This window comes from Noviherbaspirillum agri, assembly GCF_054780595.1.
On the sequence record NZ_BAAGWA010000005.1, the window covers coordinates 54,870 to 110,253 of the forward strand.

Here is a 55,384-nt window from a genome sequence, read left to right on the forward strand (position 1 = left end):
GTTTTAGGTAATTTCGAAGGTGTCTTGGCAAGCGTAGTTGATGCCTTGACCTTCACACCCCTATCCCAACCTTCCCCCTACGAGGGGGAAGGAGCCGTTCAGCGGATGAAATATTTTTCGGAGCAGTGTTGAGCAATAACCTACGAACCGACTGGGTCACCCGAAGCCTGAAAAGCGTCTGGCACCCGTGCACGCAGATGCAGCACCATGAAACGGTGCCGCTGGTGCCGGTCAGCCGTGGGCGCGGCGCGTGGCTGTACGACGCTGACGGCAACCGCTACATGGATGCGATCAGTTCGTGGTGGGTCAACCTGTTCGGCCATGCGAACCAGCGCATCAATGCCGCACTGAAGGACCAGCTCGACCTGCTGGAACATGCGATGCTGGCCGGTTTCACGCACGAGCCGGTCATCGAATTGTCGGAGCGGCTCGCAGCACGCACCGGTCATGTGCTCGGCCACTGCTTCTATGCCTCGGACGGTGCATCGGCGGTGGAGATTGCGCTGAAGATGAGCTTCCACTACTGGCGCAATACCGGCAAGAGTGACAAGCGCGAGTTCGTGTGCCTGAAGGGCAGCTATCACGGTGAAACGATCGGCGCGCTTGCGGTGACCGACGTGCAGATTTTCCGCGATGCTTACGGGCCCTTATTGCAACGGGCGCATGTGGTGGCGACGCCGGACGCGCGCAATGCGCTCGAAGGTGAGAGCGCCGCTGACGTCGCGCGCCGTGCCGCGAAGGAACTGGAAGCGCTGCTGGCCGAACGTGGCGACCACATCGCCGCCGTCATTGTCGAACCGCTGGTGCAATGCGCGACCGGCATGGCAATGCATGATCCGGTTTACCTGCAAGAAGTGCGGGCATTATGCGACCGCTTCGGCGTGCACCTGATCGCCGACGAGATAGCAGTCGGCTGCGGCCGCACCGGCACCTTCTTCGCCTGTGAGCAAGCAAACATCTGGCCGGATTTTGTCTGCCTGTCGAAAGGCATCAGTGGCGGCTATTTGCCCTTGTCGCTGGTGATGACGCGCGATGCGATCTACCAGGCCTTCTACGATACCGATGTGCGGCGCGGTTTCCTGCACTCGCATTCCTATACGGGCAACCCGCTCGCCTGCCGTGCGGCGCTGGCCACGCTGGCGATCTTCGACGAAGACGATGTGATCAACCGCAACCGCGACCGCTCAGCACGCATCGCGAAGGCTCTGGCTCCGCTGTCTGCCCACCCGCGCGTGCGGCATTTCCGCCAGCGCGGCATGATCTTCGCGTTCGACGCGGTGATCGACGATCCAGCGCAGGCGTCGACCTTCTCGCGCCGCTTCTTTACCGAAGGGCTGAAACAGGAATTGCTGCTGCGCCCGATCGGCAACACCGTGTACCTGATGCCGCCCTACATCCTCGACGACGAGGAAATCGAGGGACTGGCAAAACGCACGCAAGCCGTGTTCGAACGCGTGATCGGAGCATGACGATGGAACTGCTCTCCGCACTCGAACGGGATTTGCAACAGCTGGATGCGCGCAGCCTGCGCCGCCGCCGGCGCATCGCCGACACGCCGTGTGCGCCGCAGGTGACGGTGGACGGACGTGACATGCTCGCCTTCTGCAGCAACGATTACCTTGGCCTCGCGGCGCATCCGCTGCTGGCCGATGCGCTGCTGGAAGGCGCTGCGCGCTATGGCGTCGGCAGCGGCGCATCGCACCTGATCAGCGGCCATTCGCGTGCGCATGCGCTGCTGGAGGAACGGCTCGCGGAATTCATGTCGCCGCAGCTGGAATCAGCACGTGCGCTGTACTTCTGCACCGGTTACATGGCCAACCTCGCGATCATCAGCACGCTGGCCGGACGTGATGCAGATGTGTTCTCGGAAGCGCTCAACCATGCGTCGCTGATCGACGGCACGCGGCTGTCGCGCGCCAATGTGCAGGTGTACCCGCATGGCGATACCGACGCGCTGGAACGCCTGCTGCAGGCCAGCACCGCGAAGACCAAGCTGGTGGTGACGGATAGCGTGTTCAGCATGGATGGCGACCTCGCACCTTTGCCGGCGCTGCTCGCGCTGTGCGAACGCTACGGCGCCTGGCTGGTCGTCGACGATGCGCACGGCTTCGGTGTGCTCGGCAAGCAGGGGCGCGGCGCGCTGGAACATTTCAACCTGCGCTCACCCTACCTCGTGTACATGGGCACGCTCGGCAAGGCTGCGGGTGTCGGCGGCGCATTCGTTGCCGCGCACGAGACCGTCATCGAATGGCTGGTGCAGCGTGCGCGGCCTTACATTTACACGACGGCCGCAGCACCCGCGCTCGCACATGCGCTGCTGGCCAGTATTGACCTGATCGACGGCGAGGAAGGCGCGGCGCGCCGCGCGCACCTGCAGGGGCTGGTTGCGCAGTTGCGTGACACGCTGCGGTTAAAGCGCTGGCAGCTCTTCACTTCGGAGACAGCCATCCAGCCGGTGATCATCGGCCCTAATGACGAAGCGATGCGTGCTGCCGCTGCCTTGTACGACCAGGGATTCTGGGTGCCGGCAATCCGCCCGCCGACCGTGCCGGCCGATACCGCGCGCTTGCGCATTACATTGTCGGCCGCACACACGACGCAAGACGTCGCGCGCTTGGTCGAGGCGGTCAATGCACTGGAACAAAGGTGATGCCATGACGACGAAACCTGCTTATTTCGTGACCGGGACCGATACCGAGATCGGCAAGACGCTGGTTGCCGGCACCTTGCTCTACGCCTTGGCGCAGCAGGGCTTGCATGCGGCCGGGATGAAGCCGGTTGCCGCCGGTGCAGAATTGCGTGACGGAGCCTGGCATAACGAGGATGTCGACTTCCTCGCGGCTTCTGCTACCGCGTCTCTGCCGACGGCATTGACCACGCCGTACCTGTTTGAAGAGCCGACCGCACCGCACATTGCGGCAGCGAATGAAGGCATCAGCATTGAGCCGGCGCGCATTCTTGATTGTTACGCGCAGGTGTATGCCGCGGCGGATGCCGTTGTGGTCGAGGGTGTCGGCGGCTTTCGCGTGCCGTTGTCTGCCGGTTACGATACCGCCGACCTTGCAAAAGACCTGGGCCTGCCGGTCATCCTTGTGGTCGGTCTGCGGCTCGGCTGCCTCAATCATGCCTTGCTGACCGCCGAGGCGATTGCTGCACGCGGCCTGACACTGGCCGGCTGGGTCGCCAATGTGGTGGACCTCGGCATGGATTACGTCATGGCCAATGTTGATGCACTGACGCAGCGCTTGCTGGCACCGATGCTGGGCTGCGTACCGCGCCTGCCCGCACCATTGCCGTCGGCTGCCGCCAGCCATCTGGATTTTTCGAGCTTGCCGGGCTGGCCAACGTCGCGCCCGCAGCGCCCCTAACCGTATTGATTTAATTGATGTAAAGGAAGTCCTCAACATGTCGTCGCAACCGATTACGTTCCACCAGGTTCTCACCCCCGCAGAAAAGCGCGCGATCGCTGCCCAACGTTGGCCGGTTGAGAAGGTGGAAGAGCTGTTCAACCTGCCGTTCAATGAATTGCTGTTCCGTGCGCAGCAAGTGCACCGCGAGAATTTCGACCCGCAGGAAGTCGAACTCGCCACGCTGATGTCGATCAAGACCGGCGGCTGCCCGGAAGATTGCGGTTACTGCCCGCAAGCGCAGCGCTACGACACCGGCGTGCAGGCACAAAAGATCCTCGAACTGGAAACGGTGCTGGCCGCCGCACGGCAGGCCAAGGAACATGGCGCGACCCGCTTCTGCATGGGTGCCGCATGGCGCGGCCCGAAGGATCGTGACCTGGATCATGTCGAGGCGATGGTGCGCGGCGTGAAGGAACTCGGGATGGAAGCCTGCGTCACGCTCGGCATGCTGGAAGACGGCCAAGCCGAGCGCCTGAAGGCTGCCGGCCTCGACTATTACAACCACAACCTCGACACCGCGCCGGAGTTCTACAACGACATCATCAGCACGCGTCACTACGAGGATCGTCTCAATACGCTGGACCGCGTGCGCAACGCCGGCATCAAAGTGTGCTGCGGCGGCATCGTCGGCATGGGCGAATCGCGCCGCCAACGTGCCGGCCTCGTGGCGCAGGTCGCCAACCTCGACCCGTATCCGGAATCGGTGCCGATCAACAACCTCGTGCAGGTGGAAGGCACGCCGCTACATGGTACCGATCCGATCGACCCGCTGGAATTCGTGCGCACCATCGCGGTAGCGCGCATCACGATGCCGAAGGCGCGCGTGCGGCTGTCCGCTGGCCGTCGCGAAATGGGCGAGGCGATCCAGGCGCTGTGCTTCCAGGCCGGCGCGAACTCGATCTTCTACGGCGAGAAATTGCTCACCACCGGCAACCCGGATGCGGATGCGGATCGCGCACTGCTGGAGAAGCTCGGCATGCGTGCGAAGCACACCACGCATGAGGCAAAGTTCAGCTGAAGAAGCATGAAACTGAAATTCCTCCCATGGCGACGCCGGGGAGGAGAAGCAGCAAGGATGAAGCAAGCGTTATAACAATACTTAACCGCTGGCACTGGTTTTAAAAGAACCGGAAACCGGCCTTGAAGGAGCAAGCGTGTTTACCAAGATCCTGATTGCAAACCGCGGCGAGATCGCCTGCCGTGTCGCCGCCACCGCCCACCGCCTCGGCATCAAGACCGTTGCGGTGTACTCGGAAGCCGATGCCAATGCCAAGCACGTCGCCGTGTGCGATGAAGCCGTGCTGATCGGCCCGGCGCCGGCCAAGGAAAGCTACCTGCGCGCGGACAAGATCATCGAAGTGGCACTCGCCACCGGCGCACAGGCAATCCATCCTGGTTACGGCTTCCTGTCGGAGAACGAGGATTTCGCTGAAGCGTGCGCCAAGGCAGGAATTGCCTTCATCGGCCCGCCGGCGTCCGCGATCCGCGCAATGGGTTCCAAGTCCGCAGCCAAGGCACTGATGGAAAAGGCCAATGTGCCGCTGGTGCCCGGTTACCACGGTGACACGCAAGATCCCGACTTCCTGCAGGAGCAGGCCGACAAGATCGGTTACCCGGTACTGTTGAAAGCCAGCGCAGGCGGCGGCGGCAAGGGTATGCGTATCGTCGAGAAAAGCGCCGACTTCAAGGCTGCACTCGCCTCCTGCAAGCGCGAAGCGATCAACAGCTTCGGCGACGACAAGGTGCTGGTCGAGAAATACCTGACGCGCCCGCGCCACATCGAGATCCAGGTGTTCGCCGATACGAAGGGTGACTGCGTGTACCTGTTCGAGCGCGACTGCTCGGTACAGCGCCGCCACCAGAAGGTGCTGGAAGAAGCGCCGGCACCCGGCATGACGCAGGAGCGGCGTCGCGCGATGGGCGAGGCCGCAGTTGCCGCAGCCAAGGCCGTCGGCTATGTCGGCGCCGGCACGGTGGAATTTATCGCCAACCAGGACGGCTCGTTCTACTTCATGGAGATGAACACCCGCCTGCAGGTGGAGCATCCGGTCACGGAAATGATCACCGGCACAGACCTGGTCGAATGGCAATTGCGCGTCGCGTACGGCGAGCCGCTGCCGAAGAAGCAGGACGAACTGACGATCAAGGGCCATGCGCTGGAGGCGCGCATCTATGCGGAGAACCCGGAGAAGGGCTTCCTGCCGTCGATCGGCACGCTGCGCCATCTGCACACACCGTCGGCTGTGGCATTCGAACTCGGCAGCGGTGCAGTCGGCTCGCCGGCCGCGATCCGCATCGATTCCGGCGTGCGCCAGGGCGACGCGATTTCGCCGTTCTACGACCCGATGATCGCGAAACTGATCGTCTGGGGCAATGACCGTGAAGAAGCGCTGGGCATCATGGCGCAGGCGCTGTCCGAATACCAAATCGTCGGCCTGGCGACCAACGTCGCTTTCCTCAAGCGCCTGGTCGAGAGCAAGCCATTCTCCGGCGCCGATCTCGACACCGGCCTGATCGAGCGTAATCACGATGCGTTGTTCCCACCGGCTCCCGCTGTCTCGCTGCCTGTGCTGTCGCTGGCTGCGGCCTCGCTGCTGACATCGGAGCAGAACGCCGGTGCTGCCGCCAACGATCCGTGGGCCGATCCGTGGAAATGCGCGAGCGGCTGGCGCATGAACGGCACGCTGTTGCGCCAGCTGGATTTGTCCGATGAGTCGGGCGCATATCCGGTGTCGGTCGGCTATCGCGAGCAAGGCTGGACGGTGCAGCAGGGCGGCGCATCGGCCGCAATGACGCTGGTGGAGCGCAATGGGCAGCAGCTGGTGATCAAGCTCGATGGCGCAGCGGTGCGCGGCACCGTGGTACGCGACGGCGAGATGTTCCATGTGTTTACCGGCGGCGTGCACTTCGCGCTCAACTACAACGACCCGCTTGCCCATGCCGGCGAAACCGAAGCCGAAGGTGGCCGTCTGACCGCACCGATGCCCGGCAAGATCGTTGCGCTCTTGGTCGAAAAGGGCAAGACAGTCGAGAAGGGCGCGCCGCTCTTGATCATGGAAGCGATGAAGATGGAACACACCATCGCCGCACCCGCCGACGGCACGGTGGAAGACCTGCTGTACGCAGTGGGAGACCAGGTAACCGAAGGCGCGCAGCTGCTGGCGTTCAAGGCAGCCTGAGCCGTACTGGAAAGCCGCCGGATGCGCATCCTGTTCTATTCGCAAACCGACGATCCGGCGAAGTGGCTGCCTGCGCTTGCGGCCGCATTGCCGGAAGCCGATTTGCGCGCATGGCAAGAGGGTGACGACGATCCGGCGGATTATGCGCTGGTCTGGAAGCCGCCCGCCGCGATGCTGCAAGGCCGCACCGACCTGAAAGGCATCTTCAACCTGGGTGCAGGAGTGGATGCGATTCTGCAGATGGAAGATACGTTGCCGGCCGGTGTGCCCGTCATCCGGCTCGACGATGCGGGCATGGCGGTACAGATGGCCGAGTACGTCACACATGCGGTGCTGCGCTACTACCGGCGTTTTGACGAGCTTGATGGTCGCGCGCGAGCTGGTGAATGGCGCAGGGACGTACGCCCGTTTCAGAAAAGCGACTTCCCTGTCGGCATTCTCGGGCTCGGCGTTCTTGGAGCAAAGGTTGCGCAGGCGTTGCTGCCATTTGACTTTCCGCTGCGTGCGTGGAGCCGGAGCAGGAAGGAGGTGCCAGGCGTGGACTGTTATGCGGGCGATGCCGAGCTGGATGCCTTCCTGCGCAGCACGCGCGTGCTGGTATGCATGTTGCCGTTGACGTCCTCCACCGTCGGCATACTGAACCGTGCGAACCTGCAAAAACTGAGGGCCGGCGCCTATCTCGTCAATGTCGCGCGCGGTGCGCATCTGGTCGAGGAAGACCTGCTGACGCTGATCGATGAAGGCCATGTCGCCGGCGCGACGCTGGACGTGTTCCGGACCGAGCCGCTACCGAAGGATCATCCGTTTTGGACGGAGCCGCGTATTACGATCACGCCCCATGTCGCAGCCTTCACTCTGCTCGACGAAAGCGTGCATCAGATCGCCACCAAAATACGCGCGCTGCAGCGCGGTGAGCCCGTCGCGGGCATCGTAGATCGCATGAAAGGATATTGAAATGACACTGCCGAACAAAGTCAAAATCGTCGAAGTCGGCCCGCGTGACGGCCTGCAGAACGAAAAGGAAACCATCCCCGCCGAGGTGAAGATCGAGCTGGTCAACCGGCTGACCGATGCCGGCTTTTCCAATATCGAAGCGGCTTCCTTCGTGTCGCCGAAGTGGGTGCCGCAGATGGCGACCTCCACCGAGGTGATGGAAAAGATCCGGCGCAAACCCGGCGTCATCTATTCCGCATTGACGCCGAACATGAAGGGCTTCGAGGCGGCGGTCGCGGCCAAGGCTGACGAAGTCGTCATCTTCGGCGCCGCATCGGAAGCGTTTTCGCAAAAGAACATCAACTGCTCGATTGCAGAATCGATTGAACGTTTCCGCGATGTTGCGCAAGCCGCGAAGCAGCACAACATCCGCCTGCGCGGCAGCATCAGCTGCGCTTTCGGCTGTCCCTACCAGGGCGAGGTGCCGCTGGACAGCGTGGCCGATGTGGTGCGGCGTATGCGCGGCCTTGGCTGCGACGAGATCGACATCGCCGACACCATCGGCGTCGGCACACCGAAGAAGGTGCAGGCCGTCATGCAGCGCGCGGCGCAGGAGTTCCCGATCGAGCGTTTATCCGGCCACTTCCACGACACCTACGGCCAGGCGCTGGCAAACATCTACGCCAGCATGGAAGTCGGCATCGCGATTTTCCATTCCTCCGTGGCCGGCCTGGGTGGCTGTCCGTACGCAAAGGACGCGACCGGCAATGTGTCGACCGAAGACGTCTTGTACATGATGAACGGGCTTGGTGTGGAAACCGGCATCAATCTCGATGCCGTGGTGGATGCAGGCCAGTTCATTTCGCAACACCTCGGCCGCAAGGCGGTCAGCCGCGCCGGTAATGCGATTGCGGCAAAGCGCGCCGGATAAGAAACTGAGCGAACTGAGTGAATGAAGCGGGGCATGCGTGGCTACGATCAAGTTGCCGACGCTACTGAAGCAGGTACGGGACTGCCGCCTGTGCGAAAGCCACCTGCCGCATGGACCGCGGCCGGTGGTACAGGCAGGGCCAGGCGCCCGCCTGTTGATCGTCGGACAGGCGCCGGGACGGCGCGTCCATGACACCGGCATTCCGTGGAACGACCCGTCCGGCGACCGTTTGCGCAGCTGGCTGGAAATACCGCGCGAGGTGTTTTACGACGAAAACCGCATTGCGATCGTGCCGACCGCCTTCTGCTATCCCGGCAAGGGGAAAAGCGGCGACCTGCGGCCGCGTGCCGAATGCGCACCGGCATGGCATGCGCCGCTGCTGGCGGCAATGCCCGATATACGGCTTACGCTGCTGATCGGCCGTTATGCGCAGGAATTCTATTTGCGCGAGAATTGCAAGGCGACGCTGACTGCCACCGTTGCCGCCTATGAGGAATACCTGCCGGCGTATTTCCCGCTGCCGCATCCGAGCCCGCGCAACCAGTTTTGGTGGAAAGCCAATCCCTGGTTCGAGCAGGATGTGCTGCCGGAACTGCGCCGCCGCGTAGTCTCGATATTGACCTGATATCCAATTAGAACAGCAAACATGCAACACCAGACCCAGGAAAAACTCTCCGGCAGCGCACGGCGCGTCGCCGACCTGCTCGCCACCCTCGGCCACGACAAGCCTGTCGTGATGCTGCCGGAGACCGGCAAGACCTCGGCCGAAGCCGCCGCCGGGCTCGGCTGCACCGTCGCGGAGATCGCCAAATCCATCGTGTTCCGCCGGCTATCCGACGACGCGGCGGTGATGGTGGTTGCCAGCGGCATCAACCGCGTTGACGAGCACAAGGTGGCCGCACTCGTCGGCCCGCTCGGCCGCGCCGATGCCAAGTTCGTCAAGACGAAGATCGGCTATGCGATCGGCGGCGTCTGCCCGGTCGGCCATGTGGAAAAGACCGTGATGCTGATCGACGAAGACCTGATGAAGCTCGACAGCGTGTGGGCCGCCGCCGGGCATCCGCATGCGGTGTTCAACCTGACGCCGCAGCAGCTGGTGGCGATGACCGGCGCGCCAGTGGTCGATGTCGCGCTGCGTGCCGAATAAACACTTCACAGGAAAATCCGCATGATCCAATCCGCCAAACGCAGAAACGTGATCCTTGCCGGTGGCCTCGCCACTGCAACTGCCGCAGCCGGCCTGCTCTGGATACGTGCAGGCAACGGCGGAGTGCCGCTGACGGTCGACGCGGCGTTGCAGAAGATCGATGTGCTGGCCGATTCCGTCGCCAAAGGCAGGCTTGTGAGCAGCGGCACATGGAATCCGCACCAGATTTTCACCCATTGCGCGCAGAGCATCGAATATTCGATGTCCGGCTATCCCGCGGCGAAGCCGAAGCTGTTCCAGGACACCGTCGGCGCTACGGCCTTCTCCGTTTTTGCAGCAAAGGGAAAAATGACACATGGCCTGGCAGAGCAGATCGATGGCGCGCCGGCACTGGAAGCAAAGCCGGATGCCGGCACAGCGCTCGTACGGCTGCAGCAGGCCTTCCAGGCGTTCCGCGACCATGGCGGTCAGTTCGCGCCGCATTTCGCCTATGGGCCGCTCAGCAAGCAGCAGTATGAAATGGCGCATGTGATGCACTTCTTTAACCATCTCGACGAAATCAGCGCATAGCAATGAGCCCCGACTTCAAGCCCGGCATCACCTACGAGTGGACCTATGTCGTTCCCGAGCGCTCGACCGTACCGCGGCTCTACCACGACACGCATTTTTGCCTCGACATGCCGGACGTGCTCGCGACCGGTTACATGGTCGGGCTGATGGAGCTGGCCTGCACCAACGGCATCATGCCCTACGTGGACTGGCCGCAAGAGCAGAGCGTCGGCGTGCATGTTAACTTCTCGCACCTGGCGGCAACGCTGCCCGGCATGACCTTGCAAATCCGCGGCGAAGTGGTCGAAGTGGAAGGGCGCCGCGTGAAGTTCCGCGTCGAGGCATGGGATGGCATCGACAAGATCACCGAGGGTACGCACGAGCGCATGATCATCATCCCGGAAAAATTCAATGCCCGCCTCGCCGAGAAGAAGGCGAAGCTGGCGGCATGAGCGCGATGATCGACTTCGATCCGGACAATGATACCGGCAATGCGCCGTCGCCCTGCATCAGCATCTGCCGGATGGATCCACAGAGCGGCCTGTGCGAAGGCTGCCAACGTACCATCGAGGAGATCGTGCAGTGGAGCGCCGCGACGGAAGGCTACAAGCGCAAGGTGTGGTTAGAAATCAGACGGCGGCGGGACGCGTTGTTTTAGGAAGCGGTTTTGCCCGCGCCGTTGCCGGTTGAGCATTAACCGCAAGAGCCCCTCCCCGTTTCAGGAGTAGGAACAAGAAAGGAGGCAGTTGAACCATTGCACTTGGCAGCGCGACCACACCACCCCCATCCTCCCCCTTTCAGGGAGGAACGAGCAAACGGAGCTACGCTATGAAAAAGCTGGACTGGTACTTCGATTTCATCTCGCCCTTCTCCTACCTGCAGAGCGAGCTGCTGCACACGCTGCCTGCCGATGTGCACATCAACTTCCGGCCGGTCCTGTTTGCCGGCCTGCTCAAGCACTGGGGCAACGTCGGCCCTGCCGAAATTGTGCCGAAGCGCACCTGGACCTTCGAGCATTGCGCGTGGCTCGCGCACAAGCACGACATTCCGCTCAGGCTGCCCGCGCACCATCCGTTCAACCCGCTGCCGCTGCTGCGGCTGTGCATCGCGCTCGGTTCGACGGAGGCGATCGTGCATCGGCTGTTCCGCTTTGTCTGGTGCGAGGGGCATTTGCCGACCGATACGACAGCATGGGAAGACCTGATGGAGGAATTGCAGGTGACGCCGGCGATGCTGGAGGCGCCCGAGGTGAAACAACAACTGCGCGACAATGGCGAAAATGCAATTGCAGCAAAGGCGTTTGGTGTGCCGACGGCAGTCGTGGATAATCGCTGCTTCTGGGGCATGGATTCCACCGAGATGCTGCTTGCTTACCTGCGCGGCGATCCTTTCTTTGGCTCCGGGCTGTTCAAGAGCGCGCAGGAACTACCGCAAGGCATACAACGTAACAGATAGACAATGCAGCTTAATTTCTACAAGCCCGAGAAGACCGTCACCGGACCCGCATACAGCCCCTTGTTCAAAGTGTTTGCGACGGTGGTGACGGCAGTGCTCGCAGCATACGCACTCCATATCACCTTGCGCTTTCCGCTGCTGCAGTACGGCTTCGGTGTGAAGATGCTACTGTTGGGGGCAGGGCTGATGCTGGCAATCAGCTATTACTGGTTCCTGCGTTCGACGGTTACCGTGGACGAAAACGGCATCACGCAAACCTGGTTGTACAACCGCAAGGTCGAATGGCGCGACATCCGCAGTGCGAAGATGCTCGGCATTCCCTACCTGAGCGCGATCTTTCCGCCGCGGCTCATTGTCCGTACCGGGAACAGCTTCACGACCTTCAACGGCGGCTCGCAAGCGCTGCTGATCGAATTCGCCAAAATCTCCCTGGCGTACCAGATGAAAAAATGAAACTGCCTGCATCCATGCACGTATTCCAGCGCGGCTGGCTGTCATCGAACAACATCCTGTTCGTCGGCAGCAGTGAAGCGACGCTGGTCGACAGCGGCTACGTCACGCATGCGCCACAGACGGTGGCGCTGGTCGGGCACGCGCTGCAAGGCAGGAAGCTCGATACGCTGCTCAACACGCACCTGCATTCCGACCACTGCGGCGGCAACGCGACGCTGCAACGCACCTACGGCTGCCGCACGCTGATCCCGGCGAGTGAAGCGGACAAGGTGCGGGCATGGGACGTCGATGCGCTGACCTACAAGGCCACCGGCCAGCAGTGCGAGCGCTTCGGCTTTGACGGCACGATCTCTCCCGGCGATGTCTTCACGCTCGGCGACATGACATGGCAGGCGCTGGCGGCGCCCGGCCACGACCCGCATTCGCTGGTCTTCTTCTGTCCGGATGAGCGCATCCTGATTTCGGCCGACGCGCTGTGGGAAAACGGTTTCGGCGTCGTGTTCCCGGAACTGGAAGGCGAGTCCGGCTTTGCCGAGGTCAAGGCCACGCTGGAGCTGATTGAATCACTCGATGCCAAACTGGTGATACCGGGTCATGGCGCGGCGTTTACGGAAGTTGACAAGGCGCTCGAGACGGCGTACTCGCGCATCGATTACTTCATGGCCGACCCGGTGCGCAATGCGCAGAATGCAATCAAGGTGCTGCTCAAGTTCCTGCTGCTGGAGAAGCAAAGCATTCCGCTGCCGCAGGTCGAGACGCTGTTGACCGGGATGTTCCTGTTCCATGAGTCCAACCGGCGCTACCTCCAGAAACCTGCTCCGGAGCTCGCGCAATGGGCAGTGGCGCAACTGGTGCGCGCCGGTGCGGCCGAGGTGCAGGGCGGACAGCTCGTCAACAAGGAATGAGGCTGTGGTCTTGCGTCCCGAAACCTAAGGCGGCGCAATCTGATGGTTGAATCGATTGATGCATCAATAACAGGGAGAACAAGAATGAAATCGAAGTTTGCACTCGCTCTGGTGGCGGTCATGGTGTTCCTGACCGGCTGCGCAACGTCACGCACTGTTACGGTCGGTCAATTGGCGCCGCAGAAGAAGATCACCACTGCTGCACTCGTGCCCCAGGAGGGCAATTCAGCGGAAATGGATGCGCATGTGCGGCAACAGATCATGGCCTACGGAATTACGCCGAAAGCATCGCTACCATCCGGTACACGCCAGTCAAATGACGTGGATGTCATCGTTGGCTATTCCGATGTATGGCGGTGGGATGTTGTCATGTACTTGAAGACGCTCACCATTAATCTCTTCGACGGCCCATCCGGCAATCTTCTCGTGACCGGCCGTTGGGATAATTCCGCATTCCACGGATTCCAGAATCCGCAGGACGTAACGAAAGAGCTTCTGGACGATATGTTCGCGAAGCTGCAGCAGTCGAAGTAAGTTGTCGGCCTCTGCAGGAAAGTAGGTGCAAACTTGCCTGTAGAGTCTGTATGGCCGCCGTCCGTTTTACTTCAGCTCGTACTTCGCCTCGGTGAACGGACGCAGCGGCGCAGGTCGTCGAACTGCGGCGCGCGACCCAGATCGCGACCGGCGGCTTCTCGGCGATTTCGCGCGCCATCTGCATCGCGGCTTCCACCATTGCCTCCTGCGTCTCGAATACCTCGTTGAGCAGACCGACCGCGAGCGCTCGCCACATCGTGTTCAGCGTGGCGGGGCGGTTGAGGACGAGGTGGGCAATTTTGTCGGTGATGCCGAAGGTGATGCATTCGTAGCTGATGTTGTTCGCCCGTGAATGGTGGTTATTGGCTTTCTTTGTTTGTAGTACCCACGCGTAGCGACTGCAGGATGGCTTCCACGGCAGCATTGAACAGTTCGTCGGCGCGTTCGGTTTTCAGGTAATAGCCTTTGAGTTCCAGGCTGACTGCACCGTGCATCGCCGCCCACAGCAGGCGCGCAGCGGCGGTTGGATTGGACGGCGGCAGCGTGCCGTTCTTCATGCAGGCATCGAAGGCGTCGATCAGCGCCGCCAGCGATTCCCACGCCTGCTTGCGCGATTCGACCGGCGGCACGAAGCCGGCGATGGCGTCGCCAAACATCACCATGTAGTAGCTTGGATTGCGCCGCGCGTAGTCGTGATAGATGCGTGCATGGAGCCGCAACGCTGCGAGTCCGTCGTCATTGCTCTTGGACTCGGGCACATGCGTGGCGGCCGTGAGAAATTCCTGCTTGAGGCGCGCAAAACCTTCCAGATACAGCTCGTTTGCCAGCCCGTCTTTGCCGCCAAACAACGAGTACAGCAGCGTGGTGGAGCAGTTCACCGCATCGGCGACACGCCGCACCGTCAGCGCCGTCGGACCTTCTTCCGTCAGCAGGCGGGTCGCGGCATCGAGCATGCCTTGGCGCAGTGTGATGCGCAGGTCTTCCTGCGCCTGGCGGAAGTCAATCGGGGCGCGTTCCGCAGTCTTTTTCTTCGCAGTCATCGTAAAAATCGTGATTGACAAAAACATTGTTTTTTCTGATAACATCATAAACAGTATTCAGAAAAACGCAATCGGATCACCGAAAAACCGATAAAGCTTGAGAACAATGCATTGGGCGCGGCCTACGCATCGCGCGCTGATGTTTAACTTGAGGAGTCCTTATGAGCACCAGTCGTCTGCCGGCCGCCCTGCAAAACCTGTCCCTGCCCGTGATCGGGTCGCCGCTGTTCATCGCCAGCGGCCCCGCGCTGGTCAAGGCCCAGTGCAAGGCGGGCGTCGTCGGTTCCTTCCCCGCCCTGAACGCGCGTCCTGCAGAATTGCTCGACACCTGGCTGACCGATATCCAGAAAGAGCTCGCCGAGTTCCGTGAAGCCAATCCGGGCGCGAAAATCGGCCCGATCGCGGTCAACCAGATCGTGCATCAGTCCAATGACCGCCTCGCGCATGACGTCGAAGTGTGCGTGAAGCACCAGGTCCCGATCATCATTTCCAGCCTGCGCGCGCCGCCGAAGGAAATGCTGGATGCGATCCACAGCTACGGCGGCATCGTGCTGCACGACGTGATCTCGATCCGCCATGCGCAGAAGGCGCTGGAAGCGGGTGTCGACGGCCTGATCCTCGTGGCGGCCGGTGCGGGCGGCCATGCCGGCACGCTGTCGCCGTTCGCGCTGGTTGGTGAAGTGCGCAAGTTCTTCGACGGCCCGATTGCGCTGTCCGGTTCGATCGCCACCGGCGATGCGATCCTCGCCGCACAGGCGATGGGCGCCGACTTCGCATACATCGGTTCGCGCTGGTTGGCGACCATGGAATCGAATGTGGACGAGGCCTACCGCCAGGCGATAATCGAATCGACCGCAGCCGATATCGTCTATACCAACCTGTTTACCGGCGTGCACGGCAACTACCTGCGCAAGTCGATCGTTGCTGCCGGTCTGGACCCGGACAACCTGCCGACCGCGGACAAGTCGAAGATGAATTTCGGCTCCGGCGGTGGCAGCAAGGCCAAGGCATGGCGCGACATCTGGGGTGCCGGCCAGGGTGTGGGCCTGATGGACCAGGTGCTGACCGTCGCGGAAGTGGTCGAGAAGCTGAAGGCGGAGTACATGGCGGCTCGCAAGCGCCTGGCGCTGTAATCCTTGTCGTTTAACTGGTTGTGGCCCCGGCGCGCATTCCGCCATGCGGGGCCACAAAAAAGAGCCTGACATTTGTCAGGCTCTTTTTTTTTGTGCGATGCGGCCAGGTTCAGCCGCGTCGTTGATTACTGCCCAAGGACCCTGTGCGTGACAAAGCTGCGGTCGTAAATATCCTTCGCGGTCAGCCAGACGCCGCCATAAGTTGTATTTATCGGCGCGGAACCCAAGCCAATCAACTTGCTGGTGTCGGTGCGCTTCAGGTCGGACTCTTCCATCAGGCCATTGCCATACAGGCTGATGAAATCGATCCAGCCAATGCTAGGCGCCGTCCACGACACGGAAACTGTCTTGTTGGCTTGCAGCTGCGACGCACTCATCAAGTCAACGCCGTCAATGGTCAACGACGTTATCGCTGGGAACATCGCGGCGGTCAGTGCACTGCGGCCGACGGGCCTCTTGGGAACGGTAAATTTGTAGCCGTCACCGTTCAGTGCTGTGTCTCCCGAGTACAACTTGACGATGTAAACTCCATTATCAACTGTGTTGGCGAGCGCCACACAGTTTCCGGTGGTAGCCGTACATGCCGGAATCACATTGCCTCCATCGGCAAGCACTAGATAGGGCGTAGTCATGCTAGCCGCGTAGCTGATACCTCCTGTCGGCAGGCCCGGTCCGGTCACGGTTGCTGCAGTAATCTTTGCGGTCGGATGATTGACGTCATAGTCAGAAGGATAGATGGTCAGCTGCAAACCACTGGAGAACGTCGCGGTGCCATTTGGATGGAACGTATGTTGCGCCAGCGGATTCAATCCGATGTCCGCAATTCGGCCGTCGCCCGTCACCTTCCACGGGCTGTTCGCATCCGCGCGGGCGATGCGGAACTGGGTTTTGTAAGTGCCGCCGTCCTTGATCGTCTCCACTACTTTGACCGTCGCGACATTCAAATCCGAGGCGTCGAAGATGATATCGCTGTTGCTGAACTTGATCCCGATGATGGAGTCGTCGGTCGTCACGTCGCTGGCGAACTGTTCGAATGAGCTGCCGCTCATGCTGAATGCAGACGAGGTATCAAAGATACCGCTGTTCTCCAGTTGCGTAATGGTGGGCAGGCCGGTAGCGAACAAGGCCTCAAACTTGCGCAACAGGTCGTCAACTTTCTGCAGGTCGGTCTTGGCTGTTGCCAGTGCCGCCTTTTCAGCGTCGCTCAACGTCACCGGTGTCGCATCGTCGGTCTTGGAATTCAGGTTGTCCTGGCCGATCACTGCGTTCGTCAATGCATTGGTCAGCGTGGCGATGTTGGTAGCCGGATCGATCGTCACCTTGACCAGGTCAAGTGCAGCATCCAGTCCGGTGTGATCCGCGGCGAAGGATGCTTTCATCAAGTCGAGCGAAGCATCCAGACCCAACGCCGTGAGTGTTGGTGCCAGCTTTTGCTGCAGGTTGGTTTTGGCTTCGGTTAGCGCAGCAGTGCTGAGCGTGCTGGCGAACTGGCCATTGTTGTAATAATTCTCGGCAATCTCGGCCGCAATATTGGAAACGATCAGGCTGGTAAAGGGCGTGACGTTGATCGTGCTGTTCAGGTCGGCATTGGTAGCCGCGGAGTAGTAGGTGACCGAGTTGCTGCCGACAGTGCCTACTGCTTTCAACATGAAGGGGCCGGTCATGCCGGACACATCAATGCTATAGGTGCCATCGGCCCTGATGATTGCAGATTTTTCTGCACCGAGGCTGTCTTTGACGAAGACCGAGCCGATGATGGGCGCACCACCGGCGGCCGTACCGCTGAGCGTCGAGCCGGATGCAGCTTGCGATGGTGCGGACGGCGTGCCACCGTCATTGGAACTGCTACCGCCGCCGCATGCGGCAAGCACGGCAGCTGCACACGCAGCCAATAGGAACGACTTCGATTTCATTTTCTCTCCCTGTGAATTGTGTAAAAACGGATGGTGGCGCTGCATACTGCTCGAGCTCACGTTGACTATGCTGGTCGGATTACCACTCCTTTATCCCCCGGCTTTTGCTCATGACAAGTTTGTAATTTCGGAGTAAAGCAGTCGTGCCAACGAGAAAGTGTGAGCTTAATCGTCCCGTTGATATATCGCAATAATTGATTTAAATCAAGATAACGCGAAGCGCACCCAAGAATTTGTAACCGGCCTGAATTGCAAGTCAGGCAATGGCCAAATTCAACTGTGAAATGGAGTGCTAACCTGATGCTCAAGCGCTGCCGGTTCTTGCAGAAGAGTGCTGGGAAGGAATCTCCTAAACATTTGCGAAATGATGTTTAGCTAGAGTTCGTGAAGTGTTTCGAAGATGATCTTCGCTTTGCGAGAATCTGCAAACTGTGATCCAAGAGAGAACGGGCCGGGGATAGCATTCTTGCCATCCCCGGCCCGTTCTGTATGTTGAATCCGCTTGGGTGCTCAGCCTTCAGTCTTGATCGCGCGGATCTCCCGCAGGTTGCGCCAGTAGCCGTAAGCATCCATCCCGTAGCCGACGACAAACTTGTTCGGCAGCGTCAGGCCGATGTAGTCGGCGGTGACGGGCTTCGCTTTTCCGATCGCCTTGTCTGCAAATACCGCCAGCACCACTTCGGCGGCGCCCATCTCCAGCAGGCGCTCCTTCACATGCGCGAGCGTCTCGCCTTCATCCAGGATGTCGTCCAGCACGAGCACCGTGCGGCCTTCCACATTGGAGCGCGGGATTACCTTCCACTCGATCTTGCCGCCCTGGTCCTTGCTGCCATAGCGGGTGACATGCATGTAGTCGAATTCCAGCGGAAAGTTCAGGCGGGTCAGCAGCTGGCCGCAGAAGACGACAGCGCCGCCCATCACGCCAAGTACCAGCGGAAACGCTTCATCGGCGTTGTTGTCGAAACGCTCATTGAGCTGTTGTGCGACTTTGTCGACTGCCTGCTGCACGGCGGCGGCGTCAAAAATCAGTTCGGAGTCGGCGAGCAGCTTGCGGGCTTCGTCGCGCTTGGCTTCGGCATCAATGGCGTATGACATGGTTCTGGAGTCTCACTGCGAAAAATCGAAAAAGAGGCGCGGCCGGGATGCGCCGCAGACCGAATGCTACAGCAGCGACGCGCTTGGCAACAGGGACAGCTAGTGATCAGCGGAAATAATTTTGCCGGAGCGGCAGGTTGTCGCTGTTTTCGGCTGGACCGGCAACCGTGCAGTTCGGCACGGACCAGAGGCGACGCCATCCAAACGCCGTCTCGTGTGGAGTGAGATCGTGCGGCGAGGTTCCGTCTGTCCACCGGGAAAGCCGATCTGGAAACCACCGGGAATCTTTCCGCTGTGCGGGGTTCGAATGTTTACTGCAACTTAATGGGAGACAGCGATGAAAACCACCCTGAAAGTTCACCAGGTAAAGACCAAGCGGCCGGTCAAGGATGGCGCAACGCCGCGCATGCCGCACGAGCGCGACGAGTCGGATGACAGCCAGGAAAGCGTGGTGCGCGACGATATGCGCCAGGCGTACAAGGACCTGCAGGACGGTCAGGTAGATACCGACCTGCGCGAAATCGGTGGCGTGGATGAAGTGGTCAACGACCGGCCGGGCAAGTCGCCGGACAAGGTCGTGAAAAAGTCGTTCTGACCGGAGAATCAACCGTTCTCTCAAGCGAACGTGCGTGGGAGCAGGAGGATGCTCCCTGCACGTTTTCTGTCTTGCTGGCTACTCGTACTTGCGTGCGTCCTCGATCACCTTGCCGTCATTCGGCAGTGAGCCGCGCGCAACCAGCTTTACCTCCCCGCGCAGTTTCGTCACGTCACGGATGGTGTCGACAATCGCATCTGCCGATAATGCCGTCGGATTGTCCACCTCGCAGTGCAGCGTCATCGTATCGTTTGCCATTTCGCCGGTGACCACCAGCCGCGCCTTCAAGATTTCCGGATAGCGGCGCACGACTTCGGCCACTTGCGACGGGTGCACGAACATCGCGCGCACCTTGGTGGTCTGGTCGGCACGGCCCATCCAGCCCTTGATGCGCGTATTGGTGCGGCCGCAGGGCGAGGTACCGCTCATCACGGCGGACATGTCGCCGGTACCGAAGCGAATCAGCGGGTAATCCGGATTGAATGAAGTCAGCACCACTTCACCCACCTCACCGTCCGCGACAGGATCGCCGGTTCCGGGGCGCACGATTTCGAGGATCAGGTCCTCGTCCAGGATCATGCCCGGATTGACCTGTCCGTCGGTCTCCGTCTCGTAGGCGATGTTGCCGACGTCGGCCGAGCCGTACATCTGCAGCACATGCGGCACGCCATTGTCCTGCAGCCACTTGCGCAGCGACGGCGGCAATGCTTCCGCGCCGACCAGCGCACGCTGCACGCTGCTGATGTCGGTGCCCATTTCACGTGCTTTTTCAATGATGATCTTCAGGAACGACGGGGTGCCGACGTAGGCGTCCGGCTTGAGTTCCGCCATTGCCTGCACCTGCATTTCGGTCTGGCCGATACCGGCCGGGATCACGGCGCAGCCGAGGCGCGCCGCGCCGCCTTCGGCCATGAAGGCTGCCGGCGTGAAGTGGTAGGAAAAGCAGTTCTGCACGATGTGGCCGGCACGCAGGCCGAGCGCAAACATCGGACGGCCGAAACGCCACCAGTCCTGCGCCTGGCCTTCCGGATCAAAGATCGGGCCGGGCGACATGAACAGGTGCCGCAGGCGGCGCGCCGGGGTCGTGGTCAGGCCACCGAACGGCGCATCGGCATGCTGCAGTTCCTTCAGGTCCGATTTGCGCGTGACGGGCAGTTGCGCCAGCGCTGCGCGTGAAGTGATATCGCCCGCCTTCACGCCGCTGAGGATGCGTGCCCAGCCGGGCGCGGTCTGTGCCTGGGCCACCAGATGCGGCAGACGCGCCATCAGGTCGCGTTCGCGCTGTTGCGGATCACGGGATTCCAGGGAGTCGAGAAAGTCGGTCATGGCGGGCCTGCCTCGTTTGTTGTTCATTAAGTGTGCGTCAAGTGCGCGTTATGAGCGCATCAAGTACGCATAAGTTGCGCAAAGTGCCGGGTAAAGCGCACCCTGCGCAACGAAATTTTTTTCGGGGGAGTCGTTCTGAAACCGGATTGGGCGCAGATGCGCCCGCGGAATGTGCTTAAGCCAGCCAGCGCTTTCGGCGTCGGTAGAACTTCATGTCGCGGAAGCTCTTGCGGCCTGCGCCGGAGACGCCGAGATAGAACTCCTTCACGTCTTCGTTGCTGGCGAGATCTTTCGCATCGCCTTCCATCACCACGCGGCCGTTTTCCAGGATGTAGCCGAAGTCGGCGTAGCGCAGCGCCACCATGGTGTTTTGTTCCGCCACCAGGAAGGACACGTTTTCCTTGCTGTTCAGGTCTTTCACGATCTCGAAAATTTCCTCGACGATCTGTGGCGCCAGGCCCATCGACGGCTCGTCGAGCAGGATCATCGACGGTTTGGCCATCAGCGAGCGGCCGATGGCGCACATCTGCTGTTCGCCGCCGGAGGTGTAACCGGCCTGCGACATGCGGCGTTGCTTCAGGCGCGGGAAGTAGTGGTACACCTTCTCCAGTGCGTCTTTCAGTTCTGCGCGGGACAGGCTGCGCGTATAGGCGCCGGTCAGCAGGTTCTCTTCCACTGTCAGGTGGCCGAAGCAGTGACGGCCTTCCATCACCTGCGACAGGCCGCGCTTGACCAGTTCGTTTGGCGTCAGTTGGTCCACGCGCTCGCCCTTGAATTCGACGCTGCCCTTGGTGACGTCGCCGCGTTCGCCGCGCAACAGTGTGGACACCGCCTTCATCGTGGTCGATTTGCCGGCGCCGTTTGCGCCAAGCAGCGCAACGATCTTGCCTTGCGGGACTTGCAACGAAACGCCTTTCAACACCAGGATCACGTGGTCGTAAATGACCTCGATGTTGTTGACGGACAGGTAAGGGGGAAGCCCGGTCAGGGGCTGGCCATTGGCGGCCGGCGTTGCGGCAGTTTGCGATGTCATGATGTCTCTTGCTGAAACTGGTTCACTCGGTTCGTCGGGCACCTCACGCAAAGGCGTGCCATCCGGCAGGCCCTCGCGTGGCTCCACTCCCGCGCCGCAGGAGTGGACTTTGCCTCACATTACAGGCACTTCGGCGTGATGCCTTTCTCAGCCGCGTACTTGGCGGACGATTCATCCACCAGCTTGCGGGTCAGCTTCTTGTCGCCGGTTACCCAGTTCGGGGTAATTGCGACCCACTTCGTGCCGTTCCATTGCTGGACCTTCACTGCACCGGAACCTTCATGGTCTTCACAGGAGGTCTTCACCGGCGGGAACATGCCGGCTGCGCCCAGTGCTTTCTGGCGTGCATCGTCGACATTCAGGTTCTCGAAGCCCCAGCGCACCTGCTCGCCGGTCATGACCTTGCCCTTGCCGAACTTCTCCTGCGCCTTGCGGATCGCTTCGGTCCACAGGATCGCGGCGGTCACGCCACGCATGTGGTACACGGAACCGACGCGGTTCTTGTCGTCGAGGTTGCCCTTGCCGGCGTCATAGACCTTCTTGCGAATCTCGTCGAGTACCGGATAGTTGCCCGGGGTGTTGAAGGTCATCGTGGTGTAACCCTTGGCGGCATCGCCTGCCGGGATCACGTCCTCTTCCGAACCTGCCCACCACACGCCGAGGATCTTCTCGCGCGGGAAGCCGTTACGCTGTGCGGTCTTGATCGCCACGGCATTCATCACGCCCCAGCCCCACAGGATCACATAGTCCGGCTTGGCTTGGCGGATCTGCAGCCATTGCGACTGCTGCTCGTTGCCCGGATGCGCGACCGGGATCTTGACCAGTTCAAAGCCGTACTGCTGCGCCTGTGCCTCCAGAACCGGGAACGGCTCCTTGCCGAACGCGGAGTCGTGATACAGGTGCACGATCTTCTTGCCTTTCAGCTTGTCGACGCCGCCGACTTTGCTGCCGAGGTAGGCAACCATCGCCGCAGCCTGGTTCCAGTAGCTGGTGATCAGCGGGAAAACATACGGGAAGACCTGGCCGTTGGCGGCGTCAGAGCGGCCATAGCCGAGCGTCGTCATCGGGATCTTGTCCTGCGCCACACGGTCCAGAATGCCGTAGGCGATACCGGTCGACAGCGGCTCGACCAGCGAGGCGCCACCGTACTTGGACTTCAAACGCTCATAGCATTCGACGCCGCGCGAAGCGTTGTATTCGGTTTCGCACTCTTCCCACTTGATCTTCACGCCATTGATGCCGCCGTTGGCATTGACCAGGTTGAAGTAGTCGATCGTGCCGCCGTAGAAGCCGGAGCCGCCGGCAGCATAGGGGCCGACGCGGTACGACGGGATCGGAATGTACTGTTCCTGCGCTACCGCCACGCTGACGGCGCCAGCCAGGGCCGTGCCCAACAGGACTGATTTAATCAATTTCATGGTGCTCCTCCTTGTTATGAGACTGCAAAAACAACCACTTCAATCAGGTCAGTTTCCCGGCGCATGCTGTCATGCCTGCGCCGCCAACTACGTTAATGCGGGAAAGGCCACAACCGCAATTTTTCCTTCGCGATCTGCCACAGGCGCGCAAGGCCGTGCGGCTCGACGATCAGGAAGAAGATGATCAGTGCACCGAACACCATCAGCTCCAGGTTCGATGCGACCGATGTCGGCAGGGACAAACCGTGCGCGACAATATTCAGCAGGATCGGCAGCAGGATGATGAAGGCCGAGCCGAAGAACGCGCCGATGATCGAGCCCACGCCGCCGATGATGATCATGAACAGGATGCGGAAGGACAGGTCCAGGCTGTACGCTTCCGGCTCGACGGTGCCGAGGTAGGCATACGCGTACAGCGCACCGGCGATACCGCAGTAGAACGAGCTTACCGCAAACGCGAGCAGCTTGGTACGCATCAGGCGAAAACCAATCACCTCGGCCGCCACGTCCATGTCGCGTACCGCCATCCACGAGCGGCCGACATTGCTGCGTACCATGTTCTTCACCATCAGTGCCATCACGCACACGATGGACAAGGTCAGCAGGTACTTGCTGGCCGGGGTGTCGAACGTGTAGCCGAGGATCGTCATCTGCTGGGCGGTGATCACGCCGGACGAGCTGTAGTTGGTGAACCAGCCGATCTTGGTCAGGCACCAGACGACGAAGAACTGCGTTGCCAGTGTCGCTGCTGCCAGATAGAAACCGCGAATGCGCAGCGATGGCAGGCCGAACGCGACGCCGACCAGTGCCGCGCACACGCCGCCGAGAATGAACGCCACCAGGATCGGAATGCCCGGAATGCGCAGGATGAAGTTGTACGATGCAAACGCACCGACGGCCATGAAGGCTGCGGTACCGAGCGACAGCTGGCCGGCATAGCCGGTCAGGATGTTGAGTCCCAGAGCTGCCAGCGAAAAGATCAGGAAGGGAATCAGGATCGCCGAGAAGATATACGGCGATGCGATGAACGGCACCACCAGGAAGGCGAACGCCAGCAAGGCGTAGATGCCGATGCGGTCCTGCCGGATCGGAAAGATCTGGGCGTCGGCCTGGTAGGTGGGTTTGAATTGACCTGCTTCGCGGTAGAACATGTTTTTTCCTTCTTTCCGGTTCGTCCTCTCCCGCCGAAGCGGGAAGGGCAAGGAATGTATAACTGTCTTTCGTCGTTATCCGTACGGTGCTGCCAGATGCGCCAGGCGCGTCATATGCGTCTGATGATCTTCTCGCCGAACAAGCCTTCCGGGCGAACCAGCAGGAACAGCAGCGCCAACACGTATGGGAACCAGCCTTCGATACCGCCTCCGACCATCGGGCCGATATACACTTCCGCCAGCTTTTCCGACGCGCCGATGATCAGGCCGCCGAGGATCGCACCCGGCACCGAGGTAAAGCCGCCGAGGATCAGCACCGGCAGCGCCTTCAGCGCGACGAAGGTCAGCGCGAACTGCACGCCGTTACGCGCACCCCACAGCAAACCGGCCACCAGCGCAACGAAACCGGCCACTGCCCAGACGATGCCCCAGATCTGCTGCAGCGGAATGCCTACGGCCAGCGCGGCCTGATGGTCATCCGCCACTGCGCGCAGCGCACGGCCGATCTTGGTCTTGGAGAAGAACAGCGCCAGCGAGGTCACCAGTGCCGCGCAGATGGCGGCTGCGATCACGTCGAACTGCGAGATCGAAATGTTGTAGTTGTCCAGCAGGTACATGATCGGCACGTCTTCAATGCCGATGTCGAGGCGGCGTACATTGTTGCCCCAGATGAGCTGCGCCAGGCCTTCGATGAAGAAGGTCAGGCCGATGGTCGCCATGAACAGCGTGATCTCATGCTGTGCCACCAGCGGGCGAAGCACCACACGTTCGGTGGCCAGGCCCAGCAGCACCATTGCCGCCATCGTCAGCGGGATCGCAATCCACAGCGATACGCCGAACTTGTCGATCAAGCCGGCGCAGGTGAGCGCCGCGAAGAACACCATGGCGCCCTGCGCGAAGTTGAACACGCCGGAAGCCTTGTAGATCAGCACGAAACCGAGCGCCACCAGCGCATACATCACGCCAGCGAGCAGGCCGCCGATCAACACTTCGAAGAAGAAACTGAATTCCATGATTGATTTGCCCTCTATCGGTTCCCTCCCCCTTGCAGGGGGAGGGGTAGGGTGGGGGTAGAGTGGTTGGGCGCGCGAGTTCATGGCGCGACCTCACAACCCCCATCCCAACCTTCCCCCTGCCAGGGGGAAGGAGCCTTTTCTCTAGTGCGCCACGCCCAGGTAGGCGTTGATCACTTCCTGGTTGCTGCGTACCTCGTCCGGCGTGCCGTCACCGATCTTCTTGCCGTAGTCCAGCACGACGACGCGGTCGGAGATATCCATCACCACGCCCATGTCATGCTCGATCAGCACGATGGTGGTGCCGAACTGGTCGTTGACGTCGAGGATGAAGCGGCACATGTCCTGCTTCTCTTCCACGTTCATGCCGGCCATTGGTTCGTCCAGCAGCAGGATTTCCGGTTCTGCCGCCAGCGCACGACCGAGTTCGACGCGCTTTTGCAAACCGTAAGGCAGGCGGCTGACGGGAGTCTTACGGATGTGCTGGATCTCGAGGAAGTCGATGATCTCTTCGACCTTTTTGCGATGTTCGATTTCTTCGCGTTGCGCAGCGCCCCAGTAGATCGCCTGCAGCAGGAAGTTGGTCTGCATCTTCAGGTTGCGGCCGGTCATGATGTTGTCGAGCACGCTCATGCCCTTGAACAGCGCGATGTTCTGGAAGGTGCGGGCGATGCCGCTTTTCGCCGCCATGTAGGTGTTCATGTCCTTGCGGGCTTCACCGCGGTACATGATCTGGCCTTGCTGCGGACGGTACACGCCGTTGATCACGTTGAGCATCGAGCTCTTGCCGGCGCCGTTGGGGCCGATGATGGCGCGGATCTCGTGTTCGCGCACATCGAAGGAGATGTCGGTCAGCGCTTTCACACCACCAAAGGACAGCGAAATGTTCTGCAGGTCCAGGATCACGCCGCCGATTTTGCGATTCTCATTCATCATGCCGCCTTCTTCATCTGTTCGCCAAAGGTTTTCACGTCGACGATGCGCAGGTCGGCTGCGACCATGCCCTTGCGGCCGTCCTCGAACTTGACCTGCGTCTCAATGTACTGCGAGGTCTTGCCCGAATACAGCGCATCGATCAGCACCTTGTACTTCTCCGCGATGAAGCGGCGGCGCACCTTGCGGGTGCGGGTGAGCTCGTCGTCGTCCGGATCGAGTTCCTTGTGCAGCACGAGGAAGCGATGGATCTGGGTGCCGGACATCAGCGTCTCGGTGGACAGGTCTGCATTCACTTTCTCCACGCACTCGGCGATCAGGTCGTAGGTTTCGCGCTTGCCGGCCAGGTCGGTATATCCGGCGTAAGCAATGCCGCGTCGCTCGGCCCAGTTGCCGACGGCTTCCATGTCGATGTTGATGAAGGCGCACACCATGTCGCGCTCGTTGCCGAAGGCGACCGCTTCCTTGATAAAGGGGAAGAACTTGAGCTTGTTCTCGATGTAGTTCGGCGCAAACATCTCGCCGTTGTTCATCTTGCCGACGTCGGCCGCGCGGTCGATGATCTTCAGGTGGCCTTCTTCGTCAAAGATGCCGGCATCGCCGGTATGGAAATAGCCATGCTCGTCGATGACTTCGGCGGTGGCATCCGGGCGCTTGTAGTATTCCTTGAGCATCGCGGCCGACTTGACCAGGACTTCGCCGTTGTCGGCAAGCTTCACTTCCACGCCCGGCGCAGGCAGGCCGACGGAGTCGAACTTGATGTTGCCGTCGGGTTGCAGGCACACATACGCGCAGGTTTCGGTCGCGCCGTACAGCTGCTTGAGGTTCACGCCGATGGAGCGGTAGAAGCGGAACAGGTCCGGTCCGATCGCCGCACCCGCGGTGTAGGCCACACGCACGCGCGACAGGCCGAGCACATTCTTTAGCGGCCCGTAGACAAAGAAGCTTCCGAGTGCGTAGTTGATGCGGTCCATCAGCCCGACCGGCTTGCGGTCGAGGATGTCGGAGCCGACGCGGCGCGCGACGTCCATGTAGTAATGGAACATCTTGCGCTTGATCGCACCGGCGTCTTCCATGCGGATCATCACCGTGGTCAGCATGTTTTCGAACACGCGTGGCGGCGCAAAGTAGTAGGTCGGGCCGATCTCGCGCAGGTCGGTCAGCACGGTGTCGCCGGACTCGGGGCAGTTGACGGTAAAGCCCGCGACCAGCGCCTGTGCGAACGAGAACAGGTGGTCGCCGACCCACGCCATCGGCAGGTAGGACAGGATGTCGTCATCCGCCGTGAGCTGGTCAAAAGAGACACCACCGACCGCTGCCGCCATGAAGGAGGCATGCGTCTGGCACACGCCCTTCGGCTTGCCCGTGGTGCCCGAGGTGTACAGCATCACAGCGATATCGTCGGACTTGCCTTCGTTAACTTCGTGCAGGAAGTAGGGCGGATTCATACGGTCGAACTCGCGGCCCATTTCCTGCACCTTGGCGAAGGACGTCAGTTCCTTCTGCGCGTAGTGCCGCATGCCGCGTTCATCGTCAAAGATGATGTGCGAGATGCGATTCAGGCTCTGCTTGATCTCGAACAGTTTGTCGACCTGTTCCTGGTCTTCGACGATCGCGAAATCAATACCCGCATCCTCAAGCACATAAGCCATGTCGGCAGCCGGCGCATCCTGGTAGAGCGGTACCGCGACGCCGCCGAGGCATTGTGCGGCAGCCATCGCCCAGTACAGGCGCGGTCGGTTGTCGCCGATGATCGCAAGGTTCATGCCGCGCTTGAAGCCCATCGCGGCGAGGCCGCATGCCAGCGCGCGCACTTCGTCGGCAACTTGCGACCAGGTGGATGTTTGCCAGATACCGAGATCCTTCTCGCGGAAGGCCGGCTTGTTGGGGCGCGTTTGCGCGTGCTGCAGCAGCAATCGGGGGAACGTCTGTTCGCCCGGCTTCATAGTCTCTTCCATCGTCCCACTCTCTTTAAACAGGGTCTAACCGTCGGTGAAGGATCATGGTCGGAGCGCCTGCGTGGGCGATGCAAACCTGTGTGCCGGATATATCCGCGACGCACAACTGGGCTTACAATGTCTCCGTTGTTCTGATGGTCAGGATACTAGACAGTGAAAGTTTTGTGCGCTGTCATTTGACCGACAATTCCCCTCTATTTCGAAACTATCGTTGATGCACCGCACAAATCCGACCGAGGCATTACCACTTGCGAAATTGCTGCGCCAGACGATCTGGGCAAAAGGCCTGACTCCCGAGCAGATGGCGCGCGTCGAGCAGGATACGGTTGAACAGTGTGTCGCCAAGGGCGGCTATATCTGCCGCAAGGGCGAGATGGTTGATGCATGGATCGGGATCATCGACGGACTCGCAAAGATCAACAACCTCTCGCCTGATGGCAAATCGGTCACCTTCACCGGCATCGCCAGCGGCAGCTGGTTCGGCGAGGGCACGCTGTTGAAGAACGAAGTGCGCAAGTACGATGTGGTGGCGCTGCGCGACACCCGCATCGCCCGGATGCCGAGCAAGACCTTCATGTGGCTGCTCGATAACAGCCTGCCCTTCACCCGATTTCTTTTAATGCAACTAAACGAACGGCTGGGGCAGTTCATCGGCATGGTGGAATTCGACCGCCTGCTCGACGTCGATGCGCGCGTTGCGCGCTGCCTCGCTGCGCTGTACAACGCGCATCTGTATCCCGGCACCGAGCCGCTGCTGCAGATTTCGCAGGAAGAAATCGGCTACCTGTCCGGCGCCTCGCGCCAGCGCGCCAACCAGGCGCTGCAGGTGCTGGAAAAGGAAGGGCTGCTGAAGGTGGATTACGGTGGCATCCAGATCCTCGACCTGGAAGGACTGCGGCGCTACCGCGCCTGAATGCAGGCAAGAAGTCGGGCACCACACCGGGCACTACACGGGGTACGGCACGGAGCATCACCCGGCAGTAATCAAGCAGTAATCAATCACCGGCCACACGAATAGATTCAATGGAAACGCTCTTCGCCGATCTGCCTTCGCTGGAACTGCTGGCCACTTACTGGTCCGCGCCCTTGGTTGCCAGCAACATCATTGTTTTCTTCAGCCTGTTCGGCGCCTTGCTGCTCGGTCTTCTGGTCGGATACGAACGTTCGTACAGAGGCCGCGCCGCCGGCATGCGCACCTACGGCCTGGTATGCATGGCGTCTGCCGCGCTGACCGTGATCGCCGGCTATCCGGGCGACTGGTACGGCGGACAGGTAGTGGTCGGCCTCGGCGCAGACCCGACGCGCATCATCCAGGGCATCGTCACCGGCATTGGTTTTCTGGGTGCCGGCGTGATCATGAAGGAAGGCTTCAACATCAGCGGCCTGACCACGGCGGCATCGATCTGGGCTGCTTCCGTGATCGGCGTGCTGGTCGGCGTCGGCTTCTACCTGTCGGCGATGCTGCTGGCGCTGATGTCGGCGGTCTGCATGATCTGGGTGCCGAAGGTGAGCCACTGGTTGCCGTCGCGCCAGGCGATCGCGATCATGATGCGTTTCCGCGAAGGTTTCGGACCGACCGAACAACGCCTGCGCGACGCCGCGACCAGGCGCGGGTATGAGATCGCCACTGGCTCCATTGCCATTTCTGTCGAGAACGGAAAAATGGAATGGCATTTCGTGGCGGTGGCATTCACCAAAACCAGCGGCGCATCGATCAGCGAACTTGCCCACGAGATGAACGAGTTCGAAGGGCTGGAGAGTTTCCACCTGTCGCACGCGCGGAACTGAGCAATACGTCTTTCTCCGCGAAGGCTTCCTCGCTTTTCCGCGAGCCTGCATCTGCCGCGCAGGTCAGTCGCGGCTACTGAGGTGCGTCATACGCAGCCTGCCATCAACCTGCAATACCGATCCCGGTCTGCTCATCGCGCGAGCCGCGCACGCCGGCCGCGTAGCGCTCGAATATCTTGTCGATCAGTTTGGCGTTGAATGCCGGAATGTCGCCGGGCTTGCGGCTGGTGACCAGGTTGCCGTCCACCACCACTTCCTGGTCGACCCAGTTGCCGCCGGCATTGCGGATGTCATCCTGCAGTGTCGGCCAGCTGGTCATGGTACGGCCCTCGACCAGCCCGCATGACACGAGCAGCCAGCCGCCGTGGCAGATGGCGGCAATCGGCTTGCCTTGCTCATCCATCTCGCGCACGAACTGTTGCGCTTCCGGAATGATGCGGATCTGGTCGCCGTTCATCACGCCGCCCGGCAGCAGCACGGCGTCAAAGTCTTGTGCCGACGCCTCGCCAAAGCTGAGGTCGACGTCGAACTGGTCGCCCTTTTCGTCATGGTGAAAGCCTTGTACCTTGCCGTGATTGGCAGAAATCACCTTGGTGATCGCCCCTTGCTGTTCCAGCGCGGCGCGGGGTTCGGTAAATTCGGATTGCTCGAAGCCATCGGTGACGAGGATGGCGATGGTCATGCCGTTGAGTGTCGTGTCCATGGATTTTTCCTTTCATGAAACCTGTGGAACCCGGTGATGGCACCCGCGGTGCCAGCCGGAGCGCCAAGGGTGCGGGGCCCGGCGGGTCTGCATTGCGGTTCACATCGTGCGCCGGATCGGGTGAGGCCGGGTCAGCTTTGACGTTTCGGCAATGGGCTAAGTTCGCTTTCCTGTCTTGAGACGAGGCAACGCTATTTCTGCATCATGCAAAACTTCCCCGCGCTGCCGGAACGGTTATCTCGCGCAACCTGTCCAAACGCTCACATCCAGAATGCATCCCCAGCGGTGAGGATACGGAGACAAGGACATCCCGCACATGAAAACCGAACAGAACCGGATTGCGGACTTCGAGCTCGAGGCCGAAGAAGCCGCCGCACTGGAAACGCTGAAGGCCTCTGCGAGCACGCTGCCCGCGCTGCCACCCGATGGCATGGTCCTGATCCCGCTGCGCTACCTGGTGCTGTTTCCCGGCATGATCGCGCCGATCAGTCTGGCGCGGCATGCATCGATCGCGGCGGCGGAGGAGGCGGTGCGGCGCGATTACCCGGTGGGACTGATCCTGCAGCGCGACCCCGAGCTGGAGAGCCCGACGCCCGAGCAGCTGTACCGCATCGGCACCGTGGCAACAGTGCTGCGCTACATCACCGGACAGGAAAGCACCAACTATCTGGTGTGCCAGGGCGAACGTCGGTTTCGCATCATCGAATTCCTTGACGGTTACCCCTTCCATGCCGCGCGCGTGCAGCAGTTGCCGGATCCCGAAGAGCATTCGGCCGACATCCAGGCGCGACTGATCCAGTTGAAGGAACGCTGCGCGGAGATCATCGCCTTGCTGCCGCAGGCACCGGCAGAGCTGACCGGCGCAACGGACAATATGGCGTCGGCCGCCGCACTCACCGATTTCGCCGCTGGCCTGCTCGACCTGCCGCTGCCGCAGAAACAGGACATGCTCGAAACGCTGGACTTGCAGCAGCGCATGGACAAGGTGCTGGAGCACATGACGCGTCGCATCGAGGTGTTGCGCCTGTCGCAGGAAATCAACGAGCAGACGAAGGAACGCATCGACGACCGCCAGCGCGAGTATCTGCTGCGCGAACAGATGAAGACGATCCAGAAGGAGCTCGGCGAAAGCGCAGGCGGGGCGGATGACGTGCAGGAGCTGGGGGAGGCGATAACGCGTGCCCGCATGCCGGGCGATATCGAGAAACATACGCGCAAGGAATTGCATCGGCTTGAACGCATGTCGGAAGCATCGGCCGAGTACTCGATGCTCTTCACCTACCTCGAATGGGTGACCGAACTGCCGTGGTCAAACCTGACGGAAGACCGCATCGATATTGCAGAGGCACGCCGCATCCTCGATGAGGACCACTTCGGCCTGCACAAGGTCAAGCGCCGCATCCTCGAATATCTTGCCGTGCGCAAGCTCAACCCGGAAGGGCGCAGCCCCATCCTGTGCTTTGTCGGTCCGCCGGGCGTCGGCAAGACCTCGCTCGGACAGAGCATCGCGCGCGCGACCGGCCGCAAGTTTGCACGCGTCAGTCTCGGCGGCGTGCACGACGAGGCAGAGATCCGCGGCCATCGCCGCACCTATATCGGCGCGTTGCCGGGCACCATCATTCAGGCCATTCGCAAGGCCGGCTCGCGCAACTGCGTGATGATGTTGGACGAGATGGACAAGCTTGGCAGCGGCATCCAGGGCAGTCCTGCCTCCGCCTTGCTGGAAGTGCTCGACCCGGAGCAGAACGTCAGCTTTCGCGACAACTACCTCGCGCAGCCGTTCGACCTGTCGAAAGTGATGTTCATCGGCACCGCCAACATGCTCGACACGATTCCCGGCCCCTTGCTCGACCGCATGGAGGTGATCCGCCTGCCGGGCTATACGGAAGAGGAAAAGGCGCAGATCGCGCGCCGCTACCTCGTTGACCGACAGCTCGAAGCCAATGGTTTGACGGCGCAGCAATGCAGCATCAGCGACGGTGCCATCCATGCATTGATCCGCGACTACACGCGCGAAGCCGGCGTGCGCAATCTTGAGCGCGAGATCGGCAACCTGTTCCGCCATGTCGCGATGCGCGTTGCGGAAGGAACGGCCGAGCAACTGTGGATCAATGCGCATGACCTGGACGACATCCTTGGGCCGAAGAAATTCGAGAGCGAACTGGCCATGCGCACCAGCCTGCCCGGTGTGGCCACCGGACTTGCGTGGACGCCGGTCGGCGGCGACATCCTGTTCATCGAAGCCAGCCGCACTCCCGGCACCGGCAAGCTTATCCTGACCGGGCAGCTTGGCGATGTGATGAAGGAAAGCGCGCAGGCGGCACTGACGCTGGTCAAGGCGCATTGCACTGAACTCCAGGTGGACGCGGAGGTCTTCGACAAGAATGACATCCATGTGCACGTGCCGGCCGGCGCCATGCCCAAGGACGGTCCGAGTGCTGGTGTTGCGATCTATATCGCGCTGGCCTCATTGGTGCGCGACAAGCCGGTCAACAATGCCTGCGCAATGACCGGCGAGATCAGCCTGCGCGGACTGGTGCTGCCGGTCGGAGGCATCAAGGAAAAAGTGCTGGCCGCCTTGCAAGCCGGCATCAAGGTCGTGATGCTGCCGGCTCGCAATCAGAAGGACCTGGATGAGATACCGCAAGAGGCGCGTGAGCAACTGCAATTCGTATGGCTGGAAACAGTCGACGATGCGATGCGCCATGCAATCGGCAACGTGATTATCGGAGGTGACACATGAAAAGGGAGACCAGAAAGGATGCGGGCAGGAATCTCGTTTCGCAGCGTGAGGGGCGTGAGCCCGGCACACTGGTATCGGAAAACAGAATGAACATCGTGGACCAACCGCTTTCCTGGCCGCGTGCCGGCGGCCTGTCCGGCATGTTCACCTTTCGCTATTCCTGCACGGAGATCTATTCGCAGGACGGCAACATCCACGTAAGGTCGAAGCAGACCCGTTATCAGGACGGCCGGTTAACGTCGGAGGAATGCGAGGGCACGCTGGATGGTCGCGCCTATGAGCGCATGGTCAGCGAAGCGCAAGGCTTGTTCCTGAATCAGATCGGCAGCTTCATGAAGCTGCTGTACGCACCGTTTGCTGCCCGCTCGCGCCGGCACGACGAGTAACAAAATTGCTTAAAGCGGCACGTCGCCCGCTTCCGCCGAACGGCTTCCCGCGAGCGGCGGGTTGCTCACGCCGCGATAGGCGAACACGACCGAATTCTTGACCGCGCTGCCGGTGTTGCGGCCTGCCGCATGGAACAGCAGGCTGTGGAAAAACACCACGTCGCCTTGCTCCAGTTCCAGCGTCTGCCCTTGGGCGAACAGCGCCTGGTTCGCGGCAACGTCCGGTCGCAGGAAATCCAGTTCGTCGAGTTGGTCGCGCCCGATAGCACGGCGGTGCGAGCCGGGGATGATCTGCAGCGCACCGTTGTTTGCCGTCTCCCGGCCGAGCGCCAGCCAGACGGAGACCAGTTCGGATCGCGCAAACGACCAGTAGCGGATATCGCGGTGCCAGCCGGTGGCGGTGCCGAAATCCGGATGCTTGGTCATCACGCTGTTGTGGTGCGCGAGCGTCAGGCACACGCGTTCACCCAGCAATTGCTGCAACCATGTCACCAGGCGTGCATCCTCCGCCCACTGGCGAAAGCACGCATGCCGCTGGTAGGCGCTGCGCAGGCGGCGCACCGTCCGGCCGCCGGGCGCATTCAATGAGATCGGTGCTCCCGGATAGCCGAGTTCGGCTTCATATTCGAGCGGCGCGATCTCGCTGCGCAAATGCGCGCGCGTTACTTCCAGCATCTCCGCGCAGGCAGTGGACGATGCGAGCTTCCTGAAGATCAGGTAACCGTCACGATGGAATTGTTCGGTCTGGCTTGCGGACAGTGGCAGTACGGCGGCGGTCATGCGTTCCCCGGGGCATTCTGATGGCGAGGTCGTCATTGTGCTCCTTCCGGAAATTATTGTCCGAACAACTTTTTTACTGCCCCGCCCAAGCCTTCGACCCCGCTACCCAAACCCTTGGCCAGTCCTCCGAGGCTGATGCCGAGCGACTTCGCCAGTGCCACGCCGACCTGCAGCGCGAAACTGTCGTTGAGCGAGAACTTCGGATCGTTCAGGTCGCCGTCGAGCGTGAAGTCGATCGTGATGCGGTCGTTGCGATCCTTCATCCCGGCGATCACTGCCTGCCGCGGCATGCCCATGAAGGTGCCGAAGGCACCGCCACCAGCCACCAGTTCCAGCCCGCTGAGCGTGATCGAGCCCGGCGCTTGCAGCCGGTTCTTGCGGACCGAGGATTTCAGCTTCAGATCGAGTGTGCCGCGCTTGACACCGGCTTCCGATGCCTTGATCAGATAGGGCTGGAATGCCAGCAGGTCGACGCCTTGCAGCCTGGTTGCAATGTCCGAATTTTTTGCCCCCAGCTCTGCCCAGCCGTCGATGGACAGCTTGCCGTCGCGCTGCACGCCCTTCACCGTGCCGTCCAGCTGGAGGTGCGTGCGGCTCGCAAGCGCGGGCAGTTGCAGGTCGTCCACCTTCGCCTGCAGCTGCTCCAGACGCGTCTTGTGCGCGGGCTGGCGCACCGTCGCGTCGAAGAACTCCAGCACGCCGTCGCGCAGTTCGATGGTGCCGATGCGGATCTCCGGCATGGCGCGCGGCGACGCGCCTTTGCGCTTGCCCGGCGCCTCAAGCAGGCTGGGCAAAAGCCGTACCTTGCCCTCGCGTGTGCGCACCGCCGACACATAGGCCTGTTCGACCGTGATGCGCGGCACATGCACGCGGGCGGTGAACAGGCCGAGCAGGTCGGGACGGATCACGATGCGCTCGGCACGCAGCGTGTCGGCCGCAGGCCAGCCTTTGGGGGCGCGGATGCGAATGCCGTGGATCTGGACGCTGGACCAGCCGAGGGTGATTTCCCGGATCTCGCTGTTTGTACCCAGCGCCTGTTCCACCTGCGTCTTCAGGATGCCGGCTGCAAAGTGCAGGCCGACCGCTGCCGCGCCCCCGAGGATCGCGAGCACGATTCCGGCGACGAGGAGTGTGTGCTTCAGTCTGTTGTCTTTCATTCTCGATGAGCGGGCGAAAAGCGCTGCGGCATGACGCAGTGAATCAACGTTGATAGCCGCAGACCTTACTGCAAGACGGTTAACGCTGCAAACCGCCTTCGGCCGCGTAAAAGACGGCGAGCCATAGCGTTTCTTCGTCTTTGCTGGTCCATTCGACCCGGTGCCGCTCGTTCGCGGCGATATGGACATGGCTTCCCGGCACTAGTTGCACCAGGCGGTCCCCATCCTCGAAACGCAGACCGGCCTCACCGCGAAGGAGCAGCACCCATTCGTCTTCTTCCTGGTCGTACCAGAAGCCTGGCGGCGAGCAGTGACCCTTCGACACGATTCTCTCGATGCGGGTAGTGCCGCCCGCAGCCAGCAGGTCGACAGCCTCTGCGGGCAGCAGGGCAGGGATGTCTTCAAACAGATTGCCTTGCCTCATTTTCATCGTCCTTTCCGTTGTCTCTTGCATCACTTTCGGCGTTCTTCCGAATTTAATTCGAAATTGCCCGTCTTAAGGAAATAAACCCCGGGAGCAAAGCGATTTCCATGAAAAGAACGCAAGATAATTTTCCGTAACCTTCTCCATAATCCCCACCCGTGAAACGTCCAGTTCACACGGAATGGCAAGGTCCGAGTTGATCGGGGCGCCATGGAGAGATACTTAATCGAGGAAAAACAATGTACCTGAACAAGATTATCAGCGGCCTCGCCCTGATGGGCATGGTCGGCACTGCAGCAGCCCAGGAAGTCGTCGTCAAGATCGGCCATAGCGGCCCGTTGTCCGGCTCCCAGTCCTTCTCCGGCAAGGACAATGAAAACGGCGTGCGCCTGGCGATCGAGGAATTGAATGCCAAGCCGATCACCGTCGATGGCAAGAAGGTCAAGTTCGAACTGATGTCCGAAGACGACCAGGGCGATCCGAAGTCCGGCGTCAACGCCGCGCAAAAGCTGATCGATGCCGGCGTCAAGTATGTCGTCGGCCCGTACAACTCCGGCGTCACCATCCCCGCATCGCGCATCTATAACGAAGGCGGCGCCGTGATCGCGACCGTCTCGTCCAATCCGAAGATTACCGAGCAGGGCTACAAGAACCTGTTCCGCGTCAACGCCAGCGACTCCCAGCTCGGCGGCAAGATGGCGCTGTACGCTGCGCAGGAACTCAAGCTCAAGAACGTCGGCGTGATCGACGATCGCACCGCGTTCGGCCAGGGCGTCGCCCAGGAATTCAAGAAGCAGGCGCTGGCCTCCGGCATGAAGGTGGTCGGTCATGAGTTCACCACCGACAAGGCCTCCGACTTCAACTCGATCCTGACCAGCCTGAAGGCGAAGAAGGTCGAGGCGATCTTCTTCGGCGGCTATGCACCGCAGGGCGGCCCGATGGCGCGCCAGATGAAGCAGCTCGGCATGAACGCCAAGCTGCTCGGCGGCGACACCATCTGCGTGCCGGAAATGGGCAAGCTCGGCGGTGAGGCTGTCGGCGACAACGTGTTGTGCGCGCAAGGTGGTGCGATCCTCGACAAGGCCGCTGGCGGTGCAGACTTCAAGGCCAAGTACAAGAAGCGCTTCAACCAGGATCCGGACGTTTATGCCGCTTCCTTCTACGACGGCATGAACCTGTACGCCGACGCGATGAAGAAGGCCAACTCGATCGATGTGGCGAAGGTCGTTGCCGAAATCAAGAAGGGCAGCTTCAAGGGTGTCGCCGGTACCTATGCGTTTGACGACAAGGGCAACCTGAAGTCATCGCCGGTCACCGTGTTTACCTTCAAGAACGGCCAGCCGTCGCCGCTGACCAGCTACTGATCGTCACGACCGTCATGGAGTGATGGCTGCACCGGGAAGCAGTAGCTAGCGTAGTCATCATCCGGTCGAAAAACGAAAGCAAAATCAAGGGAGCGTTGCGCATTTGGCGCGACGCTCCCTTTCTTTCTTGCACGCCATAACTGAACGAAAATAAACACGGGGGCTTTTCGAGGACGGATTCTATTGTCAGAATGGCAGCTGCCGGCATTCTCGGGCATCATTCCGGTGACTTCCGGTACTCATGGTACTCAAACCGGAACTGCCTGTTTCATGGATCATCCAACTATCAGTAGTTTTGCACAGGCAAGCCGGCGCCCGGTACACGGGAGCCGGACACCGGCATACATCGGTATTTAGCCGGAATTTGACCGGTATGTGGCGGTTCGAGCCGGTTCGTGCCACTTCGTGCCGATAAGCAGGCCCGTGCAATACGAGGAGGGAAAGCAGCGTGGCGAGCACAATCGTTCAATGGTTTTCCAGCGCGGGATTCACGCCGCAAGGCAGCGGCTATCTGTGGTTGCCGGAACTGCTGTGGACCTACCTTGTCTCGGATGCAACACTTGGCATCGCCTTCTATTCCATCTCGGTAGCGCTCCTCTATTTCGTCTACACGCGCATCAATATCCAGTTCAACTGGATCTACGTGATGTTCGCGATCTTCATTTTTGCTGCAGGCACGACCCACTTCATCAAGATCTGGACCATCTGGAGCCCCGTCTACTGGCTGGACGCGGCCGTCAGGGCCATCGCCGCGGTTGCTTCGATCGCCACCGCGATCCTGCTCTGGCCCCTGATCCGCAAGGCGGCGCCGCTGCCCGGTACCGACAAGCTGCGCGAAGTGATCAACCAGCTTGAACATGAGATTGCCGAGCGCCGCAATGCCGAGGGCGCCTTGCGCCAGTCGCAGGCAACGCTGCGCGAGCTTGCCGCCTACCAGGAACGTATCCGCGAAGACGAGCGCAAGCGCATTGCGCGCGAGGTGCACGACGAACTGGGCCAGAACCTGCTCGCACTGCGCCTGGACGTGGCAACGCTGCATGCGCGCGCCGGCGACCGGCATCCCCTGCTGCGGGACCGGACCGAAGCGGCGCTGGAACACATCGACACCACGATGAAATCGATCCGCACCATCATGAACAACCTGCGTCCGCCGGTCCTGGACCTGGGCTTGCAGGCCGCGATCGACTGGCAGGTGAAGCAGTTCGAGCGGCGCAACGGCATCCCGTGCGAGCTCGAAATGGACGACGACTGCCAGGAAGTGGCCGATGCGCAGGCGACCGCCGTGTTCCGCATCCTGCAGGAGTCGCTGAACAACATCGGCCGCCATGCGCGTGCATCGCAGGTGCGCGTCGAGCTGCGCATTGACGACAGGCAGCTGTGGATGTCGATCCAGGACAACGGCATCGGCATGCATCCGAGCGACCGCCGCAAGGTGCGGCGCTTCGGGCTGATCGGCATGCAGGAACGTGTCGCCATGCTCGGCGGCGAACTGCGCATCGAGAGCACTCCGGGGCAGGGCACGCTGCTGCAGATGTCGATCCCGATGCACATCGGCACCGATCGACTGGAAGCAATGACGGGCTGAGCCGGGGCAGTTTCTCCGGCAGTGATGACGCCGGCAGCGATGCCGGCCAGCTACGGAGCAAACGAAACCCATGAAACCGACTGTACCTTCCGCCACGAGCGCTAGCCCGGGGGCAGCCGAAATCGGCCTGCGCCATGTCACCGACGAGATTCCCGGCATTTCGCGCGTAGCGCTCAAGAGCGGCTTCCGCTACGTCGATGCCGACGGCAAGCCGGTGAATGACGAAGCGACACTGGCGCGCATCAAATCCCTCGCGATTCCTCCGGCCTGGACCGATGTGTGGATCAGTCCATGGGCGAACGGCCATATCCAGGCCACCGGGCGTGACGCAAAGCGGCGCAAGCAGTACCGCTACCATCCGCGCTGGCGCAGCGTGCGCGACGAGGCGAAATACGAGCGCATGATCGCCTTCGGCAAGGCGTTGCCGGGCATCCGCAAACAGGTGGACGAGGATTTGAAGAAGCCGGGGCTGCCGCGGGAAAAGGTCGTCGCCACCATCGTCTACCTGCTGCAGGCGACCATGATGCGCATCGGGAATGAAGAGTACGCACGCAACAACAAATCCTTCGGGCTCACCACATTGCGCGACCGCCATGTACGCATCGACGGCAACGAAGTGGAGTTCCGTTTTCGCGGCAAGAGCGGCGTCTGGCATGCGGTCAGGGTCGAGGACCGGCGACTTGCGCGCATCATTCGCCGTGTGCGCGACCTGCCCGGGCAGGAACTCTTCCAGTATGTGGACGACGACGGTTGCCAGCGTTCGGTCGGCTCTGCCGACGTCAACGACTATTTGCGCTCGCTGACCGGTGAAGATTTCACGGCAAAGGATTTCCGTACCTGGTCCGGCACCGTGCTGGCGGCGCTGGCCCTGCAGGAGTATGAAAAGTTCGACTCGGAGGCGCAGGCGCGCAAGAACATCGTGCGCGCAATCGAGGCAGTGGCCGAAAGGCTCGGCAACACGCCGTCGATCTGCCGCAAATGCTATGTGCATCCGGCCGTCATCGAATCCTATCTTGATGGCACGATGCTTGATGCGCTGCGGCAGAGTGCGCGCGAGGAGATGATGCAAGACCTGCATGCGCTGAGCCCCGAAGAGGCAGCGGTGGTCGCGCTGTTGCAGGAGCGCCTGCAGGACGTTGCGCCGTCGATCTCTCCAAGGCGCAAGCGAGGCGCTCGCGCACGCGCATAAAGATGTAATAATCGCGCTCTGTCACAACCTTCCCACGACATTGCCATGATTCTCGAACTCGCCGACATTCGCATCCAGCCCGGCAAGCAAGCCGAATTCGACGCCGCCATCCAGCGCGGCGTTGACCATGTGATCTCCAAGGCCAAGGGCTTCCAGGGTTACAAGATCAACAAGGGTATCGAGTCGCCGGAGCGCTACGTGCTGATGATCTTTTGGGAGACGCTGGAAAACCATACCGTCGATTTCCGGCAGTCCCCGGCCTTCCAGGAATGGCGCGGCATCGTCGGGCCGTACTTTGCTGCACCACCGGTCGTCGAGCATTTCACGCTGCTTGCCAAGTCATCCTGACCGCAGGGCATGGCCGGCAGCGCAGGGCGCTGGCGCCGAAATGACTCTGCAGGATTTGCAGGAATTCAATTCATTTCGCAATATGGAGTGATATGATTCTGGCTCTCCCCCAAGCGAAACGATGATCAAGAATGTCTCTCAACGTTGATCCTGTCACCCTGACGTTGCTGGTCCTGCTTGCCGCGCTGCTTGCCGGCATCATCGTTCATACCGCCAAGGCCAGGAAAAAGGCACTTCGCACGCAACGCGACATCGCTGCCATCCGCGCTGTCATCCTCGACTACTTCCGCCGCAGCGGCGTCGAAGTCGCCGTGGACGCCACGCCGATGGACAACAGCGGCATGTACACCGCCGTCGTGGAATCCGAGCCGATGAAGCGGTTCCGCTTGTCGCACATTATCGAAATGACGCTGCGCGAGCATGTGCGCCGCGCCTGCAGCCTCGAGCTCGACAAGGTTTACTGGCGCTTCCCGATCAAGGAGGCTGCGCAGGCCGTGCAATCCGTCGTCGTGCAGGATCCCGAGGCCAATGCGGCCACTGCCGATCAGTCCGATCCCGCACCCGGCGGTGGCGAGGGCCAGAAGCCGGAAGAGGTGTCGGACGAGTACATCAACGAAGGACTGGAAAACTACCGCCACATCCCCAAGCCCGAAGTAACCGAGCTGTCGTGGGAAACCTTCGAAGAAGTCGCGACGACCATCACCGGTCGTGAAAAGAAAGACGGGCAGGCCGACACGTAACGGCGCCACAGCGCCACAGCGCATCGTCACATCTACCGTGCGTCTCCGCTGAAATACCGCTCCCCGCAGGGCGCCACCGGCCAGGCCGGCTTTTGCGGCCCCGACCAGACAGTTCCTCAAGCCACGCAGCACGCGAGCGCCGATTTCTTCCTGCGTCCTTCCAGTCCCGCAGGCGTATCCGAAATGGCGATGCATATGCTGATTTCGTGCGGGCGCACTTAAGGTCTTTGACTTCGGCGTGAACGATGCCTCGACCGCTATCGTCACCTGACCAATGCGCGGCAGCGCAATGTGCTTGCCGGAGATCGAGTGCAAGACGGACCAAGACTATCTATGCGGCAAACAGGTGTCGTGCGGGCAAGCACAGGAAGAAACACCAGCGAGATACCGGGGCGGGAACTACTCCATGTTGACGAGTGACTAATTTGACCTGAACAGCCTGTTAGCCATGTTATTTGGCGTGCGCATCCAGGTTACCCCCTTCCTTGCGACGGGCAACAGGCGCGCAGTCACCATGGAGGAAACACCATGCAAGATCAAGCAGTCGGTTCCAGCCAGACAGGTGGTACAAGGAAGGCTTTGCCACCTGTAAACGAAGAAATCCCCGCTCAATACACATCCTCGCAATACCCGCGCACCTCTCCCCGCCATGACACGTATTACCAGGCCGAATCGCTGGGCCGCGCTGCGCAGCTCGCAAAAGCGCTCGGCTGGTTCAGCATCGGCCTGGGACTGGCACAGCTTCTTGCGCCGCGCGGCGTATCGCGCCTGGTCGGTACACAGCAGCACCCACGCCTGGTGCGCGCACTCGGTACGCGCGAGATTCTCAGCGGCGTCGGCATCCTGAGCCAGCGCCAGTCATCCAACTGGTTATGGACGCGCGTGGCCGGCGATGCGATGGACCTGGCGCTGCTCGGCATGGCGGCGCGCTCGCCGCAAAGCCGGCGGCGGCGGATCAATCTGGCGACTGCGGCGGTCGCAGGTGTGGCGGTTCTCGACGTGATCTCCAGCATGGAGAACGCGCGGCGCGAACGCATCGAGCAGGGCAAGAAGCCCGAAACCGAACTGCATGTGACCAAGAGCATCACGGTCAATCGTCCAGCCGAGGAATGCTACCGCTTCTGGCATGACTTCGAGAGCTTCCCGCGCTTCATGCAGCATCTGGAGGCGGTCAAGAGCACCGGCGACAACCGCACGCACTGGCGGGCGAAGGGGCCGGCCGGCACCAGCTTCTCCTGGGATGCTGAACTGATTGCCGACGAGCCGAACCAGTATCTTGCATGGCGCTCCATCGAGGGCTCCGGCATCGACAATGCGGGCAGCGTACGCTTCGAGCGCGCGCCGGGCGGGCACGGCACCATCGTGCGCGTCGAGCTGCACTACGTGCCGCCGGCCGGCATGGCTGGGGCGATGATCGCCAAGCTGTTCGGCGAGGAACCCTCGCAGCAGATCGACGAAGACCTGCGCCGCTTCAAGTGGCTGATCGAGACGGGCGAGATTCCGACAACGGTCGGGCAACCGTCAGGTCCGCGCGGCGTGATCGGCCGACTGTTACGTAAAGGAGCACCGGGATGAGAGCAAATGTCTGGCATGGCAAACGGGATGTCCGCGTTGACAACGTTCCCGATCCGCAGATCCTCAACCCGCGCGACGCCATCGTGCGCATCACCTCGACGGCAATCTGCGGCTCCGACCTGCACCTGTACAACGGCTTCGTGCCGACGATGGAGAAGGGCGACATCATCGGCCATGAATTCATGGGCGAGATCGTCGACATCGGCAGCGAGGTCAAGACGCTGAAGATCGGCGACCGCGTGGTGGTGCCGTTTCCTATCGCGTGCGGCAATTGCTTCTTCTGCCACGAGCAGCTGTATTCGGTATGCGAGAACTCCAATCCCAACGCGGCAATTGCGGAAAAGATGTGGGGCCACTCGCCGGCCGGCATCTTCGGCTATTCGCACCTGACCGGCGGCTATGCGGGCGGGCAGGCGGAATACGCGCGCGTGCCGTTTGCGGACGTCGGGCCGATCAAGATCCCGGATGGCATGACCGATGAACAGGTGCTGTTCCTGTCCGACATCCTGCCGACCGGCTACATGGCGGCGGAAGCCTGCGAGATCAAGCCCGGCGCGGTGGTCGCGGTCTGGGGCTGTGGCCCGGTCGGCTTGTTTGCGATCCAGAGCGCCTATCTGCTCGGGGCAGAGCGCGTGATTGGCATTGACCGCTTCCCGGAACGCCTGCGCATGGCACGGGAAAAAGTAAATGCCGAAACCCTGGACTATGAAGAGGTGGACGTCGCCACGGCCTTGAAGGAAATGACCGGCGGACGTGGTCCGGACGCGTGCATCGACGCGGTCGGGATGGAAGCGCACGGCATGGGTTTCATGGGGGCGTACGACAGGGTCAAGCAGGCGCTCGCGGTGGAGACCGACCGCCCGATCGCACTGCGGCAGGCATTGATGGCTTGCCGCAACGGGGGGGTGGTGTCGATCCCCGGCGTGTACGGCGGCTTCCTCGACAAGGTTCCGATGGGATCGGTGATGAACCGCTCGCTCACGATCAAGACCGGGCAGACGCATGTGCAGCGCTACATGAAGCCGCTTCTGGAGCGCATCCAGAAGGGCGAGATCGATCCGACCTTCGTGATCACGCACACGCTGCCGCTGGACGATGCGCCTTACGGTTTTGATATTTTCTGCAACAAGCAGAACGACTGCATCAAGGTGGTGCTCAAGCCGTAAGTAGTGCCCGCACCCGTTTGAAAAACTGCCGCGTCCCGGTTAAAACCGGGCTGCATAGCAGGCCCGGTTGCACATCAGGATTTCAGACGGAGACTCAGCGCTGCGCCATGGACGCGAGCAGGCGCTCGAAATCCTCCACGGGCACCGGGCGGCTCGCGAGATAGCCCTGATAGCTGTCGCAGCCGAGCGAGCGCAGGAAGGCGAGTTGTTCCTTGTTCTCCACGCCTTCGGCGAGGACCTTGAAGCCGAGCGACTGTCCCATCGCGACAATCGTGGCGGCAATGGCGCAGTCGTCCTGACTGTGCGGAATATCCTGGACAAAGCTCTTGTCGATCTTGAGCACATCGAGCGGGAAGCGCTTCAGGTGCGCCAGCGAGGAGTAGCCGGTGCCGAAATCGTCGATGGCCAGCCGCACGCCCAGTTCACGCAGGCGATGCAGCAGATGTGCGACGTCCTTTTCGCGCTCCATCAGCGCACCTTCCGTCACTTCCAGCTCCAGCCCCGCGGCGGGAAAGCCGGTCTCCGCCAGCACCGCTGCCACGGTTTTGCCGACATCGCCCTGGATGAACTGGCGCGGCGCAATGTTGACCGCCAGGGTGATCGGCGGCAGGCCGGCGTCCAGCCAACGCTTGCCGTGCATGCAGGTCTGCCTCAGCATCCATTCGCCGATGCTGTCGATCAGGCCGGTCGTCTCCGCCACCGGGATGAAGCGCCCCGGTGGGATCAGGCCTTCCTGCGGATCCTGCCAGCGCACCAGCGCTTCGGCTCCTACTATGCGGCCGGTCGCGATGTCCAGTTGGGGCTGGAAATAGACGCGCAGCTCTCCCTGTTCGATCGCCCGGTGCAGGCGCGTCTCCAGGCCGATGCGTTCGCGCGCTGCATAAGTGAGGCTCTGCGAGAAATAACGGAAGCAGCCGCGTCCTTCATGCTTGGCCTGGTACAGCGCGGCATCCGCATGCTGCAGCAGGTCGTGCGTGGTGGTGCCGTGCTCGGGAAAGATGCTGATGCCGATGCTCACCCCGATACGGACCTCCGTACCGTTGGACAGTGTCCATGGTTTGCTCAGGCTGGACATGATCTCGCTGGCGACGACCGCTGCGTCTTCCGGATGCGAGATTTTCTGCAGCATCACCGTGAATTCGTCGCCGCCCAGCCGTGCGACGGTATCCATCCCGCGCAGCCGCGACATCAGGCGCTCGGCCACTTGCTGCAGCAATTCGTCGCCGGCGGCGTGGCCGAAGCTGTCGTTCACATCCTTGAAGCGGTCCAGGTCCAGCATCAGCAGTGCCAGCTGCGCATTGTCGCGCTGCGCCGTGCGTATCCCGTGCTCGAGGTGCGACAGCAGCAGCAAGCGGTTTGGCAGATTCGTGAGCGGGTCGTGGTGCGCGAGGAAGTCGAGTTTGGTTTCGGATTCCTTGAGGCGGGAAATGTCGGCGAAGACCGCAACGTAATTCATCACCGCACCGGCGTTGTTGCATATCTCGCTGATGCTCAGCAGTTGCGGATAGATTTCACCGTTCTTGCGGCGATTCCATATCTCGCCCCGCCAGTGGCCGTTGGCCGCGATGCATTGCCACATGTCGCGATAGAACTCCGGCGTATGGCGGCCGGAGCTCAGCATGCGCGGCTTTTTGCCGACGACTTCCGCTTCGGTGTAGCCGGTGATGTCGCAGAACGCCTTGTTGACCAGCAGGATGCTGCGCTCGGCGGTGGTAACGATCACGCCTTCGCGCGTCGCCTCGAAGACCGCGGCGGCCTGCCGCAGCCTTTCCTCCGAACGCTTCTGCTCGCTTAGATCCATGGTGGTGCCCGAGACCAGCGACGGCGTGCCATCCGCGTTTCGCTGGATCAGGTAGCGCATCAGCACCGGAAGATAATGGCCTTCCTTGTGTCGCAGCCGAACTTCGATGGAGCAGGTTTGTTCTCCCTGGGAGAGCGCATCGTTAAAGGCTTGCTCGGCCAGCGGAGCATCGTCCGCATGCATCAGTACACGCCACAGATTGGAGTCGCCCGGCAGTTCACCCTCCGCATAACCGAGCATGTCCCAGCAGCGCGGCGAACAGTAAAGCCGGCCGCTCTCCCGGTCCCAGTCCCACCAGCCGTCATTGCTTCCCTTTAGCACGCGCTCAAGGCGTTCGCGGTATAGCGCCGAGGCCGCCATCGCGCCGGTCAGCGAACCGTGCCAGGCCTTCAGCAACAGGTAGAGCAGGGTGCCGGTGACGGCGATGAAAAGAAAACCCTTGAGGGTGCTGATCCGCTCGAACTGGGCGGGATCGGGGAAGGCAAAGAACAGCAGGCGATCCGAAGCAGCGATCCAGAGGAACGCGAATACCGCATACAGCATCACGATACCGCCCGGGCTGCGCAGCTTGTGCTTTACCGCTTGGCAGGAGACATGATTCATATATACAGGTGGTCCGCGATTTTCTTCAGTTCACTATAGCAGTATGAAAAGAACTAATGGATGAAACTTCTTGATTAATTCTTTGGCAAATTGCATGTGCGGCAAGTCTCGAATTCTTGACTTGATGAACTCGAGCGAAAAGAGGGATGCTGAAAAAAGGGATGCTATTCGAGCGCAGATTTGCCGGCAGCTGCTGTGGCGCTTCGGCCGAACCGCGCAGTCAAACCGTACAGCAGTACCGTCAGCTGCGCGACCACATTCAGGCTCGCCACCATTGCGAACAGATGGCTCTTTACTACAAGGAGCGCATACATGATGGTGACCAGGGCAATCGCAATCCATCCACCCCAGGAAAGCAGCGATATCGACACCCGTGCATCAGGATCACGGTGGTATTTCAAGATCTGGGGGACATACAAGGCCGACGCGGCAATGCCGGACGCGCCGTACAACACACTTAATATCTGTTCCATTTTTTCCGGGCATGACACCGCTTCTCTGCGCCACGCATCCTCGAATGATGCGGCTCGCGTCGCGATTGTAAGTCCGGTTTGTCCGGGAAGAATGACGCACCAGTGAAAACTGTGAAGGGGCGTCGCAAGGCTGCGACAGCTTGTTCGGCTGACATGCACGCAAAACATGCTGAAGCGGCAAGCCGCGTACTGCAATAGGCGAGCATGCACGTCGCTGCCGGCAGCAGCCGGATTGAAACAGCTCTATTCGTATGCACTTGTGCAGACGGAGTGCAGCAAACTACCTCTCGACTCATCGCGAGTGATGCGACGCTTTCGTACAGGCACCCGCACTATGCAGGAGCGGCTGAATGTGACGCCTTCATGCACCGCTCCATGCGGTGCATGAAGGCTGCCTCAGACAGTTAAGGGGCGTGAGCCCGCGGAAAGAAAGATGCGGTACAGGTCAGCCGCCGAAATAGGTATCGGAAGGATCGGTGTGATGCTCCCGGTTCCATTGCTCAATCGACGAGCCAGAACCACTCATGCCAGAGCCACCGCCACTCATCCCTGTGCTGCTGCAGCCGGCCAGCAACATAACCGCGAGAATGACAGGAAGTGTTTTCATTTCGAACTCCATTGAAAGCGTTATTGACTACTCCTCCCTCGCACTACGCTGTTTGCTTCCACTATAGGCAGGCGTGTGCCGAATAACCAGTCGTAGATGGTGCGGCGCACTAAAGCTTGAGATACCTCAAAGAGCGTCGTGTATCAGTTTGCGAAAGAGGGGCAGCCTTTATCCAAGCTCTGGATCGAGCCACCCTTTGCCAGGGAGATTGGTATGGGTGTCAGCTGATCCAGGAATTGAAAACAGGATCGCGTTCAAGAGGATCGCCAGGGCGCGAAGAGGAACCGGAACCCGTACTATCGTTGGAATAGCCGCTCGTACCGGCACAGCCGGCAAGTACGGTGACAAATGCGGCAACGATCACTACCTTCATTGCATACCTCCATAAACCCCTTGCGGGAGCCGATACAAGGAAGTACCAATATAGGCAGCAGGTGCTGAGGTGCGACCCGCATCCAGAGGGAATATGATGCGGCGCAAAATGCCTTCAACTACTTCAACAGAGACCTTGCAATCTCGCGCGCCTCTTCCTCCGCAGCCTGCTCCGTCGGAAAGACTGTTTCCACCGCAACGCGGTGATAAGGAAAGAGCGGAGTACGGTGCATGGGATTGGTTGAGGGGCCATACACGGTGACATACGCAGCCCAGCCTTCACCGTCAACCAGATGTACGCCGGTGTATTCAATTTCATACTCACCAATGAATTCCGAAGGCATGGCACTCTTGCGTTATGCCAGACTTGATTTAACGTGGCAGTCCACGATGGCGTCATATGCTAATGTGAAAGTGCAGATTGCTGACAACATGGGAGAACCATAATGCCCGTCTACGAATATACGCGTCGGGGAGGCCAACACCTCACTTATACAATTGAGTACGATCAAGGAGAGTATTTCATCCACCGTGGCGGGCAAATGAAAAAATCCTTTCCCGATGCATTGGCCGCCGGCATGGCGCCGCACGAGGCGACGCCGGACCTGATGCTGCGCATGGCGATCGCCGATATTGAAGCGTTGAACGGAATGGAAGAGTAGCCGCCGGAAGAGGTGGCGGAAAGGGTTGCGCCCGGCGGCGTACTGCTATGTGCGGCGAACAATTGCACGTCAGCGTTTTGCCGGGGCACGATGCATCGCGGATGCCCGCCGATGCATCATTGAGGATCATGGAAACTTGGCTCAGCCCGTCAGTGCCTTGAGCGCCTTGCTGTAGAGGGAGGTGAGGTTATCCATCGTCTCGAGCAGGCGCTCACTGGTTGTTGCCACATTCTTCAGGTTATCCGCTGCGCCGCCCTTGCCCTGCAGCGCTTGTTCCACAAACAGCCACTGCGTCTTTGCGAGGTCGATTTCCCGCTTGATCTCGACGCTCGTCAGCGGCGCCGACTCCAGCATGGTCAGGGCACTCTGGAATTCCCCGCGAAACTTCTCCATGTCGCCTGCCGGCATGCCGAGTGCCGCGGCGAAGTACATGCGCGCCAGGCGCTGCGACAACATGCGCTGACGGCCCGAGACGTTCACAATCTTCGCCGTGGAAACAGCCGCCTGGCCCTGAAACGCTGCGGTCAGGTGTTCAGCCTCCGACACCAGCTTGTCGGTCAGGCGATGTGCGTCGGCCACCGTGGCCTTGGTGGCGGGCTTGGCGAGCACCGCGGCATACTGCGCATAGGTGGTTTTTACCGCTTCCAGCGCTGCCTTGAGCTGCGGCGTTGTTGCACCGCGGGCGACGAACACGAGATTTTCTTCAAAGCGCTTCTGCGACTGCGCAAGCTGATCCTGGGCACGATCCGGCATCACGTTCAAGGCGATTTGCGCATACGCCTTGCCCATGCGTTCGGTCAGCATCCGCAGGCGGCCGGATTCGTTGATCAGTTCGCCGGCACCCGGAATGGCAGCGGCCGTCGCAGTGGTCGGCGCAGCCACTGCATATGTGGCCATGACACCGGTGCATGTGACGGCAATGGAAAGCGCGAGCAACGTTCGGCGCAACATGTTAATCCCCCAATGATAAAAATGAATCCTCATGCAGCTATGCGTAAAGCAAACGGCATTGTTGCGGTGTCCATCCCTTGGCCGTGACGTGGAACAGCAAATCAGGCGTCTGCACAAAAACGATGCAAAGCAAGTGCTCGACACATCACAATCAATGACGGTGCAGCTCCAGCCGTACACTTCGGGCATGCTGCATTTGACTGCCTTCCCTATCCGCTTCGACGACACAGCCAAGCAGGGCCAAGACGACAGTAACCAATAAGCCGCGTGGCGTGCTGCAAAATTAAAGAATTGCGTTATGGCTATTTTGCTCGCAAGAAGCATACCCAGCACATAATCTGGATCAATTTTCAGCCGCGATATTTCAGCTCGAACAGGTGAATGTCTTTCTCCAGCGACGCAAGGCAGTCAAACGCGAGGTCAAGCACGTTCAGCGATGCCTGCACGGGGTTGTCCCACGCATCGCGGACTGCCACGGCCGCGTTGTACTGCTGCAGGGCCGCCAGCAGTTCCCGGGTACGGTCGGAAACGCTCCCAGCCTGTGTCGGTATCAAGGCACGAAAGGCGGCTGCCAGCGCATCCATCTTGCGGCCGATGATGCGCAGGTTGAACGCCAGCACGATCGCGTGCACATCGGGATCGTAAAAATCCGGATACGCCACTTCGAGTGCGCGTTGCCGCTCATGGTGGTTCTTCGCGTAGTCGAGCGCATCCTCGACGCCCCTGAAATGCGCATACAGCGGCCCGGGCGGGAAAAGAAGATTCAGTGGCATGAGATTCCTTGCTGGCTGCATTCATTCTAGGCCGTGTTTGACAAGCTACTGCGCGGCCCGGATTGATGTCTGCGGTGCTCGGCGTACCAGTCGTACGCGTGCGCTCCTCGACACCACTCCGAACCGCTCGCTACGCTTGTCAAACACAGCCTAGTAAGCCGCTTGCGATCTGCGGCAGCCACAGGCGCGTGATGATGATGATAATAATGCGGATTTTTGCTGGCGGAATGCATCGTTCTTTCCTGCGCCACCTCGCTATTCCACAGTTTTTGACCTAGTGTGTTAGGGATTTCGCATTCGCCGGATCGGAAGTGATTTGCCTTTCCGGCAAGCGGATCGATGATGCGTACCGGAGGCGCTGTCCGCGTCCGGCATACCAAGCGGAGCGGCATTATGCACTCGACTTTTCAATCATCCCCGACGGGGCAGGCGATCATCCAGAACTCCAGCGATATCGGAACCGACAAGCTCGTGGTCAGCCTGCATCACGGCAATGACTCTTCCGTTGAATTCCAGATCAAGGAAGAGGTGCCGGGAAGCGGCCTCGTTTCCAGCTCGATTTCCATTCATCAGGACGGACTGCAACAGCTGGTCCACTGGTTGCGCGAGCAGGGCGCCGTGGACTGAACAGGCATCACGAAATGCGCCTGGGGTCGTGGTGGTGAGTGAGCCGCCAGTGTTACTGAGGCAAAGGAGGGAGAAGGCAGCGGCCGTTGCCTGTATGCCGTGTCTTTGGTGACCTGACAGAAGGCACGTCTCGGCACGCTTGGGCGCACCAACGCGAGCGGTTTATACTTTCCACCGAACCGAGCCGATTGTGCGGCGCGCCCCGCAACAGGACCATGAACATGAAAACTCTTTCCTTGCCCTGCCTCACCGCCGCATTGATGCTGACTGTCAGCATTGGCATTACACCGGTGCAGGCCGAAGCGCTACAGCACGTCGGCGTGCAGCAGGCGCAGCAGATGAAGAACCAGGGCGCGCTGCTGATCGACGTGCGCGAACCGGAGGAATATGCTGCCGGCCATGCGCCGGGCAGCGTATTGATTCCCGTAGGCCAGTTGAACACGCGCCTGAAGGAACTCAACGGCTACCAGAACAAACCGGTCGTGCTGATCTGCCGCTCCGGCAGACGCTCCATGGTTGCCGCAGAGATCCTGCAGAAGGCAGGCTTTGGCGAAATCCGCAATGTCGTTGGCGGCATGCTTGCGTGGGAAAAGGCCGGACTGCCGGTCGTCCAGCCCGTCGGGCGATAAGCGCAAACGCGCCGCCGAAGCGGGTAAGCGTGGCGTTGTAGTCTCGCGTGGCTGCCGGCGGCGGAGACACTGCGTGTGCCGCAACTCCGTACCGGGGAATCAACGCGAAATAATAAAAAGCCCGCATGGCCTTTCGACATGCGGGCTTTTTGTTTGCGGTGTGCTGCAGGGCAGGGCTTAGTGCGTAGAGCTTAGCGCGTGATCGGCTTGTAACGGATACGCTTCGGCTTTGCGGCTTCCTCGCCGAGACGCTTCTTCTTGTCCGCTTCGTATTCCTGGTAGTTCCCGTCGAAGAACACCACTTGCGAATCACCTTCGAACGCAAGGATGTGCGTCGCGATACGGTCGAGGAACCAGCGGTCGTGCGAGATCACCATCACGCTGCCCGCAAATTCAAGCAAAGCATCTTCCAGTGCGCGCAGCGTTTCCACATCGAGGTCGTTCGACGGTTCGTCCAGCAGCAGCACGTTGCCGCCCTGGAGCAGCGTCTTCGCCAGATGCAGGCGGCCGCGCTCGCCGCCGGACAGGTTGCCGACGATCTTCTGCTGGTCGCCACCCTTGAAGTTGAAGCGGCCGAGATACGCGCGCGACGGCATCTCGAAGCGGCCGACCGTCAGGATGTCGGCGCCGTTCGACACGTCCTCGAACACGGTCTTCTTGTTCTCCAGATCTTCACGCGACTGGTCGACCAGCGACAGCTTGACGGTCGGCCCGATCACCACTTCACCGGAATCCGGTTGCTCTTTGCCGGCGATCATCCGGAACAGTGTCGATTTACCTGCGCCGTTCGGACCGATGATGCCGACGATGGCGCCGGCGGGAATCTTGAAGGACAAGTTGTCGATCAGCAGGCGGTCGCCGAAAGCCTTGGAGACGTTCTTGAACTCGATCACTTCATTGCCGAGGCGCTCGGCCACAGGGATGAAGATCTCCTGGGTCTCGTTGCGCTTCTGATAATCGTATTCCGACAGCTCATTGAAACGGGCAAGGCGCGCCTTGCTCTTGGCCTGGCGTCCCTTCGGATTCTGGCGTACCCACTCCAGTTCTTTCTGGATCGTTTTCTGGCGCGCAGATTCGGTCGCTTCTTCCTGCTTCAGGCGCGCTTCCTTCTGTTCCAGCCAGGAGCTGTAATTGCCCTTCCACGGAATGCCGTGGCCGCGGTCGAGTTCGAGAATCCATTCCGCTGCATTGTCGAGGAAGTAGCGGTCGTGGGTAATGCCAACGACAGTGCCGGGGAAGCGCTGCAGGAACTGCTCCAGCCATTCCACCGATTCGGCATCGAGGTGGTTGGTCGGCTCGTCCAGCAGCAGCATGTCGGGCTTGGACAGCAGGAGCTTGCACAGCGCAACGCGGCGCTTTTCACCGCCGGACAGCACGCCGATCTTGGCATCCCACGGCGGCAGGCGCAGCGCATCGGCCGCGATCTCCAGTTGCTGGTCGAGATTGCCGCCGCCGGAAGTCGCAATAATCGCTTCCAGACGGGCCTGTTCGGCTGCGAGCGCGTCGAAGTCGGCATCCGGTTCCGCATAGGCGGCGTACACCGCATCGAGCTTGGTCTGCGCTTCGGCGACTTCGCCTAGGCCGGATTCAACTGCCTGGCGCACGGTCATCTCCGGATCAAGCTGCGGCTCCTGCGGCAGGTAGCCAATGTTCAGGCCCGGCATCGGCACCGCTTCACCCTCGATGTCCTTGTCGATGCCGGCCATGATCTTCAAGAGTGTCGACTTGCCGGAGCCGTTCAAGCCCAGCACGCCGATCTTGGCGCCGGGGAAAAAGGACAGCGAGATGTCTTTGAGGATCTGGCGCTTGGGCGGGACGATCTTGCCCACGCGGTTCATGGTGTAGACGTATTGAGCCATAGAAATACCGGTGATGAAACGGAGATAAGGGAAGAGTGCAAGGATACCTGATGGCGTGCCAGAGCGGGGTGCACAGCGCAGCCCGGGGTTTCACAAATTACTGAAAACCAAAAACCTACAGAATGTAGGGCTACTTTGATTCAGATCAACCATGTAATTGATGCAAATCAATAGACTGATTTGCAGTTTTACACACTGGCAAATCTTCAAAAGGGAAAGAAAATGAAAAAATCTGCAGTCTTTTTGGCCCTCGCCGCCCTCGGCTTTGTTGCAACCGAAGCAATGGCACAAGGCCCATTGCTGGTTCGTGCACGTGCTGTACATATTGATACGGCGAATAAATCATCGGACGAGGGTGCAGGTGTACCGAAAGACGCAATTACCATCAGCAACAAAACCATTCCGGAAATTGATATTTCGTACTTTATTACTCCGAATATTGCTGCTGAATTGATCTTGACCTATCCGCAGAAGCACAAAGTTTATGCAGCAGGTACTAAGATCGGCACTTTCAAGCACTTGCCGCCGACCTTGAGCCTGCAATACCACTTCACGCCGGAAGCCAAGATCAGCCCGTACGTCGGTGCAGGTGTTAACTACACCCGCATCTCCGATGAAAAGCTCAATGGTGGATTGAGGCTTGAAAACGACAGCTTCGGCTATGCGTTACAAGCGGGCGTCGATTTCAAGCTCGACAAGAACTGGTCGATCAACCTCGACGTGAAGAAGGTACAGATTCGCGCCGACGTCAAGGCTGGCTCAACCAAGGTCAGCGAAGTCAAGGTCGATCCTCTGCTGATCGGTGTAGGTATCGGCTACCGCTTCTAATCAAGCGTCAGCGCACCAACGAAAAAGCCGGTCATCGACCGGCTTTTTTTCATGCGCGCTTGCGCAAATCCTGGCGCGCTCGCCATGTTTGCCAGACGCTCTCCAGCGAGTACACCGCCAGCGCGCCCCAGATCAGCGCAAAACCGGCGACGCGTGCCCCGGCGAAGGGTTCGTGATAGAGCCAGACGCCCAGCAGCAGCTGCAGCGTCGGGCCGATGTACTGAAGCAGACCGAGCAGCGAAAGCGGGATGCGGCGTGCGCCGGAGGCAAACAGCAGAAGCGGAATCGCCGTGATCGGGCCGGACGCGGCGAGCAGCCATTGCGTTCCCGTCGACGCGGACAGGAAGCCGTTGTGTCCCGAGCGCGCCAGCAGGAAAAGGTAGCCTGCTGCCAGCGGAAACAGCAGCAGCGTCTCCAGCGAGAGGCCCTCCAGCGCGCCGAGCGACGCCGTCTTGCGCAGCAACCCATACAAACCAAAGGTCGCGGCCAGCAGCAGCGCGATCCACGGCAGTTCCCCTCCTTGCCATGTCAGCCAGGCGACGCCGCAGGCGGCCAGCGCGACAGCACCCCATTGCACCGGTCGCAGGCGCTCGCGCAGCAGCAGCGAACCAAGCAGCACATTGAACAGCGGGTTGATGAAATAACCGAGGCTGGCATCCACGACACGACCGTTGTTGACCGCCCAGATGTAAATGAACCAGTTGCTTGATAACAGAACGGCACTCACCGCAAAGCCGGCCAGTACCTTCGGCTTGCGCGCGACATCGCGCAGCCACGCCCATTGCCGGCGCCATGCGAGGACCACGACGATGAAAGCGAGTGACCACACCACGCGATGCATCAGGATCTTGATCGGTGCGATCTCCTGCAATGCCTTGAAGTAGAGCGGGAAGACGCCCCAGATGGCATAGGCAGTTGCAGCGTAGAGGATTCCGGCATTCATGGGGAAAATCAGTAGAGCGGCGGGGCGCACATTATCCCAGTATTCGCGCGCGGTTGCTGCGCCCGGCCGGTTCGCTTGGCAGGGCGTGGCGTAGCAGATATGATCAGCACGCAGTACCCGTTGCTCTTCCAAGATAGGCTGCCATGACTTCCCACAGTATTTCGCTCCTTGAGATGGTCCGCACCAGCGCCTGGGCACAGTCCC

The 55,384-nt window shown here is 60.8% G+C and carries 58 protein-coding genes (2 of these 58 only partly in view); 35 read left to right on the plus strand and 23 right to left on the minus strand.

The window, feature by feature from the left end; all coding sequences use genetic code 11:
• The 17 genes from ACYVIA_RS10810 to ACYVIA_RS10890 all read left to right on the plus strand — a co-directional run.
• On the plus strand, window positions 1–132 hold the final stretch of the coding sequence (locus ACYVIA_RS10810; protein WP_460840645.1) for an endonuclease domain-containing protein. It extends 300 nt beyond the left edge of the window; 132 of the gene's 432 nt are visible here — the last part of the coding sequence; its start codon lies off the left edge, out of view; the stop codon is at window positions 130–132.
• Entirely contained in the window at window positions 129–1,469 is a 1,341-nt protein-coding gene (gene bioA, locus ACYVIA_RS10815; RefSeq protein ID WP_460840647.1) for an adenosylmethionine--8-amino-7-oxononanoate transaminase, read from the plus strand. Before ACYVIA_RS10810 ends, bioA begins: the two co-directional genes overlap by 4 nt.
• A 2-nt stretch (window positions 1,470–1,471) precedes the next feature.
• Window positions 1,472–2,650: an 8-amino-7-oxononanoate synthase gene (bioF, locus tag ACYVIA_RS10820; protein ID WP_460840649.1), complete on the plus strand. Its 1,179-nt coding sequence runs from the start codon at window positions 1,472–1,474 to the stop codon at window positions 2,648–2,650.
• A 4-nt stretch (window positions 2,651–2,654) separates the two neighbouring features.
• Window positions 2,655–3,368, plus strand: coding sequence for a dethiobiotin synthase (bioD, locus tag ACYVIA_RS10825; RefSeq protein WP_460840650.1), 714 nt, complete (start codon window positions 2,655–2,657; stop codon window positions 3,366–3,368).
• A gap of 37 nt (window positions 3,369–3,405) precedes the next feature.
• On the plus strand, window positions 3,406–4,428 hold the full coding sequence (gene bioB, locus ACYVIA_RS10830; RefSeq protein ID WP_460840651.1) for a biotin synthase BioB: 1,023 nt from the start codon (window positions 3,406–3,408) through the stop codon (window positions 4,426–4,428).
• A gap of 136 nt (window positions 4,429–4,564) precedes the next feature.
• Window positions 4,565–6,589 carry an acetyl/propionyl/methylcrotonyl-CoA carboxylase subunit alpha gene (locus tag ACYVIA_RS10835; protein WP_460840653.1) on the plus strand — a complete coding sequence of 675 codons (2,025 nt, stop codon included), beginning with the start codon at window positions 4,565–4,567 and terminating at the stop codon, window positions 6,587–6,589.
• Window positions 6,590–6,610: 21 nt separating this feature from the next.
• A complete protein-coding gene (locus ACYVIA_RS10840; protein WP_460840654.1) occupies window positions 6,611–7,543 on the plus strand; it encodes a 2-hydroxyacid dehydrogenase in 933 nt (310 codons plus the stop codon).
• Between the two features lies 1 nt (window position 7,544).
• Complete coding sequence (locus ACYVIA_RS10845) at window positions 7,545–8,453, plus strand: hydroxymethylglutaryl-CoA lyase (protein ID WP_460840656.1); 909 nt, start codon at window positions 7,545–7,547, stop codon at window positions 8,451–8,453.
• 37 nt (window positions 8,454–8,490) lie between these two features.
• Window positions 8,491–9,078, plus strand: coding sequence for a uracil-DNA glycosylase family protein (locus tag ACYVIA_RS10850; protein ID WP_460840658.1), 588 nt, complete (start codon window positions 8,491–8,493; stop codon window positions 9,076–9,078).
• A 21-nt stretch (window positions 9,079–9,099) separates the two neighbouring features.
• Window positions 9,100–9,600 carry a YbaK/EbsC family protein gene (locus ACYVIA_RS10855; protein WP_460840659.1) on the plus strand — a complete coding sequence of 167 codons (501 nt, stop codon included), beginning with the start codon at window positions 9,100–9,102 and terminating at the stop codon, window positions 9,598–9,600.
• A 21-nt stretch (window positions 9,601–9,621) separates the two neighbouring features.
• On the plus strand, window positions 9,622–10,170 hold the full coding sequence (locus tag ACYVIA_RS10860; RefSeq protein ID WP_460840661.1) for a DUF1569 domain-containing protein: 549 nt from the start codon (window positions 9,622–9,624) through the stop codon (window positions 10,168–10,170).
• A 2-nt stretch (window positions 10,171–10,172) separates the two neighbouring features.
• Window positions 10,173–10,601, plus strand: a complete 429-nt coding sequence (locus tag ACYVIA_RS10865) for a thioesterase family protein (protein ID WP_460840664.1) — start codon at window positions 10,173–10,175, stop codon at window positions 10,599–10,601.
• Window positions 10,598–10,807: a DUF1289 domain-containing protein gene (locus tag ACYVIA_RS10870; protein WP_460840666.1), complete on the plus strand. Its 210-nt coding sequence runs from the start codon at window positions 10,598–10,600 to the stop codon at window positions 10,805–10,807. Before ACYVIA_RS10865 ends, ACYVIA_RS10870 begins: the two co-directional genes overlap by 4 nt.
• Window positions 10,808–10,977: 170 nt before the next feature.
• Window positions 10,978–11,604, plus strand: coding sequence for a DsbA family protein (locus ACYVIA_RS10875; protein WP_460840669.1), 627 nt, complete (start codon window positions 10,978–10,980; stop codon window positions 11,602–11,604).
• A gap of 3 nt (window positions 11,605–11,607) precedes the next feature.
• Window positions 11,608–12,057, plus strand: a complete 450-nt coding sequence (locus ACYVIA_RS10880; protein ID WP_460840670.1) for a hypothetical protein — start codon at window positions 11,608–11,610, stop codon at window positions 12,055–12,057.
• Complete coding sequence (locus ACYVIA_RS10885) at window positions 12,054–12,962, plus strand: MBL fold metallo-hydrolase (RefSeq protein WP_460840672.1); 909 nt, start codon at window positions 12,054–12,056, stop codon at window positions 12,960–12,962. The genes ACYVIA_RS10880 and ACYVIA_RS10885 overlap by 4 nt, the downstream gene beginning before the upstream one ends.
• A gap of 84 nt (window positions 12,963–13,046) precedes the next feature.
• Entirely contained in the window at window positions 13,047–13,496 is a 450-nt protein-coding gene (locus tag ACYVIA_RS10890) for a hypothetical protein (protein ID WP_460840673.1), read from the plus strand.
• A gap of 359 nt (window positions 13,497–13,855) precedes the next feature.
• Here ACYVIA_RS10890 and ACYVIA_RS10895 read toward each other — a convergent pair whose 3' ends face one another.
• Complete coding sequence (locus ACYVIA_RS10895; RefSeq protein ID WP_460840675.1) at window positions 13,856–14,536, minus strand: TetR/AcrR family transcriptional regulator; 681 nt, start codon at window positions 14,534–14,536, stop codon at window positions 13,856–13,858.
• 161 nt (window positions 14,537–14,697) lie between these two features.
• On the opposite strand from ACYVIA_RS10895, the gene ACYVIA_RS10900 reads away from it, so the two are divergent.
• Entirely contained in the window at window positions 14,698–15,669 is a 972-nt protein-coding gene (locus ACYVIA_RS10900) for an NAD(P)H-dependent flavin oxidoreductase (RefSeq protein WP_460840676.1), read from the plus strand.
• Window positions 15,670–15,794: 125 nt separating this feature from the next.
• Here the strand turns inward: ACYVIA_RS10900 and ACYVIA_RS10905 are convergent, their stop codons facing one another.
• Window positions 15,795–17,582 (minus strand): hypothetical protein, encoded by a 1,788-nt coding sequence (locus tag ACYVIA_RS10905; RefSeq protein ID WP_460840677.1) that lies wholly within the window; start codon window positions 17,580–17,582, stop codon window positions 15,795–15,797.
• A gap of 510 nt (window positions 17,583–18,092) precedes the next feature.
• The gene (locus tag ACYVIA_RS10910; RefSeq protein WP_460840679.1) at window positions 18,093–18,677 is read right to left on the minus strand and encodes a hypoxanthine-guanine phosphoribosyltransferase; all 585 of its coding nucleotides are present in this window, start codon (window positions 18,675–18,677) and stop codon (window positions 18,093–18,095) included.
• A 337-nt stretch (window positions 18,678–19,014) separates the two neighbouring features.
• Here ACYVIA_RS10910 and ACYVIA_RS10915 point away from each other — a divergent pair, with 337 nt between their 5' ends.
• Window positions 19,015–19,272 (plus strand): hypothetical protein, encoded by a 258-nt coding sequence (locus ACYVIA_RS10915; protein WP_460840681.1) that lies wholly within the window; start codon window positions 19,015–19,017, stop codon window positions 19,270–19,272.
• Between the two features lie 78 nt (window positions 19,273–19,350).
• On the opposite strand, the gene ACYVIA_RS10920 is transcribed toward ACYVIA_RS10915, so the two are convergent.
• The 7 genes from ACYVIA_RS10920 to ACYVIA_RS10950 form a co-directional block, all read right to left on the minus strand.
• Window positions 19,351–20,598 (minus strand): phenylacetate--CoA ligase family protein, encoded by a 1,248-nt coding sequence (locus ACYVIA_RS10920; RefSeq protein ID WP_460841076.1) that lies wholly within the window; start codon window positions 20,596–20,598, stop codon window positions 19,351–19,353.
• 175 nt (window positions 20,599–20,773) lie between these two features.
• A complete protein-coding gene (locus tag ACYVIA_RS10925; protein WP_460840683.1) occupies window positions 20,774–21,631 on the minus strand; it encodes an ABC transporter ATP-binding protein in 858 nt (285 codons plus the stop codon).
• A gap of 119 nt (window positions 21,632–21,750) precedes the next feature.
• Window positions 21,751–23,049 carry an ABC transporter substrate-binding protein gene (locus ACYVIA_RS10930; protein ID WP_460840685.1) on the minus strand — a complete coding sequence of 433 codons (1,299 nt, stop codon included), beginning with the start codon at window positions 23,047–23,049 and terminating at the stop codon, window positions 21,751–21,753.
• Between the two features lie 92 nt (window positions 23,050–23,141).
• Window positions 23,142–24,200 (minus strand): branched-chain amino acid ABC transporter permease, encoded by a 1,059-nt coding sequence (locus ACYVIA_RS10935; RefSeq protein WP_460840686.1) that lies wholly within the window; start codon window positions 24,198–24,200, stop codon window positions 23,142–23,144.
• A 110-nt stretch (window positions 24,201–24,310) separates the two neighbouring features.
• Window positions 24,311–25,213, minus strand: a complete 903-nt coding sequence (locus ACYVIA_RS10940) for a branched-chain amino acid ABC transporter permease (protein WP_460840688.1) — start codon at window positions 25,211–25,213, stop codon at window positions 24,311–24,313.
• Between the two features lie 144 nt (window positions 25,214–25,357).
• Window positions 25,358–26,149, minus strand: coding sequence for an ABC transporter ATP-binding protein (locus ACYVIA_RS10945; protein ID WP_460840689.1), 792 nt, complete (start codon window positions 26,147–26,149; stop codon window positions 25,358–25,360).
• Window positions 26,146–28,104 (minus strand): AMP-dependent synthetase/ligase, encoded by a 1,959-nt coding sequence (locus tag ACYVIA_RS10950; RefSeq protein ID WP_460840691.1) that lies wholly within the window; start codon window positions 28,102–28,104, stop codon window positions 26,146–26,148. The genes ACYVIA_RS10945 and ACYVIA_RS10950 overlap by 4 nt, the downstream gene beginning before the upstream one ends.
• A gap of 214 nt (window positions 28,105–28,318) precedes the next feature.
• Between ACYVIA_RS10950 and ACYVIA_RS10955 the strand changes: the two genes are divergently transcribed.
• Both ACYVIA_RS10955 and ACYVIA_RS10960 read left to right on the plus strand, forming a co-directional pair.
• On the plus strand, window positions 28,319–29,017 hold the full coding sequence (locus tag ACYVIA_RS10955) for a Crp/Fnr family transcriptional regulator (RefSeq protein ID WP_460840694.1): 699 nt from the start codon (window positions 28,319–28,321) through the stop codon (window positions 29,015–29,017).
• A 131-nt stretch (window positions 29,018–29,148) separates the two neighbouring features.
• A complete protein-coding gene (locus ACYVIA_RS10960) occupies window positions 29,149–29,892 on the plus strand; it encodes an MgtC/SapB family protein (protein ID WP_460841078.1) in 744 nt (247 codons plus the stop codon).
• 103 nt (window positions 29,893–29,995) lie between these two features.
• Here the strand turns inward: ACYVIA_RS10960 and ACYVIA_RS10965 are convergent, their stop codons facing one another.
• Complete coding sequence (locus ACYVIA_RS10965) at window positions 29,996–30,595, minus strand: type 1 glutamine amidotransferase domain-containing protein (protein WP_460840695.1); 600 nt, start codon at window positions 30,593–30,595, stop codon at window positions 29,996–29,998.
• Window positions 30,596–31,025: 430 nt separating this feature from the next.
• Here ACYVIA_RS10965 and lon point away from each other — a divergent pair, with 430 nt between their 5' ends.
• Window positions 31,026–33,338, plus strand: coding sequence for an endopeptidase La (gene lon, locus ACYVIA_RS10970; RefSeq protein ID WP_460841080.1), 2,313 nt, complete (start codon window positions 31,026–31,028; stop codon window positions 33,336–33,338).
• Window positions 33,335–33,724, plus strand: a complete 390-nt coding sequence (locus tag ACYVIA_RS10975) for a hypothetical protein (RefSeq protein ID WP_460840697.1) — start codon at window positions 33,335–33,337, stop codon at window positions 33,722–33,724. The genes lon and ACYVIA_RS10975 overlap by 4 nt, the downstream gene beginning before the upstream one ends.
• A gap of 9 nt (window positions 33,725–33,733) precedes the next feature.
• On the opposite strand, the gene ACYVIA_RS10980 is transcribed toward ACYVIA_RS10975, so the two are convergent.
• From ACYVIA_RS10980 to ACYVIA_RS10990, 3 genes are all read right to left on the minus strand, one after another.
• Window positions 33,734–34,504 carry a phytanoyl-CoA dioxygenase family protein gene (locus ACYVIA_RS10980; protein WP_460840699.1) on the minus strand — a complete coding sequence of 257 codons (771 nt, stop codon included), beginning with the start codon at window positions 34,502–34,504 and terminating at the stop codon, window positions 33,734–33,736.
• Between the two features lie 53 nt (window positions 34,505–34,557).
• A complete protein-coding gene (locus ACYVIA_RS10985) occupies window positions 34,558–35,661 on the minus strand; it encodes a DUF748 domain-containing protein (protein ID WP_460840702.1) in 1,104 nt (367 codons plus the stop codon).
• A gap of 79 nt (window positions 35,662–35,740) precedes the next feature.
• A complete protein-coding gene (locus tag ACYVIA_RS10990) occupies window positions 35,741–36,091 on the minus strand; it encodes a cupin domain-containing protein (RefSeq protein ID WP_460840704.1) in 351 nt (116 codons plus the stop codon).
• A gap of 233 nt (window positions 36,092–36,324) precedes the next feature.
• Between ACYVIA_RS10990 and ACYVIA_RS10995 the strand changes: the two genes are divergently transcribed.
• From ACYVIA_RS10995 to ACYVIA_RS11025, 7 genes are all read left to right on the plus strand, one after another.
• Window positions 36,325–37,449, plus strand: a complete 1,125-nt coding sequence (locus ACYVIA_RS10995; protein WP_460840706.1) for a branched-chain amino acid ABC transporter substrate-binding protein — start codon at window positions 36,325–36,327, stop codon at window positions 37,447–37,449.
• A 448-nt stretch (window positions 37,450–37,897) separates the two neighbouring features.
• The gene (locus tag ACYVIA_RS11000) at window positions 37,898–39,034 is read left to right on the plus strand and encodes a sensor histidine kinase (RefSeq protein WP_460840708.1); all 1,137 of its coding nucleotides are present in this window, start codon (window positions 37,898–37,900) and stop codon (window positions 39,032–39,034) included.
• Between the two features lie 70 nt (window positions 39,035–39,104).
• On the plus strand, window positions 39,105–40,223 hold the full coding sequence (locus ACYVIA_RS11005; RefSeq protein ID WP_460840710.1) for a DNA topoisomerase IB: 1,119 nt from the start codon (window positions 39,105–39,107) through the stop codon (window positions 40,221–40,223).
• A gap of 45 nt (window positions 40,224–40,268) precedes the next feature.
• Window positions 40,269–40,571, plus strand: coding sequence for an antibiotic biosynthesis monooxygenase family protein (locus tag ACYVIA_RS11010; RefSeq protein WP_460840712.1), 303 nt, complete (start codon window positions 40,269–40,271; stop codon window positions 40,569–40,571).
• A gap of 131 nt (window positions 40,572–40,702) precedes the next feature.
• On the plus strand, window positions 40,703–41,311 hold the full coding sequence (locus ACYVIA_RS11015) for a hypothetical protein (RefSeq protein WP_460840715.1): 609 nt from the start codon (window positions 40,703–40,705) through the stop codon (window positions 41,309–41,311).
• Between the two features lie 528 nt (window positions 41,312–41,839).
• Window positions 41,840–42,886: an SRPBCC family protein gene (locus ACYVIA_RS11020; protein ID WP_460840717.1), complete on the plus strand. Its 1,047-nt coding sequence runs from the start codon at window positions 41,840–41,842 to the stop codon at window positions 42,884–42,886.
• Window positions 42,883–44,052: a zinc-dependent alcohol dehydrogenase gene (locus tag ACYVIA_RS11025; RefSeq protein ID WP_460840719.1), complete on the plus strand. Its 1,170-nt coding sequence runs from the start codon at window positions 42,883–42,885 to the stop codon at window positions 44,050–44,052. The genes ACYVIA_RS11020 and ACYVIA_RS11025 overlap by 4 nt, the downstream gene beginning before the upstream one ends.
• 94 nt (window positions 44,053–44,146) lie before the next feature.
• On the opposite strand, the gene ACYVIA_RS11030 is transcribed toward ACYVIA_RS11025, so the two are convergent.
• From ACYVIA_RS11030 to ACYVIA_RS11050, 5 genes are all read right to left on the minus strand, one after another.
• Window positions 44,147–46,456 carry a putative bifunctional diguanylate cyclase/phosphodiesterase gene (locus tag ACYVIA_RS11030; RefSeq protein ID WP_460840722.1) on the minus strand — a complete coding sequence of 770 codons (2,310 nt, stop codon included), beginning with the start codon at window positions 46,454–46,456 and terminating at the stop codon, window positions 44,147–44,149.
• A 164-nt stretch (window positions 46,457–46,620) separates the two neighbouring features.
• Window positions 46,621–46,929: a hypothetical protein gene (locus tag ACYVIA_RS11035; RefSeq protein ID WP_460840724.1), complete on the minus strand. Its 309-nt coding sequence runs from the start codon at window positions 46,927–46,929 to the stop codon at window positions 46,621–46,623.
• Between the two features lie 445 nt (window positions 46,930–47,374).
• The gene (locus tag ACYVIA_RS11040; RefSeq protein ID WP_460840726.1) at window positions 47,375–47,536 is read right to left on the minus strand and encodes a hypothetical protein; all 162 of its coding nucleotides are present in this window, start codon (window positions 47,534–47,536) and stop codon (window positions 47,375–47,377) included.
• A gap of 220 nt (window positions 47,537–47,756) precedes the next feature.
• A complete protein-coding gene (locus ACYVIA_RS11045; RefSeq protein ID WP_460840728.1) occupies window positions 47,757–47,909 on the minus strand; it encodes a hypothetical protein in 153 nt (50 codons plus the stop codon).
• A 118-nt stretch (window positions 47,910–48,027) separates the two neighbouring features.
• The gene (locus tag ACYVIA_RS11050; RefSeq protein ID WP_460840729.1) at window positions 48,028–48,252 is read right to left on the minus strand and encodes a hypothetical protein; all 225 of its coding nucleotides are present in this window, start codon (window positions 48,250–48,252) and stop codon (window positions 48,028–48,030) included.
• A 102-nt stretch (window positions 48,253–48,354) separates the two neighbouring features.
• Here ACYVIA_RS11050 and ACYVIA_RS11055 point away from each other — a divergent pair, with 102 nt between their 5' ends.
• Entirely contained in the window at window positions 48,355–48,570 is a 216-nt protein-coding gene (locus ACYVIA_RS11055) for a hypothetical protein (RefSeq protein WP_460840731.1), read from the plus strand.
• Between the two features lie 141 nt (window positions 48,571–48,711).
• Here ACYVIA_RS11055 and ACYVIA_RS11060 read toward each other — a convergent pair whose 3' ends face one another.
• Window positions 48,712–49,467, minus strand: a complete 756-nt coding sequence (locus tag ACYVIA_RS11060) for a type IV pili methyl-accepting chemotaxis transducer N-terminal domain-containing protein (protein WP_460840732.1) — start codon at window positions 49,465–49,467, stop codon at window positions 48,712–48,714.
• A gap of 404 nt (window positions 49,468–49,871) precedes the next feature.
• Complete coding sequence (locus ACYVIA_RS11065; protein WP_460840735.1) at window positions 49,872–50,294, minus strand: hypothetical protein; 423 nt, start codon at window positions 50,292–50,294, stop codon at window positions 49,872–49,874.
• 393 nt (window positions 50,295–50,687) lie between these two features.
• On the opposite strand from ACYVIA_RS11065, the gene ACYVIA_RS11070 reads away from it, so the two are divergent.
• Window positions 50,688–50,921: a hypothetical protein gene (locus ACYVIA_RS11070; RefSeq protein WP_460840736.1), complete on the plus strand. Its 234-nt coding sequence runs from the start codon at window positions 50,688–50,690 to the stop codon at window positions 50,919–50,921.
• Between the two features lie 221 nt (window positions 50,922–51,142).
• Window positions 51,143–51,550 carry a rhodanese-like domain-containing protein gene (locus ACYVIA_RS11075; RefSeq protein WP_460840738.1) on the plus strand — a complete coding sequence of 136 codons (408 nt, stop codon included), beginning with the start codon at window positions 51,143–51,145 and terminating at the stop codon, window positions 51,548–51,550.
• Between the two features lie 191 nt (window positions 51,551–51,741).
• Here the strand turns inward: ACYVIA_RS11075 and ettA are convergent, their stop codons facing one another.
• Complete coding sequence (gene ettA / locus ACYVIA_RS11080; protein WP_460840740.1) at window positions 51,742–53,409, minus strand: energy-dependent translational throttle protein EttA; 1,668 nt, start codon at window positions 53,407–53,409, stop codon at window positions 51,742–51,744.
• A gap of 222 nt (window positions 53,410–53,631) precedes the next feature.
• On the opposite strand from ettA, the gene ACYVIA_RS11085 reads away from it, so the two are divergent.
• A complete protein-coding gene (locus tag ACYVIA_RS11085; RefSeq protein ID WP_460840741.1) occupies window positions 53,632–54,237 on the plus strand; it encodes an OmpW/AlkL family protein in 606 nt (201 codons plus the stop codon).
• A 49-nt stretch (window positions 54,238–54,286) separates the two neighbouring features.
• Here the strand turns inward: ACYVIA_RS11085 and rarD are convergent, their stop codons facing one another.
• A complete protein-coding gene (gene rarD, locus ACYVIA_RS11090; RefSeq protein ID WP_460840743.1) occupies window positions 54,287–55,180 on the minus strand; it encodes an EamA family transporter RarD in 894 nt (297 codons plus the stop codon).
• Between the two features lie 143 nt (window positions 55,181–55,323).
• Between rarD and ACYVIA_RS11095 the strand changes: the two genes are divergently transcribed.
• Window positions 55,324–55,384: the start of a Crp/Fnr family transcriptional regulator gene (locus tag ACYVIA_RS11095; protein WP_460840745.1), read on the plus strand. The gene runs 626 nt beyond the window's last position; 61 of the gene's 687 nt are visible here — the first part of the coding sequence; it begins with the start codon at window positions 55,324–55,326; its stop codon lies beyond the right edge, outside the window.

Coding starts and splice junctions, on each gene's coding strand:
- ACYVIA_RS10915 (WP_460840681.1), top strand. CDS start 19,015: ATGAAAACCACCCTGAAAGTTCACCAGGTAAAGACCAAGCGGCCGGTC.
- ACYVIA_RS11055 (WP_460840731.1), top strand. CDS start 48,355: ATGCCCGTCTACGAATATACGCGTCGGGGAGGCCAACACCTCACTTAT.
- ACYVIA_RS10940 (WP_460840688.1), bottom strand. CDS start 25,213: ATGGAATTCAGTTTCTTCTTCGAAGTGTTGATCGGCGGCCTGCTCGCT.
- ACYVIA_RS10935 (WP_460840686.1), bottom strand. CDS start 24,200: ATGTTCTACCGCGAAGCAGGTCAATTCAAACCCACCTACCAGGCCGAC.
- ACYVIA_RS11010 (WP_460840712.1), top strand. CDS start 40,269: ATGATTCTCGAACTCGCCGACATTCGCATCCAGCCCGGCAAGCAAGCC.
- ACYVIA_RS10920 (WP_460841076.1), bottom strand. CDS start 20,598: ATGACCGACTTTCTCGACTCCCTGGAATCCCGTGATCCGCAACAGCGC.
- ACYVIA_RS10885 (WP_460840672.1), top strand. CDS start 12,054: ATGAAACTGCCTGCATCCATGCACGTATTCCAGCGCGGCTGGCTGTCA.
- bioD (WP_460840650.1), top strand. CDS start 2,655: ATGACGACGAAACCTGCTTATTTCGTGACCGGGACCGATACCGAGATC.
- ACYVIA_RS10900 (WP_460840676.1), top strand. CDS start 14,698: ATGAGCACCAGTCGTCTGCCGGCCGCCCTGCAAAACCTGTCCCTGCCC.
- ACYVIA_RS10840 (WP_460840654.1), top strand. CDS start 6,611: ATGCGCATCCTGTTCTATTCGCAAACCGACGATCCGGCGAAGTGGCTG.
- ACYVIA_RS10910 (WP_460840679.1), bottom strand. CDS start 18,677: ATGTCATACGCCATTGATGCCGAAGCCAAGCGCGACGAAGCCCGCAAG.
- ACYVIA_RS10975 (WP_460840697.1), top strand. CDS start 33,335: ATGAAAAGGGAGACCAGAAAGGATGCGGGCAGGAATCTCGTTTCGCAG.
- ACYVIA_RS11030 (WP_460840722.1), bottom strand. CDS start 46,456: ATGAATCATGTCTCCTGCCAAGCGGTAAAGCACAAGCTGCGCAGCCCG.
- ACYVIA_RS10865 (WP_460840664.1), top strand. CDS start 10,173: ATGAGCCCCGACTTCAAGCCCGGCATCACCTACGAGTGGACCTATGTC.
- ACYVIA_RS11050 (WP_460840729.1), bottom strand. CDS start 48,252: ATGCCTTCGGAATTCATTGGTGAGTATGAAATTGAATACACCGGCGTA.
- ACYVIA_RS10905 (WP_460840677.1), bottom strand. CDS start 17,582: ATGAAATCGAAGTCGTTCCTATTGGCTGCGTGTGCAGCTGCCGTGCTT.
- ACYVIA_RS10965 (WP_460840695.1), bottom strand. CDS start 30,595: ATGGACACGACACTCAACGGCATGACCATCGCCATCCTCGTCACCGAT.
- ACYVIA_RS11075 (WP_460840738.1), top strand. CDS start 51,143: ATGAAAACTCTTTCCTTGCCCTGCCTCACCGCCGCATTGATGCTGACT.
- ACYVIA_RS10880 (WP_460840670.1), top strand. CDS start 11,608: ATGCAGCTTAATTTCTACAAGCCCGAGAAGACCGTCACCGGACCCGCA.
- ettA (WP_460840740.1), bottom strand. CDS start 53,409: ATGGCTCAATACGTCTACACCATGAACCGCGTGGGCAAGATCGTCCCG.
- lon (WP_460841080.1), top strand. CDS start 31,026: ATGGTCCTGATCCCGCTGCGCTACCTGGTGCTGTTTCCCGGCATGATC.
- ACYVIA_RS11020 (WP_460840717.1), top strand. CDS start 41,840: ATGCAAGATCAAGCAGTCGGTTCCAGCCAGACAGGTGGTACAAGGAAG.
- ACYVIA_RS10870 (WP_460840666.1), top strand. CDS start 10,598: ATGAGCGCGATGATCGACTTCGATCCGGACAATGATACCGGCAATGCG.
- ACYVIA_RS10860 (WP_460840661.1), top strand. CDS start 9,622: ATGATCCAATCCGCCAAACGCAGAAACGTGATCCTTGCCGGTGGCCTC.
- ACYVIA_RS10945 (WP_460840689.1), bottom strand. CDS start 26,149: ATGATGAATGAGAATCGCAAAATCGGCGGCGTGATCCTGGACCTGCAG.
- ACYVIA_RS11045 (WP_460840728.1), bottom strand. CDS start 47,909: ATGAAGGTAGTGATCGTTGCCGCATTTGTCACCGTACTTGCCGGCTGT.
- ACYVIA_RS10845 (WP_460840656.1), top strand. CDS start 7,545: ATGACACTGCCGAACAAAGTCAAAATCGTCGAAGTCGGCCCGCGTGAC.
- rarD (WP_460840743.1), bottom strand. CDS start 55,180: ATGAATGCCGGAATCCTCTACGCTGCAACTGCCTATGCCATCTGGGGC.
- ACYVIA_RS11085 (WP_460840741.1), top strand. CDS start 53,632: ATGAAAAAATCTGCAGTCTTTTTGGCCCTCGCCGCCCTCGGCTTTGTT.
- ACYVIA_RS10895 (WP_460840675.1), bottom strand. CDS start 14,536: ATGACTGCGAAGAAAAAGACTGCGGAACGCGCCCCGATTGACTTCCGC.
- ACYVIA_RS10985 (WP_460840702.1), bottom strand. CDS start 35,661: ATGAAAGACAACAGACTGAAGCACACACTCCTCGTCGCCGGAATCGTG.
- ACYVIA_RS11065 (WP_460840735.1), bottom strand. CDS start 50,294: ATGCCACTGAATCTTCTTTTCCCGCCCGGGCCGCTGTATGCGCATTTC.
- ACYVIA_RS11035 (WP_460840724.1), bottom strand. CDS start 46,929: ATGGAACAGATATTAAGTGTGTTGTACGGCGCGTCCGGCATTGCCGCG.
- ACYVIA_RS10890 (WP_460840673.1), top strand. CDS start 13,047: ATGAAATCGAAGTTTGCACTCGCTCTGGTGGCGGTCATGGTGTTCCTG.
- ACYVIA_RS11005 (WP_460840710.1), top strand. CDS start 39,105: ATGAAACCGACTGTACCTTCCGCCACGAGCGCTAGCCCGGGGGCAGCC.
- ACYVIA_RS11040 (WP_460840726.1), bottom strand. CDS start 47,536: ATGAAAACACTTCCTGTCATTCTCGCGGTTATGTTGCTGGCCGGCTGC.
- ACYVIA_RS10955 (WP_460840694.1), top strand. CDS start 28,319: ATGCACCGCACAAATCCGACCGAGGCATTACCACTTGCGAAATTGCTG.
- ACYVIA_RS10930 (WP_460840685.1), bottom strand. CDS start 23,049: ATGAAATTGATTAAATCAGTCCTGTTGGGCACGGCCCTGGCTGGCGCC.
- ACYVIA_RS11025 (WP_460840719.1), top strand. CDS start 42,883: ATGAGAGCAAATGTCTGGCATGGCAAACGGGATGTCCGCGTTGACAAC.
- bioB (WP_460840651.1), top strand. CDS start 3,406: ATGTCGTCGCAACCGATTACGTTCCACCAGGTTCTCACCCCCGCAGAA.
- ACYVIA_RS10875 (WP_460840669.1), top strand. CDS start 10,978: ATGAAAAAGCTGGACTGGTACTTCGATTTCATCTCGCCCTTCTCCTAC.
- ACYVIA_RS10990 (WP_460840704.1), bottom strand. CDS start 36,091: ATGAAAATGAGGCAAGGCAATCTGTTTGAAGACATCCCTGCCCTGCTG.
- ACYVIA_RS10995 (WP_460840706.1), top strand. CDS start 36,325: ATGTACCTGAACAAGATTATCAGCGGCCTCGCCCTGATGGGCATGGTC.
- ACYVIA_RS11060 (WP_460840732.1), bottom strand. CDS start 49,467: ATGGCCACATATGCAGTGGCTGCGCCGACCACTGCGACGGCCGCTGCC.
- bioF (WP_460840649.1), top strand. CDS start 1,472: ATGGAACTGCTCTCCGCACTCGAACGGGATTTGCAACAGCTGGATGCG.
- ACYVIA_RS10950 (WP_460840691.1), bottom strand. CDS start 28,104: ATGGAAGAGACTATGAAGCCGGGCGAACAGACGTTCCCCCGATTGCTG.
- ACYVIA_RS10855 (WP_460840659.1), top strand. CDS start 9,100: ATGCAACACCAGACCCAGGAAAAACTCTCCGGCAGCGCACGGCGCGTC.
- ACYVIA_RS10925 (WP_460840683.1), bottom strand. CDS start 21,631: ATGACATCGCAAACTGCCGCAACGCCGGCCGCCAATGGCCAGCCCCTG.
- ACYVIA_RS11070 (WP_460840736.1), top strand. CDS start 50,688: ATGCACTCGACTTTTCAATCATCCCCGACGGGGCAGGCGATCATCCAG.
- ACYVIA_RS10980 (WP_460840699.1), bottom strand. CDS start 34,504: ATGACCGCCGCCGTACTGCCACTGTCCGCAAGCCAGACCGAACAATTC.
- ACYVIA_RS11015 (WP_460840715.1), top strand. CDS start 40,703: ATGTCTCTCAACGTTGATCCTGTCACCCTGACGTTGCTGGTCCTGCTT.